The following is a 57,671-nucleotide window of genomic DNA, read 5'->3' as shown; positions in this document are numbered from 1 at the left end:
CTGACCGACACCGGGTCGTTGTCGTCGAACTGCAACTCGGTGGCGTTCCTGACGGGCGCGGCATCCGAGCGCTGGGTCGCATCGCCGGAAAGGGAGGCGATGGTCCGAGGTGGGTTCGTTACGACGCCAGGATGGGTACCGTCTTTACCGCTCAGGCGGAACAATCCGTTGTCGCCCACCGGCAGGCTGAAGCCGGGCAAGGTCAGCGGGTTGACCTGTTGCTGGGCGAGATCCGGTGGAAGCTGGCTGTTGAGGTTGATGATCGTGGTTTTGCCAGTGCCGGTGGCCCCGGTGCCGGCATTGCGCGAAGTACCGGAGATGCCCGAACTGTAGGCGCGCTCAACACCGTTGGTGATCTTGTTGACGGCATTGATGGTGACGTTGCCGGCGGCCTGGATGATTGCCGATGCAAATCCGGATGGGTCAGAAGCGATGATTTTTTCGCTGAAGACGGCGTTTTTTATGAAGTCGGGGGCGTCGGTTCTGACACCGCTCGCGTACAGGGAGTCGCCAAAATCGACGGCATATGACTGTTTGTACAAACCAAGCAAGACAGGACCAAAACGCTGGAACCAGTTATCTTGCTCCCCCTTGGCCCCGTATCGAACGACCTGCGTAGTGACCCGTGACTCAACTTCATTGGCGTTCCAGAAACGCAGGTCCCGATTGTAATCAGCGTCGTTGTACATGTTGTACGCGACGATCTGACTCCATTGATCAAGATTTTGCCCACCCGTGACGTACTTACGGGAAACATAGTCCCCCGTGGCAGTCCCGGAGTTCTCGAAACTGGCGACATTGATGGTGATGTTTCCGGAAGCCGCGACTGAAGAGTTCGAGTTCAGGAATGAACCTCCAGTCACGTCAAAATTGCTACCCGACGTGATGGAAGCCGCCTTGGAACTTTCCCCTTCCAGAATGCTGACTCTGAACTTCTGCTCCCAGACCAGGTGGGAAGCAATCGGATGTGAATCCATCTCAGCCCAGCTGAAAGGAAGCTCATCACACTCATAACAACGAACCCCAATATCCGCCGAATACATCTGCGCAACAGTCTTGAACTGATCCCTGCGATTGACAATCGAATCAGACCGAATCGAGAAGTTGCCAACGCTCTCCATCGTCCCGGAAAGGTTCTCCACCAACCCCGCCCGGCTACCCGCATCATCCCGGGCAATATCAATAGCGCCCAGGCTGTAAACATCGGAATTCCTGTTACTGAAGCTACCCACCCGAAGCTTCATATCGCCGCCACTGAACAGGAAACCACCTTGATCGTTCAGCAATGACGATGCGCTGAGCTTCAAACCCGTCCCGCCCGCCAACGTGCCATAGTTGTTAACGGCACCGGCATTGAGATTCAGGTTGTTGCTCGCGCTCAGGCGCCCAAAGTTGTTCAGTACCGACAACCCGCCACGAGCGCCCACGCTCGTGTTGCCACCGCCGGCAATGCTAGCGGCGCTGTTGAGGGTGATGCTGGACGCGTCGACCTGCATGTCGCCGAGACTGCTCATGCGGCCACTGCCGCCATAGCCGCCGCTCAACTGGATATCGAGGCTGCCATCACTGGCGATCAATCCGTCGTTGTTCCAGTTCACACCCCGCCCTACAAGCTGGTTCGACGCGAGCAACTGGCCGCTGGCGGTCTGGTTGAAGTTGTTGACGTTCACCGTCAGACGACCCGCCTGAATCACGCTGCTGTTGGTCCAGCTGTTGGCGTTCAGGTTCAGGTCACCGCGAGTGATCAGAGCGCCGCCAGCGTTCATGACGTTGGCGGTCGAGATGTCGAACAGGCCGGTGCCAACATGGGTTACAGAGCCGCCGGCATTGAGCAGGCCAGGCGTCGCAATTGTCAGTTGCTGATTGGCGGTTTCCACCAGCCCATTGCGGTTATCGAACTGACTGCCGATCTGGAAGTCGGTTTTGCCGCTGGTGCCCAATGCCCGCAGTTTGCCGCCCTGATTGTCGAGGTTGGCGGCACGCACGGCCAGGGTGTCGGCGCTTTCGACCAGGCCGCCACGGTTGGCAAGATTGCCGCTCAGCCCCAGATCGATGCCGTTGCCGCTGACCTGTCCGGCGTTATTGTTCATCGAGCCGCCGACGACGGCGACCTGACCTTTGGCGAAGATCCCGCCGTTGCTGTTGTCGACTGTGTTGCCGCCCGCGTTGAGCAGAATGTCGCCGGTGTTGGCGGCTATGCGTCCCCCGTCACTGTAGATCCCGCCCAGCGCTCGCAAGTCGAGCCGGCTGCCTTCTAGCTTGCCGCCCTGGCCGTTGCGCAAAACACCGTCAAGGCGGGCTTGCACCAGTCCCTTAAGGCTCGACAGCATGCCGCCACGATTGTCGAGGCTGGCCGCATTGATATTAAGATCGCCGGTCTGGGCGATGAGTTTGCCGCCCTGGTTATCAATCGCGCCGTTGCCCGCCTCGACACTCAGCAAGCCCCAGCTTTGCACGGCGCCGCTGGCGTTGTTCAGCGCGGCGGCCGTTATGGAAACCCCGGCATCACGACTGGAAATCAAACCATCGACGTCGTTGTAAACAGTGCCGTCTGCGGTGAGATCCAACTGCCCACTGGCCGACAGGGTGCCGCCCTGACCATTGTTCAGGTCGCCGGAAGTCAACAGGCTCAACAGGGACTGGCTGATCAGTTGGCCGCCTCGGTTATCGACGCTACTCGCCCTCTTGACCAATAGCGGACCGCGGCTGCCAAGTGCACCGTTGATGTTGGTCAGGGCACCCAGCAAATCGAGGGTTACGCTGTCCTCGCCGACCAGGCTGCCACCGGTGTTGTCCAGTTGCGTACCGGTGAAGGACATCGCCTTTTTGGCAGTAATCTGGCCAGCTGCGTTGTTCAGCGTCGCCGCATGGATATCCAGCGTGTCGCTGCTTTCGATCAGGCCACCTGAGGTGTTGGTGATGGTGCCGTTGGAGATCGTCAGCGTCTGCTTGCCGCCGCTGGTGACAATGCCGTTGCTGTTATCGAGGCTGGCCGCCTTGATGCTCAGCTCGCCCTTGCCGGCCAACCCGCCTTTGGTGTGGTTGACCAGCGCGCCACTCAGATCGATGCCCAGGTTACCCAACAAACTGGAGATCGTGCCTTCCTGGCTGTTGTCGAGCGTGCCGCCGGAGACCGTTACGCCATTCCAACCGGACACCAGACCGCCCTGGTTTTTCACTTCGGCGGCGGTGAGCTGCAATTGATCGTTGCTGATCAGATTGCCGCCACGGTTGTCCAGAATGTTGCCGGTCAGGCTGAAGCTGGTGAGGCTGGAAATTTCGCCATTGCGGTTATCCAGGTCACGCAGGTGGGTGATGCTCAACTCACCTTTGGTATTGATCAAGCCTTGCTGGTTGTTCAGGTCCCCCAGTGTCACGCCCAGATCAATGGCGATGCCGGAACCACCGAGCAGCGTACCGCCCTGATTGTCCAGGCCGTTGCTGTTGAGGTTCAGTTGCGCGGCCTTGATGATGCCGTTGTCCCGATTGGTCAACAGATCATCGAGGGTCACATCGAGATCGCCATCACTGAGCAGGACACCGCCACTGTTATCCAGGCTCGACGCGCGGACCTGCAACGCGGCTGCGGCAATCTTGCCTTTGATCGAGGTCAGTGCGTTTTCGATTTGCAGGGTCAGCTTCTGGTTGCTCAGCAACTGACCTGCGCTGTTGTCCAGTTGATCAGCAATCAGCTCAAACCCCAGCTCGCTGGAGATTTCCCCGCCGCGGTTGTTCACGTCAGCCAGGTTTTTCAGCAGCAGTTGACCCGGGGCACTGATGAAGCCCTCTTGGTTGTTGAGCGTTCCACCATTCAGATCCAAGCTCAGATCGCCTTTGCTGAACAGCTTGCCGCCCTGCTGATCAAGGCCACTGACATCGGCCAGCAACAAAGTACCTGCACCGAGGCTGCCACTGGTGTTGGTCAGCTGCCCGGCTTTGAGACTCAACTGACCGGCAGAGTAAATGCTCGCCTGGCTGTTGTTGAGTACTCCCGTGGTGATGCTCAGGTCGCCCTTGCTGCTGAGTACACCCTTTGCCTGGTTATCCAGCGCGCTGCTGTCGAGAGTGAGTGTCGAGTCGGTCAGCAGTTTGCCGCCCTGGTTGCTGACATCTCCCCGCGTATTGATAACCAGCGCTTTGGCACTGGAGACCGTGCCGGCGTCGTTGTCGAGGCGTTCAGCGCCGATGACCAATGCACCTTCGCTGACGAGACTGCCCTTTTGGTTGTCCAGATCCGCCGAAAGCGTGATCGCCAGATCGTTTTGTGTGACCAGGCGGCCGCTGTTTTCCAGGCTATCCCCGGTTAGCGCGAGGCCGGCGTCGCCGGATATCAGGCCGTTGTTGCGGTTGATCACCTGTCCCACACTCAGCGCGAGATTGCCACCGGCGAGAATGAAGCCGCTGTCGCTGTTGTCGAGGTAATCACCGATGAGGTTCACATCGATCTCGCTCGACAGTTCGCCATTGCGGTTGTCGAGGCGGTCGACCGTCAGATTCAGCGCCTGCATGGCACCGACCAGACCTTCGTCGCGGTTGTCCAACCGCGTGGCCTTGATGAACAGCTCATCATCGGCAATGACAATCCCGCCCCGATTGTCGAAGTCGTCGGTTACGCGCAGATCGGCACCGCCCCGAACGCGAATATCGCCATCGGCGTTGTTCAGGCTGGCGCTGCGACTGTCCAGGCTGGCGGCAGCGATCAAGCCTCTGATGTTGCTCAGTGCCCGGTCGATGACAAAACTGAGCTTTTCATTGCTGAGCAGTTTGCCGCCATCGTTGTTCAGGCTTCGCGCATTCAGGCTCCAGGCCTTGGCACCGGAAATTTCACCCGCGCTGTTGTTCACCTCGTTTAGGTTTTTCAGGAGCAACTGACCCGGCGTATGAATGCTGCCGCGCTGGTTATTCAGCAGGCCATTGTTCATGTCCAGGCTGAGGTCGTTGTTGCTGAACAGTTCGCCACCATCCTGCTCAAGCGACGCGAGGGAAAGATCAAACTGCTGCTGGCTGCCGATTTGCCCGGCGGAGTTATTCAGGTGCCCGGCCGTGACGTTCAGGGCACCATCGGTCGCCAGACTGCCGCCGCTGCTATTGTTGAAATCGCCGGTGACCAGCGTCGAATCAGCCTTGGCGCTGATGACGCCGTTAACGCTGTTGTCGAGGCTGCCACTTCCCAGTGCCAGACCTTTTTGTGTGGCGATCAGGCCGCCCTGATTCAAAGCGGCGCCAACAGTGGTCAACGCCATGTCTTCGAGACTCGACAGTTTGCCCAAACGGTTGTCGAGGCTGCCGGTGTTCAGGGTCAACTGGCCTTCGCTGTTGATCAGGCCCTGCTGATTGTTCACCACCCCATCGAAAGCAAAGTCAAGGCTGCCTTGACTGACGATCTTGCCGCCAAGGTTGCTCAGGCCGATACCGGTGAGCGTGCTTGCCCCTTTGCTGAAGATCAGGCCGGACGTGTCATTGATGATTTGGTCGACTTTCAGGCTCAACATGGTGTCCGACAACACCTTGCCACTAGTACTGTTGTCCAGCCTTGCACCTTTGACCAGCAGCCCCGATTGGCTGGAGAGTGACCCGCCACGGTTATCGATCTGCCCGACGTTCAGGGTCAGTGTTTTGAGCGACGCGACGAGGCCATTCTGGCGGTTATCCAGTACGTTGCCGGTCAGCAACAGATTGCCTTCGGCCACTAACTCGCCAGCCGATTGATTCAGGGTGGCGATGTTCGCCTCGATATCGCCCTTGCCGGAAATACGCCCCGCAATGTTTGCGACTTCATTGGCCGTGAGGTTCATCTTTCCCGCAGCAGTGATCAGGCCGCCGTTGCGGTTGTCGAGATTTTGCGCACGCACATTCAACGATTGCTTGGAAGCAATCTTCCCCGCGCTGTTGTTGAGAGTGCCGAGGGCTGTGATGTCGAGCAAACGGCCCGCCATCATCAGGCCGGCGACGTTATCCAGCGACGTCACCGTCAGTACGGTATCCAACTGGCTGGTCAGTTCGCCGTTACTGTTGACCAGTCGCCCGATGTTGCCCGTGAGATTGCCGGCGCTGTTGATCACGCCACGGGCGTTCAACACCTGACCGGCCGTCAGATTCAGGTTGGTGTTGCCCAGCAATCGACCATTGTTCTGGTTGTCCAGGGTGCCGGCGCTGATCGTCGTGTTTTTTCCACTGAGGGTGCCACCCTGATTGCTCAAGGTCTGCGCAGTCGTCACCGTCAGATTACGACTGGCAATCACGCTTTTACCGCTGTTGTTCAGCGTCTGCGCGCTGAGGCTGACATCACCATTGCCATTGCGACTGTTATCGGAATTGACCCCGGCCTCGATGACTCCGTTGCTGGTCAGCACACCACCGGCACTCAGGCTGATACTGTCCCGAGCAGCAACGCTTTGCTGCACGGCCAGATTGCCCTGAGTCTGCACATTGACGGCGTTACCGTAGACCGGCCCCTGGGCGTCCAGGCTGGCGGCTCTTACATTGACCGCGTTCGTGGCAGCAGTCTGCGCCAGGCTCAGATGCCCATTGGCATCGATCTGAATATCACCGCCACTGGCCGCCAGGTTGCCGGCCAGTTTCACCCCGACACCGGCCTCGGTGCCCACCAACTTGATCGCCCCGGCGTACATACCGCCCAGCGCCGACGAATCGATGGCCAGTTGCGGCTTGGCACTGCCGTCATCGGCGCGGGCTGTGGTGTTGAGGCTGTCGGCGTTGACGTCGTTGCGACCAGCGACAATCGTCAGGTTCTTCGCCTGAATCTCGGCGTTGATTTTTGCGCTGCGGGTGATGATTTCGAAGCGGTCGACGTTGTTGGCGTTCAGCCCGGCACCGTCGATGGAAATGCTGCCCTGATCGACTTGGAAACGATCCAGGCGACCGCTGCCATCGAGTACCGGTTTGCCGGTGGTTAACGTCACACGCGGGGTGTTGATGAAACCGCAACCGTTGCAGCTGATGCCATACGGGTTGGCGACGATCACCCGTGCCGACTGCCCCGCCACCTCGGTGTAACCGCGCAACCGGCTGGGACTGCCGCCCACCACTTCGTTGAGGATGGTTTGCGCCGAGCCGCTGCTTTTCAGGTTGGGGTTGCCAATGATGATCCCGCCCAACTGCGTGCTCGAAGTCTGAGTCGAACCGTTGTTGAGGATGACGCCTTGAGCACCGACGTTGTAGTCGACGAACTGGTTATGCGACAGACCGCTGCCATTGGGCGTGGCGATGTTGACGATCGGCACGCCATTGCCCGCCTGACCAAGACTGGTGCCGGGATTGGCCACCACGATGCCGTCGGCCTGCGCCCAAATCGGTTGCCAGAACATGACGTTGGCCAACAGAAACGCCAGACCGCGCTTGGGCATGCCCCAGAATCGATCACGGGATTTCACCCGGGCGGACGATTGACGAGCTAGGAAAGCGTATTGGCGAACGTCCATGTGCATGTTCTCGAAGTACGGCAGTTAGAGGAAAAAATCCATGCGGAAGTAAATCGGTGCTTCGCGCTCGGGCAGCGCATCCGGTCGTTCCAGGGAGTGGGCAAAGGTCACGCTTGCAGCGAAATGCTGGCCACGGGCGAACAGCTCCAGCGAATTGCTCGACAGGCGTCCGTGCTGATCGCCGTTGTAGCGATCACCTCTAATAACCCCTTGGTCGTAGCCAAGTCCGGCGCCGTATTCGGCGAACGCCGGGCGTAGCCAGTCGGCGCTGACCGGGCGAGTCCAACGCAGGTCGTTGCGCCAGTAACCTCCGCTGTCACCGGACAGGGATTGATCCTTGTAGCCACGGATCGACGACAGCCCGCCGAGACTGGTGCGCTGTGGGCTGAACAAAATGTCTTCGCTGCGTTGTCCAGTCATCAGGCTGGTGAAGCTGAAAGACTCGCCCCACAACTTGAACGGCTGCAGGTAGGTCGTGGTGGCGGTGTATTTGCGGTAGCGTGCGTTTGGTTGGCCCGGCCCCGGATGGCCGTTCCCTTGCGCATCGAAAGCGCCGATGCCTTGTTGCAGACCCAGGTCCAGGTTGACGAACGCGCTGCCCACCCGCCGTCCGTGATTGATGCCGTACTGCATTTCGCTGATTCGGTTGCTGCTCAGCTTAAGTTTGCTGTCCTCGATGAAATTGTTAGTGCGCAGGTATGAAAGGCCGGCATTGAGCGAAGTCTTGCTCACGGCATCGCGGTGGATCACCCGCTCGGCGCGCAGCTGATGGTTCTGGCTGTCGCCGGTCTGCTTGAAGTTGTAGCCGTTGGCAGCGATCTGCGAGCGGTACTCGCTCTGGCTGTAGGTGTAACTGAAGTTCCACCAGCCCCAGGGCAGGTTGTAATTGAGCAGCGCGTTGTTGGAGGTGTGCTGGTGGTCGGTCATCGCGTCGTGACCGCCGCGCAACATCAACTGATCGGCCAGACCCAGCGGGCTGTCCCAATCGAACGTCGTGCCCCACTGCTGTTCGCCCGTGCTGCGCTGGCCGTCGTTGCTGCGCGAAAGCCCGACGCGCCAGGGCTTCTGCGCGGTGTTGGTGACCAGCACGTCGCTCCCGCCGACGTTCTTGCCGGGGGCCAGCTCCATTTTTGCCTGATTGGAGGGCAGGCGATTGAGCTGATCGACCAGTTGCTCGATCTCGCGCAAGTTAACCAACGCACCGGTCTTGCCAGGAAACGCCATGGCCAATTCACGCTCGGACACGCCGCTTTCGGGCGCACTTTTCAGGCTTTCGAGCCGGCCTTCCACCACCAATACCTTCAGGTGCCCGCCAGACAAGTCCTGTTGCGGCAGGTAGGCACGACTGGTGACCAAGCCTTTTTCAATGTAGCGATCGGTGATGACCTTAAGCAGTTCATTGAGCTGCGCAACGCCCAGGCATTGACCGATGTAGGGCTTGAGCAGTTGCGTTTTTTCGTCGGCCGAAAGGCTGTCGGCACCTTTGAGTTCGATGTCCTTGATGAGGAAACAACGGGTATCGACAGGAGCCGTCGGTTGCGCGGGCTTGACTTCTTTGCCGGGCAATTCCTTGAGCTCTTCCAGGCGCCGGCGCTGTTCTTCGAGCAAGCGATCCTGGCGTTCGCGAATCAGGTCAGTATCTCCCGGCGTGGGCGCAGCGTGAGCAAGACGCAGTGGAGAAAGGCACAGCAAAGCCAGGCACAACCTCGCCGCGAAGGCGGGTGAGAACATGTCGATCCCTCGAAAACAAAAGTAATATCAAAATAGTGGCGCGATATTAGTTAGCCATTATTTCGGCGTCAATTAATGACTCAGTTCAAAAACGTTAACGGATGAGCTGCAGGGCTAAAACCGGAGGCTTCCGAGGCGTCAGCGAGAAACGTCTTGATCGATTGCAGGAAGAAAGCGCGGGACGTAGGAAAGGTCTGAGGACGGTGGGATTTGCGAGGTGCTGGCCTGATTCAGAAGCAGAGAGTTGGCGCAGTGGATGTCGATCGTCACCGCAACGCTGGATTCCTATGAGTCAGCGAACCGACATCCACAAACAATTTAACGCCGGGATTTCATCAAGGACGACGAATCGCCCTCACCCGCCCGCTGCTGCCGCCACCGCAGAAAAACCGTTCACTGCCGTCGTACTCAAGACCGGACACGCCTACGCCCTCCGGCATCTTCAGGCTCTCAAGCACTTCGCCCGTGTTCGTGTCGATGTGCCGCAGTTCGCTTTCTTCGGCTTCCCATGTGCCATGCCACAGCGCGTCTTCAACGAAGGTCACACCCGTGACAAAGCGGTTGGATTCGAGGGTGCGCAGGATCTTGCCGTTCTCGGGATCGATCTGGTGGATTTTGCGTTCGCGATATTGCCCCACCCACAGCGAGCCTTCCGCCCAGGTCATCCCGGAGTCGTTGCCACCACCGGGGGCCGGGATGGTGGAGAGCACGCGACCGGTTTGCGGGTCGACTTTCTGGATACGGTCATCGGCGATCTGGAACAAGTGCTTGCCATCGAATGCGGTGCCGGCGTGGGCGGCGACATCCAGCGAACGCACCGTTGCGCCGCTTGAAGGGTCGAGTGCGATGAGTTTACCGGTAGTGGCAAACCACACCTGCTGACCATCCCAGGTCACGCCATGTACATCGTCTACACCTTCAAAAGGTCCGTATTCACGAATGATTTCTGCGGCTGACTGTTTCATTTCGGTGTTCCTCGAAAGGTTTGGTGGCGTTCATCCTAGCCACCGCCCAGCGGAACCGGGAGTAACAAGGTCGTCGCGAAACCGGGCACTGGTGGCGTCATCCAGCGCCGCCCGCGCCCATGCCCGAACGACTGAACCTTGCCCTGTGCTGCCAGTGTTTCGAGAACTCGTTGCACGCTGCGCTGGCTGTTGCCCAGCGCCAGGGCAAGTGCTGAACTCGACCACGCTTCGCCGTCGGCGAGCAGTGCAAACACCGCTGCGTGTTTTTCTTCGACCGGTGGCGTGAGCAGCACCACGTCAGGTGAAACCTGGGTGATCAATGCAAACCCGCGCTTGGTGGCGACCACGTTGGCCAAGGGTTTGAGCGCTGCACGCAAGCGGCCGATTTCCACCCTTAGCCGGGCGCGATGGGATTCATCGCTGAGCTTCAGGCGAAAGGCCCGGGCGATGAGCGTTTCCCGCGCAACATCTTCCGGCCAGGCTTCGGCCAATGTCCGTACGAGGTTGAACAGCACCGGACGTTTCGACAGGGACACCGACATGCCCGCACCGCGCACGACGAACCGGCAGGCATCGACCACCAGCGATGTCGAGGCCAGCAATGCTTCGACGTCATCGAGCAACAAGGGTCGCGCCTGACCATTACTGATCAAGTGTGCGGCGGGACTGTCGAGCAAGCGCAGCGCGCTGTCGACTTCTGCTATCAACGCGGGAATGTCGGATTGCTGCGCGGCGAACTTGGCCCGGGCCAACGCCGCACGCGCAGCTTGTGAGCGCAAGTGACGCATGGCGATGCCCGCCGCCACGAGCTCATGGGTGGCGTGCAAAGCGGGTGGCAATGTCGAAGGGTCAAGTTGCGCGAGGTTGTCCTGGGCGTCATCCAATTGGCCGATCAGCAACAGGCGGCGGATGTGCAGGTAGCGCGCATGGGCCGCGTTCACCCTGTCACCGTGAGCTTGCAGCGTGACCCGCGCCGCATCGAGGGCCTTCACTGGCCAGCCGAGGTCCCGCGAGGCCAATGCAATCTCGGCTTCGGCGACGATGCAACGCGCCCGAGCCAGCGCTTCCTTTGGCCCGAACGCCCGTATTGCCCGGCGCACCAGTGCCTTGGCCCGCACCAGATCACCCAGTTGCGCCATGGCGATTGCGCGCAACGCCAGCGCCGGTGCATCGTCACGCAACGCGACCCTGTCCAGCGCGCCCAGCGGATCCCCCGCTGCCAGCGCCTGGGCGGCGGCGGTGATCAGCGAGTCCATCGCAGTCGTGCCATGGGGTTCACTCCATTGTCGGCTAGTCGCTGTTGAGTCTATCTCAGACGATGGCACCTCATGCCGGATCGCGAATTTGATGCTCGCGGCAAATCAGATCCACTTCTGTGGATTCCAGTGGTTCCTGAGTCAGTCCGCAAAACGCTCCACCCGTCACTGTCTGATGAAAACGGCAGGTTCGGCACAGCCCGAAACTAGGGACATTTTCACCTTGCTGGATGTTGCGCAACAGCTCCAGCAGCAAGCTTTCCAGATCCACTGCCCGCGCACCCATGCGCTGGGCGGCATTGACCAGAAAATCCGGTGGCACCACGGCGTCCAGTAACGCCTGTGCCGGAGCCGTCAGTTTCAGGTGCACGCTGCGTTTGTCCCGGGCATCTGGCTGTTTGGTCAGCAGTCCTTTGCCTTCCAGAGCCTTGAGCGATTGCGACACCGTGCCTTTGGTCAGTCCCAGATATTCGGTCACCGCCAGCGGCGTGTCGGAGTAGCGGTTGCATCGGCCGAGGTACATCAAGGCGCTGAGCTGGATCGGCTGCAGGTCCGTCAGCAGGGGGTGCTCACGAAACCAGACCCGAGTCAGGCTCGACAACCTTTCCAGCAAATCAAAAAGCACGAGGAAATTCCTGATCAAAACCGTTGATAAATAGTATCGGATAAAAACCTTATTGACAAAATATCGGCTTGTCGTAGGATTTGTGGTGTCGATCCGAAACCTAATCTACTTCCAAACGGAGGCATACATGAAAACCGCTCTGGCACTCACCCTTGGCACGCTGCTGGCGACACAGGCTGTGGCCCATGACAAACAAGGCATCCAAAGCGACAAAGGCAAAGCCGATGCCGCGTTCGATCTGGTCAATACCCGGGTTTTCAAGGAAGGCAGCAATCTGGTGTTCGAACAATTGGTCGATGGCCAGGCCGGCAGTCGCGTGCCAACCGCCAAGGGTTCGTTTGCCGGGGCCGAGGTGTTCAGTTATGTCTGGCCTACCAGCCTCGACAGTTCCGTTGTCGGCTTTGAAGCGAAGTCCGGGATCCTGGCCCTGGCGCTGACCTCTCACCCGGATTTCGATGACACCCCGCAACTGGACGAAAACAAGGACGGCAAGAAGGATAACGACGGCGGCCTCTGGCACTCGCACTGGGTGGTGCTGAGCAAAGACGAAAGTTGTGGGCCTGGCGGTTTGAAAGTCCGCGACATTCCCAAGGATGCCAAACCGAAGTTACCTGCCACCTGGCCTGGCGCTCCGATCTACATCGACTCCCCCGGCTACGACCTGAGCGTCGAGAAAAACGCCGCGAAAATCCATGTGCCGTTGGCGGCAGTCGGCTTCCCCGAAAGTTTCAACTACGACGGCGTCACCGCTGCACTGAAAGTCAATGCCGACCTGCACAACCCATTGCTGTGCGTCAGCAGCGTCTATGACATTGCCTCGGGTGACCTGTCGTTGCCCGGCACCTGGAAACTCAAGGAGAGCAAATAATGAGCGTGAACGTATTCGATACCCACGTGCGCACCAAAGATGGCCGCTACCTGCACTTCGATGTGCTGATCGAGCGTAACGACGCCGAACTGGCAAAAACCTATGCCCGCCGCTTCCTTGATGAACAGGGCATACAGGACGAAGATATCGCCCAGGACCGCTGCCAGTTCTGTCACGTCGAACCGACCCATCCCGAAGTGGCAGCGGCGATCGGCAAGCAGGGTTACTTCATCCTCAAACTGCAAGGTTGCCAGGAGTAACGAAATGAACACCTACCAGCCCATGAACTGCGACCTGTACGACTATCTGGAAATCGCCTGCATGCGCGGTTACCGACTGGACATCGAATTGAAGGATGGCGCCCGCCTGGAAGCGAAGGCGCTGACTACGCGAACGTCCGCCGACAAGGAAGAATTCCTCGAGCTTGAAACGGCTGACGGCCAACAGGAAATCCGCTTGGATCAACTGTTGGCCATCACCCCGCTGGACGCCAACGCGCAGTTCGGCCGGGTGGTGTTTACCGATGCGGTTTGCACGTTCTGAGGCGGTTATCAGACCAGCGACATGCCGCCGTCGACATGCAATTGGATGCCGTTGACGAACGAACTGTCGCTGCAGGCCAGGTACAGCGCCGCTTGTGCGAGCTCGTCGGCCTCCCCCAGTCGACCGGCGGGAATCATGGCCGCCATCATTTGCTCGAAGCCGGGGCGGTCTTCTTCTGAAACGCCCAGCTTGCCGATGATCGCAGTATCGACCGGCCCCGGGCTGAGCACATTGACGCGTATGCGCCGCGCCCGCAGCTCCAGCGCCCAGCTGCGCGCAAAAGCGCCGATGGCCGCTTTGGAACCGGCATACACCGCATGCCCTTCGAGCACTTTCGTGGCCGCCAGGGAACTGGTCAGGATGATGCTGCCAGCGTCGCGCATCAGCGGCACGATCGACTGCACACCAAAGAACACGCCTCGGGTGTTGATATTGAATTGCGCGTCGAACTCCGCTGGAGTGACCTGCTGCGATGGCGTCAGGGTGATGACCCCGGCGTTGGCCATGTAGATATCCAGCGCACCGAAGCGCACCCGGACTTGCTCGGCGACCTCGGCATGGTGCTCGAGGCTGGCGACATCGCCCTTGATGCCAAAAGCGCCGTGACCGATGTGGCGCACGGCTTCGTCCAGCACTTCTTGTCGACGTGCGGTGATAATCACCTGCGCGCCCTCTTTGGCGAACAGGCACGCCGACGCCAGGCCTATGCCGCTGTTGCCGCCGGTGATCACTGCGACCTTTCCTTGAAGACGTTGCATCTACTGACTCCGATTGTTGAAGGAGCGCAGTATTATGTCGCTCGCCCCAGCGCCAACCAGTCCAGAAAAAGGCACATCAGTTGTGCTTCGGAGTCACAAGATGCCCAGCCTGTTGAACAAGTCGGCCAGCCTGATTGCCTTTGTCCGCGCGGTGGAAGCCGGTTCTTTCAGTGCTGCCGCACGCAACGCCGGGACCACGCCGTCGGCCATTTCCAAAAGCATCGCCCGACTGGAATCCGAACTGAATGCCAAGCTGTTTCGCCGCTCCACGCGGATGCTCAGCCTTACGCCCGAGGGGCAGGCATTTTTCGAGCGTGTGGCGCCGTTGTTGCAGGCCATCGATGACTGCGCCGATGCGTTGCGCCACACCGGGGGTGCGCGCGGTCATTTGCGGGTCAGCATGCCGAGTGACCTCGGACGATTGCTGATGCCGAGGATCAGCTCGGTGTTTCTCGCCGAGCACCCGGAGGTGGAACTGGACCTGACGTTGCTCGACCACCATGTCGATGTGATTCGTGAAGGTTATGACGTGATTTTCCGCGCCGGCAACCTGTCTGACAGCGATCTGAAAAGCCGTACCCTCGCCCAACTCGACATGGCGTTGGTGGCCTCACCGAAGTTCCTCGACGAATGGGGAACCCCGCACACCCTCGAAGAACTGCGCGCTCTGCCCTTCGTGCGCTATCAACTCAATGGTCGAACCCTGCCCATCATTTTTGAAAACGGTGAAACGTTGGTGCCCCGTGGCCGAATAGGTCTGGACTCGGGATTCGGCTTGCGTGCCGCCGCATTGGGAAACCTGGGCGTTGCGTATTTGATGAAATGCACGGTCCAGCAAGAGCTCGATCGCGGTGAGCTGATGCAGATCATGCCCGGCCATCGGTTGCCGTCGCTGGCCATCCATTCCCTGCATGCGTTTGGTGTACTGACACCGATCCGGATCAAGCTGTTTGCCGATTTTGTACAACAGGAACTGTATCGACTGGAAGGACAATCCATTTCAAGTCATACGATCTCTTGACTCATTGTTTGCGATCAATAGACGCTAAACTCCCTTCTCCAAAGCCTTCAACCTTGTTCATACAAGCCAAATGCGTTACAAACCCCTCTAGTTGTACGACAACATAATAAATATTCGCGCCTCATTTCTTTTGAGAGCGCACTCAATTCGAGACACTGCCATGACCCAACCAACCTTCCGCCAAGAAGCGCCTGCGCCCTTCCCTCGCCATCTCGCCGTGCTGATTTTACTGTGCATGGGCTGTGCATTTGCGGGCAACCATGTGGCGGCGCGGGTTGCCTTCGATGACGGCGCGGGTGTGTTGTTGGCGATTCTGATGCGCTCGGGCGGGACGTTGTTGGTATTGGCCGCTTTGGTCATTTGGCAACGCCAGACGCTGCGCCTGCCGGCGGGTGCCTGGCGTTGGCAATTGCTGTTGGGCTTGCTGATCGCTACCCAAAGCCTGTGCCTGTATTCCGCGGTCGCACGGGTGCCGGTGGCGTTGGCACTGTTGGTGGCCAATGTCTTTCCCATTCTGCTGGCGCTGCTCACCTGGGCGTTGGGAGGTCCGCGTCCGACCGCACGCACCGCCGCGCTGATGGGCCTGATTTTGCTGGGCCTGGTATTTGTGCTGGATGTCCCCGGTCGCTTCGCGGACAACGCCAGTGTCGGCCCGCAATGGTGGCTGGGCGTGACCCTGGCCTTTTGCGCGGCCAGCGTGTTTGCCTGTGCGTTGTGGATCACCGACCACAAGTTGGCCGAGGTTCGTGGATCGGTGCGCAGCCTGCTGACAATTTTCATCGTGTTCAGCAGTATCAATCTGGCCGGTATGAGCGGCGCCCTGCCTGGTGGCTTGAACCTTCCGGCCACCAGCACCGGGTGGCTGGCGCTGGCGACACTGGTTGTACTGTACGGCACCGGGTTTATCGTGCTGTTCATTTGCGTGCCGCGCCTGGACATGCCGCGCAACGCTCCGGTGATGAACATCGAGCCGTTGGCCACGCTGTTGATGGGCTGGGTGGTGTTGGACCAGATGCTCAGTGCCGGGCAAGTGGTGGGTGGTGTGATCGTTGTCACCGGGATTGTGTTGCTGACTTATCGCAAGGGCCAGCGCGCGTCGCAGCCTGAACAGCCTGTCGCGCAGCGCGGCTGAAGTCACAGCCTATGGGAGCGAGCTGTCATTCAACGTTATCGTTGACTGGCAGGTCTCATCATCGGGTCGCCGCCCGGAGCAGGCTCGCTCCCACAGGGATAGGTGTGGTCCGGGCTTATTTATCCGACTTGATCGCCGTCCACACTCGCGTCCGTACCCGTTCGAGTTTCTGCGGCAGCGGCTGCACGACGTACAGGGTTTTCAGTGCCTCGCTGGTCGGTGTCAGGTTCGGATTGCCGGTGATTTCCTTATTGATCAGCGCCAGCGAATCCTTGTTGGCATTCGGGTAACCGAGGAAGTCGCTGATCGGCGCGATGACGTTCGGGTCCAGCAGCGTGTTGAGGAACTCGTGGGCCTCTTCGACGTTTTTCGCGCTTTTTGGAATGGCAAACGTGTCGAACCAGATCGGCGCCCCCTCCTTCGGCAAACGCCAGTCGACCACCACACCGTTGCCGGCTTCTTTGGCACGATTGCCAAACTGGTAGAAGCTGCCGGAGTAACCAATGGCCACGCAGATATCACCGTTGGCGATGTCGGTCATGTATTTGGCCGAGTTGAAGTAGGTAACGTAAGGCCGAATCTTCAGCATCAAGGCCTTGGCCTTTTCGTAGTCATCCGGGTTCTGGCTGTTCGGGTCCAGTCCCAGGTAATGCAGGGCCAGCGGCAGGATCTCCGAAGGCGAGTCGAGCATGGCGACGCCGCAGGACTTCAACTTCTCCATGTTCTCGGGTTTGAACACCAGGTCCCAGCTGTCTACCGGGGCATTTTCGCCCAGCGCGGCCTTGACCTTGGCCGGGTTGAATCCGATCAACACGGTGCCGTACATGTAAGGCACGCCGTATTGATTGCCGGGATCGTTCTTGTCGAGCAGTTTGAGCAGTGCCGGATCCTGGTGCTTCCAGTTTGGCAGTTTGGACTTGTCGAGCTTCTGGAATACGCCGGCCTTGATCTGGGTTTCGATGAACTGGTTCGACGGCACCACCAGGTCGTATCCAGAGTTACCGGTCAACAGCTTGGCTTCCAGCGACTCGTTGGTGTCGAAGGTGTCCCAGGTCACTTTGATCCCGGTTTTGGCGGCAAAGTCCTTGGGCACGGACGGCAGGATATAGTCCGCCCAGTTGTACACCCGCAGTTCGCGCTGCTCGGCTTGCACCGCGCTGGCAAGCAACGTCAGCCCACAAACAGTGGCGCCCAGAATGCGTTTCATAATGTCCATGGATCAGTTCCCCAATGTCAGCTCGTTTGGTTTTTATAATCGGTAACGGCAGTGGCCTTGAACGTGGCCTGGAGCAAAGGAAGCAAAAGACTATGGTTATGGAAGCTGTGTACACGGCTGCTTCGGCCGCCTGCCACCGATTCTTGCTGACAGCCTGGACCGTTCACAGCGTGCGATCGGCCAAAAGGGGATCGAAATGGCCATTATCCGTGTCCGTATGGAGGGGCAATGGCGGCGCCCTGCCCCGGCTTAGTGCAAAATACGCGGCTTAAGGTTGAAAACCGGATTGCGTCGCGCAACGCTGCGCAAGCAGATCCGTCAAGAAATTCATATTTGAGAGAGCCGGTGGTAACCGCATGATTGAAGTCACCGAAGTTTCCATTGCCCAATTGCGCGCTGCGCTCGAATCCGGCCAGACCACGTCGGTCGAACTGGTCCAGGCCTACCTCGCCCGGATCGATGCGTATGACGGCGCCGACACCGACACCGCGCTCAATGCCGTGGTGGTGCGCAACCCGGACGCGCTCAAGGAAGCGCAAGCTGCCGATGCCCGTCGGGCCAGGGGCGAGACGCTGGGGCCACTCGATGGCATTCCTTATACGGCGAAGGACAGTTACCTGGTCAAGGGCCTGACGGCCGCTTCGGGCAGCCCAGCGTTCAAGGATCTGATTGCCTATCGCGATGCGTTCACCGTCGAACGACTGCGCGCCGCCGGTGCGATTTGCCTGGGTAAGACCAATATGCCGCCCATGGCCAACGGCGGAATGCAGCGCGGGGTCTATGGCCGTGCGGAGAGCCCGTACAACGCCGATTTCCTCACCGCCCCGTTCGCCTCCGGTTCGTCGAACGGTGCCGGCACAGCCACGGCCGCCAGTTTCGCGGCGTTCGGTTTGGCCGAGGAAACATGGTCAAGCGGCCGTGGCCCGGCTTCGAACAACGGCTTGTGCGCTTATACGCCTTCGCGCGGTGTGATCTCGGTGCGCGGCAACTGGCCACTGACACCGACCATGGACGTTGTCGTACCGTTTGCCAGGACCATGGCCGACCTGCTGGAAGTGCTCGACGTGGTCGTGGCGGACGACCCTGACACCCGTGGCGACCTGTGGCGCATGCAACCCTGGGTGCCGATTCCGAGCGTCGCTTCGGTACGTCCTGCCTCCTATCTTGAACTTGCCGCGCAACCCGATGCGCTCGCCGGCAAGCGCCTCGGCGTGCCGCGCATGTACATCAATGCCGATCCGGAAGCAGGCACCAGCGAAGCACCCGGGATCGGTGGCCCGACCGGCCAACGTATCAATACCCGCGAGTCGGTGATCGGTCTTTGGCAACAGGCGCGCAAGGCTCTTGAAGCCGCTGGCGCCGAGGTCATCGAAGTCGATTTTCCGCTGGTGTCCAATTGCGAAGGTGACCGTCCCGGTGCGCCGACGGTGTTCAATCGCGGCATCGTCTCCAAGGAGTTCCTGCACCATGAATTGTGGGATCTCACTGCGTGGGCTTTCGATGATTTCCTGCAAGCCAATGGCGATCCGAAGCTGAATCGACTGGTCGATGTCGATGGACCGAAGATTTTCCCCCATGACCCGGGAACATTGCCCAACCGTGAGGGCGACCTCGCTGCCGGCATGGACGAATACGTGAAGATGGCCGAGCGTGGTATCACCCCGTGGGACCAGATCAGTACCGTCCCCGATGGACTGCGTGGGCTCGAGCAGACGCGCAAACTCGATCTGGAAGACTGGATGGATCGGCTGGGCCTGGACGCAGTGCTGTTCCCCACCGTCGCGGATGTTGGCCCGGCGGACGCCGATGTCAACCCGGCCTCTGCCGACATCTCCTGGAGTAACGGCGTATGGGTGGCCAATGGCAACCTGGCCATCCGGCATCTGGGTGTGCCGACAGTCACCGTGCCGATGGGCATCATGGCGGATATCGGCATGCCAGTAGGCCTGACGTTTGCCGGTCGAGCCTATGACGATTCGGCACTGTTGCGTTTTGCCTCGGCGTTCGAAGCCAGCGGGTCGAAACGAATGATCCCGCCTCGTACCCCGCCGCTGTCATCAGCAGAATAGAGTGCAGTTTTTCGGTGGGCACCGCGTGAGTGACCACCGAAAATCCTCATCTATTTGTGTGGAGCTGCTCACAAAGTCGATTGGAAACGGACAAAAAACCTCTACAATACAGAAAAATCTGTACAGTATTTGTAGAGGTTTCATGACCATGTCACCCTCTGAAAAACTCCTCGCCTGGCATGGAAACTGGATTCTTTCGCAAACAAAGGTCGTCTGCAGGAACTGCAAGGCAGAGCAATCCGAGTCAGACAGAACACTGGAGTTTCCTCACATTTCCCAGTGTCCCAGGAAGGGTTCTCTATCCAACCCGTGGCAGGAGCTGGACGGAATCAGTAATGCCGTTTCAGATAAGCCTGCTTAGCTGAAACGCCAAATTCAAATTTGCAGCGTTCCCCTTACCAAGGCTTCCAGCCTGGGCAAAATACTCGCTTCGTCGTTGCCCAATATGGCAATTGAAGAACCACGCAGCCCTGACGACGAAGCGGCAGCTGCGTCGCCAACCAGGGCCAATGGGCACGTAACGCCCATTTGAAGGGCACGCAGTCGCTTGTGTGCATCGGCCTGCAGTGGCGTCTGGACCAACAGCACCAGCGCGGCGGGCTGAATCGCTGTACACAGCAATGGCAGTTCTTCCAGGGGCTGGCCCGGGCTCAGCACTTCAATGCGCAGCTGGTCATTGCTCATCAACAAACCGGCGCACAACAGCTCCAGTTCGTGTGCATGGCCAGAGCCGTCGGCCAGCAGCACGCAAGCACCGTTGCCCGGGTTCATCTGCAGTCGCAATAACAACCGCGCACGAAAGAAAGCGTCCAGGAACAGCCACTGACTGCGTCGACCGAAAGCATCGCCAACTGCCAGGCTGCGCCAGACCGGCAGCAGAACAGCCGCCAGTACCGTAGCCTTCGGGTAGATCGTGAACAGTTGCCCGTGAAGGCGCTCCAGCTCGGCGCCATCAAAAGCCTGCGTGGCACGATGAATTGCCTGTTGCCATTGGAGCAGAGGGGCTTCGGCCGCGTCTGTGACAGCGAGCTCCGGCGTGTTCTGCTGCCGGTTGAGCAAAGCGCCAATCTTGCTGATTGGCAGACCTCGGCTGGTCCAGAGCATGATGCTGCGTATATGTTCGATGTCTTGCTGCGAATACAGGCGATGCCCACCTACCGTGCGAACAGGTCGGATCAATCCGTGGCGACGCTCCCATGCCCGCAGGGTGATCGGGTTGACGCCAGTCAGGCTGGCGACTTCGCGCATGGGGAGCAAGGCGTCGTCGGAGGCGGATTCGAGGGGCTCGGTCATTGAAAGTCGTTACATCCTGAGTGTGTCGCCATTCTAAACCAGGCATGGCGCTATTTAACCAGCCAATCGCGGTCCGGGTTCCTGCGCCTTGCCATCTAGGCATGGCTGTCGCTGACGACTACGCTGTGAGGCAAATCCTCGAACTACAGCGAGCCCGGACCATGATTGACGCCAAACTCCTGCAACTTATGGTCGAAGCCTCCAATGACGGCATCGTCGTGGCCGAGCAGGAAGGCAGTGACAGCATTCTCATCTATGCCAACCCTGCCTTCGAGCGCCTGACCGGCTACAGTGCCGACGAAATACTCTATCAGGATTGCCGGTTCCTGCAGGGAGCCGATCATGACCAGGCCAGCCTCAACGCAATCCGCGACGCCATCCGCCTCGGTCAGCCCTGCCGTCAGGTGCTGCGCAACTATCGTAAGGATGGCAGCCTGTTCTGGAACGAGTTGTCTATCACTCCCGTGTACAACGATGCCGATCAGTTGACCTACTACATTGGCATACAGCACGACGTCAGCGAAAAGATTGCCGCTCTGGAAAGAGTCCAGTCGCTTGAGACCGAAGTGGCTGATCTTCGCCGTCAACTGGCAAGGCTTGGCGGTCAAGACGAGTAACGCAACGACCGATACAAAAAGTGTACAAGAATATTGACTTGTACAATTTTCCCCGTAGGCTTCAGGTAAACCTGTACAGTTTTCTCAACTTGTACAATTTTGCCTGGAGCCGGCCATGTCTGCATATCTCCGCCATTTCGCTGACACGTTCACAACGCTGAACGCCGATTGCCTGGATAAACTGGGCGAGCTGTACAGCAACGACGTTCAATTTCGTGATCCGTTGCACCAACTCAATGGCCTGCCGGCACTGCGTAGCTATTTTGAAAACCTGTACAGCAACGTCGAGGATATCCGCTACGAACTCCTGGACGTGGATGAAACCGCCCCCGGTCAAGGTTATCTGCGCTGGAACCTGCACTTCCGTCATCCGCGCCTGTCCCGTGGCCAGCCGATCAGTCTGCAAGGCTGCAGCCACCTGCGCTGGGCAACGCATGTCTACCTGCACCACGACTATTTCGATGCCGGTGCCCTGATCTACGAGCACGTTCCCGTACTTGGCGCAGTGATCGGCTGGATCAAAGGGAGGCTTGCATGAGTCGCTGCTGGCTGACAGGGGCCAGCAGCGGCCTTGGTGCCGCCCTGGCTGAACGGCTTCTGGAGCAAGGCCATTCGGTGGCCTTGGGTGGGCGGCGGGCGGAAGCACTGATGCCGCTCGTGCTGCGCTACCCAGGGGCCTTGCTCGCTACCGGCGATGTGGCTGACCCGCGTCAAGTTTCGGCCATTTGCGACAACATCGAGCAGGCGTGGGGCGCACTGGACCTGGTGATTCTGAACGCCGGCACCTGCGAATACCTGGTGCCGGGCAAGTTCGAGGCCGAGACAGTCGAGCGCGTGATGCGTACCAACCTGTTGGCGGTCAGCTACTGTTTGCAGGCGGCACTGCCACTGCTGCGCCGCGGGCACCGACCCCATCTGGTAGTGATCGGCAGCTCAGTGACCTGGCTGGCGCTGCCGCGGGCCGGAGCCTATGGCGCGTCCAAAGCGGCCCTGCGTTATCTCGTTGAATCCCTGCGCCTGGATCTACACGCCGAAGGCATTGATGTAACGCTGGTCAGCCCGGGGTTCATCGACACCCCCCTGACTCGGCGCAATACCTTTGCCATGCCACAACTCTGGACGGCCGACCGCGCTGCGCGGCATGTCGTCGCGCGCCTGACGCGACGACCGCTGGAGATCAACTTTCCACGCCTCTTCACTCTCGTCCTGCGCTTGCTTGGCGCCCTGCCGGCGCGTTGGCGCCTGGCCCTGGGCCGTCGACTGGCGCGAACCGAACAGGAATAGCGTCATATGCGTATCGCCATTATCGGCAGCGGGATTTCTGGGCTGACCTGTGCCTATCTGTTGTCGCGTAGCAATGAGGTGACCGTGTTCGAAGCGGCTGACTGGGTCGGCGGTCATACCCATACTGTCGACATTGAATGGCAGGGCCAGCGCTATGCCGTGGACACCGGCTTCATCGTTTTCAACGACTGGACCTACCCCAACTTCATTCGCTTGCTCGATCGCCTGGGAGTCGTCTCACGCCCCACCGAGATGAGCTTTTCCGTGAACGATCCGGACAGCGGCCTGGAGTACAACGGCAATAATCTGGACACCCTTTTCGCACAGCGCAGCAATCTGCTGTCGCCGGGCTTCTGGGGGATGCTGCGCGATATCGTGCGCTTCAACCGCCAGGCGGTAACAGACCTTGACGACCACCGCATTGACCAAGGCATAAGCCTTGGCGACTACCTGAGCATGCGAGGCTACGGGCAGCGTTTCATCCATCACTATATCGTCCCCATGGGATCGGCCATCTGGTCGGTATCAAGGGCCGATATGCTGCGTTTCCCGCTGCACTTTTTCGTGCGTTTCTTTCGCAACCACGGCCTGCTCTCGATCAGCCAGCGGCCGCAGTGGCGGGTGATCGAGGGTGGCTCGCGCAGTTATGTGAAGCCGTTGTGCTGGACCTTCAGCGAGCGCATTCGCCTCAATTGCCCGGTGATGGGCGTCCGCCGGGATGATACCGGGGTGGTGATCACCAGCGCCGCGGGCCAGGAACGCTTCGACAAAGTCGTGTTCGCCTGCCATAGCGACCAGGCTCTGGCGCTGCTGGAGAAACCGACGACCACCGAGCATGAGGTGCTCGGAGCCCTGACCTATGCCGCCAATGAAGTATTGCTGCACACCGACACGCGCCTGTTGCCCAGTCGGCGCAAGGCTTGGGCCAGCTGGAACTATCGTCTCGGCGGCCCGGCACACGCGCCGGCCGCCGTGACCTATAACATGAATATTCTGCAAGGCCTCGACGCACCCGTGACCTTCTGCGTAAGCCTCAATCAGGGCGATTGCGTGGACCCGTCGCAGGTTTTGGCACGCTTCGATTACGCACATCCGCAATACAGCCTTGCCGCCATGGCGGCCCAGGCACGTCAGGGTGAACTACAGGGAAACCAGCACAGCTACTTCTGCGGCGCTTACTGGGCCAACGGCTTCCATGAGGATGGCGTGGTCAGCGCTTTGGGCGTCGCCGAACGGTTCGGGGAGCGCCTGTGAACAGCAGCCTTTGCTACGGTTGGGTCAGCCACCGACGCCTGATGCCGCGGTACCACGGATTCCGCTATCGCAGCGCCATGTTTTACCTGGATCTGGACGAACAGCAATTGCTGCTGGGCCTGTCTCCGTTACTCGGTGCTACTCGGCTGGCACCGCTGTGCTGGCGAGAAACCGATTACCTGCCAGCCTGGACTCGTCGCGGCATACCTTTGAAAGACGCGGTGCGCGAAGTGGTGGCCAAGGCCTTGGGCCAGGCGCCGTGCGGCCCCATTCATTTGCTGACCCAGCCGCGCAGTTGGGGGATTTCTTTCAATCCGGTGAGCTTCTACTTTTGCCACGACAGCGATGGCCTCCTGGCAGCGATTGTGCTGGAGGTGCGTAACACACCTTGGCGTGAGCGCTTTCACTATGTGCTGTCGGTGCTGCCCGGTCAGCCGCGACAATTCTCGGTCAGCAAGCAATTCCATGTCTCGCCGTTCTTGCCGATGGACATGCAATACCACATGCGCTTCCACATCGATGGCGCGCACGTGCGCATCCACATGGAAAACCACCGCGAAGAACAGAAAGTCTTCGAGGCCGACCTGGCGCTGCAGCGCAAGCCGCTGGATGCCGCTGCATTGAGACGACACGTACTGGCCTTCCCCTGGATGAGCCTGCGTACCCTCAGTGCCATTTATTGGCAAGCCATGTGCCTGTTGCTCAAGCGCACCCCACTCTTTGCCCACACCACCCGTCAGAGCAGCCAAGACCTTGGCCATGACTTCCACGAGGAGCCCGAGCATGTCCGATCCAACTCTGAGCGTCAGTAAATCCTTTGGCTTGGCGCCGTTGTTCGGCGGCCTGGGCAGAAGCGCCGTGCTCTCCCAACTGCGCAACCTGCGCCAAGGACGTCTGCGCCTGATCTATCAGGGCCGACAGTGGCTGTTTGGCGATGCCGGCAGCACACTGCACGCCGAGGTCGAGATCTTCGACGAAGCAGCTTGGGGCATGGTGGCTGCCAACGGCTCGATCGGTGCCGGTGAAGCTTACATCCACGGCTACTGGCGAACGCCGGACCTGGCGGCGGTCACCCGACTCTTCGTCGCCAACCTGGAAGTGCTCGACGCCCTTGATGGCGGGTTGGCGCGCCTGGGTCGACCGGTCCTGCGCCTGCTGCATTGGTTCAATCGAAACAACAGGCAAGGCGCGCGGCGCAATATTCTCGCTCATTACGATTTGGGCAATGCCCTGTTCGAGCGGCTGCTGGACCCGACCATGATGTACTCGGCAGCAATGTTCGACAGTCTGGAGCAGAGCCTGGAGCAAGGCCAACTGAATAAACTCGAGCGTATCTGCGAGAAACTCGCGCTGAGCCCCGACGATCATCTGCTCGAGATCGGTACCGGATGGGGTAGCCTGGCGATCCATGCCGCGACCCGTCACGGGTGCCGGGTGACGACCACCACATTGTCCGAGGCGCAGTACGCCCATACCGTGCAGCGCGTCCGCGATCTTGGCCTGCAAGAACGCATTACCGTCCTGCGCGAGGATTACCGCGACCTGCGCGGACGCTTTGACAAACTGGTCTCGATCGAGATGATCGAGGCAGTGGGGCACCGCTATCTGCCGGTTTACTTCCGTCGGTGTGCATCGCTGCTCAAAGAAGACGGTTTGATGCTGTTGCAGGCCATCACCATTCGCGACCAGCGTTATGAACAGGCCCAGCGCTCGGTGGATTTCATTCAGCGCCATATCTTTCCCGGCGGTGCCCTGCCCTCCTTGAGCGTCATGCTGCAGACCGCCAGTTGCCATACCACGTTGAACCTGGTGCACATGGAGGACTTCGGACAGGACTATGCGCGGACTCTGCAGCACTGGCGCGACAACTTGCGCCAGTCGCGCACCGCGTTGCTTGAGCTGGGCTATGACGAAACATTTCAACGCCTCTGGGAGTTCTACCTGTGTTATTGCCAGGGCGGTTTCGAGGAGCGCGCAATTGGCGTCGCGCAACTGCTCTGGGCAGCCCCGGCCGCACGTCGAGCTTCGCTGCCGGGTGCCTGATGAGCCGGGCCTGGTTGATCGGCAACGCACTGTGGATGCAAGCCGCGTGGTGGGCTTGCGTGCTGAGCGAGCGGCATCCCTGGCTGCTGCTCCCGGTGGCGGCAGGTTTGTTGGTGCATGTGGCTGCTTGCCCGCGGCCGCGCGAGGAAGCAACCACGCTGGTCTGTGTGGCAATGGCAGGCTGCGCACTGGATGCCGGCCTGGGTGCGCTGGGCGTTTTCGATTTTGCCCAGCGCCCCTTACCTCTATGGCTGGCGGTACTGTGGCTGGTGCTGGCCAGTGGACTTCGCCATAGCCTGACCTGGGCTCGACATCCCATCTGGTACGGCGCGCTACTGGGCATGTGCGGCGGTCCCCCGGCTTACATCGCCGGCGCATCGTTGGCGGGTGTCGGTCTGCCTTGGGGCACTTTGGGCACAGTCCTGCTGCTCGCGCCGCTTTGGGCTGTATGGATGCCGCTTATCCTGCGACTGGCGGCTCGGCGCTGATCTTTCCAATGGGCGAATAGCGCCTGCTCGGCTCGGCCATCGTGGGTTCAGGGAGTTGACGCCGGCTGGCGACGAAAGAACAGGATCACCTGTCCCAACTCGACGCCAAGCTTGCTCATAGTCGTGCGATTGATGATTGTGTCTTCGTCCATCAGGTACATCCAGTCGTCCATATCCACTTCCCAATGCCGGCCGTCAACCGGCAGGTCAAGGCGGTAGCGCCAGTGCAGCGCGTTGCCCGCGATCTCGCCGCTGGCCTCTCCAACGACATCGTCCGCACGGCCACGCCAACGCCCGGAACCGGTCGGTTCCAGCGTCCAGGTACGCCGCTGACGCGTGCCATCGCTGTAGAGAAATCGCTCGTCGAGGATCAATTGTTGTCCTTCGACGCGACTTTCAATCTGGACATGGAAACGTTTGACCACCTCGCCCGAGCGATTCTGGAACAACCCCCAAGCCTGTACCGGCCGGGAGAAAAAGGCCACCAGATCCAGGGCGGGTCGCTCCTTCGCGTAGTGGTCCACGCCAACGTTGTTACAGCTGACCAGCAACAGGCTAACGAGCAGTACCGCTAATCGACGCATCTCAACCTCCTCACTCCGCCGGCCCGGCCATCCCCAGCAGGCGTTGACGCAGTTCTTTGTCCCGAGTACGCGGGTCCAGCCAAATGTCGAAGAAGGCACGGGCGAATGCAGGGTCCTCGACCCGCCGGCGCAGTTGGCCGTCGACGAAGAAAGTGCAGCCTTTACCCGGATGGTAAAGCCCGGTAATGCGCATTCCCGGCCGAACATCGACGAAGGCATCACGCATTTCACTGGACCAGCGTTGGAGTGTGGGCTCATCTGGACGAGCCTTTGCCATGCGACGCATTTCCTTGAGGCTGGCCTCAACCAGTGCGTCCCGGGAAAGGGCACGGTGATAAACCAGTTCGAGTGCAAAAGGCTGGTCCCAGGTCATCGGCATCCCTGGGCTCCACAAACGCGCTGTGTAGAGACTCACGCCGAACCAGGTAAAGTCGCCGCTGCCCAACAGACGCCCGTCTGGCAGTGCGGGACGCCAATCCGCCCAGCAAGGTACCGCCAGCAACAACGCGAACAGCCAGCATCTCGACAGACGATGTCCAAAGCAACGCTTGGAATCAGCCACGTTCATGATCGTCTCGGCCTTTTGTAAATTCTATACAAAAATAGCTTAATGTATAGTTTTTACGCCATCAGGACCGATCTTGTACAACTTTTTTACGCCATGCGCGGTGATTCCTGATGAGCGTCGATGGAGCGACGCTCATCACCGCCAAGGTCAGCTTCTAGTCCTCGCGATACAGAATCATGCCTGCGTGATACAAAATCCCCTCCCGGAACTCGCCATCAGCGGTAAACCCGGTGTCATCGACGTATTCAATGTGGTCACCTTCCAGCCAATATCTTCCCTGGTAGGCGCTCGCTGTCTTGCCTCGCGCCTCATCATATCGGCCGCCTGGCAATAGCTCATGGCGAATATGCCCATCTGCCGTAACCCACATGCCGACGTATTTGTCTTGATCTGCGGACTTTTTGACCGTCATTTTCTTTTCCTCCAGTCTCGCCACATTAATAGGGGCTGGCGGTTGGCCGGACAATCAGCTCACTGACATCAACGTCGGCAGGTTGCTCGATGGCATAGGCAATAGCACGGGCGATGGCCTGGGCAGGCAGTGCGATCTTACGAAACTCACGCATCTCGGCCCGTCCACCTTCGTCTGAGATGCTCTCGGCCAATTCCGATTCGGTGACCCCCGGCGAAATAACGGTGACACGAATGTCTCCACCGACCTCCTGACGCAGTCCTTCTGAAATGGCCCGTACCGCAAATTTCGTCGCGCAGTAAACAGAGGCTGTCGGACTGACTGTGTATGCACCGATAGACGCTATATTGATGAACTGACCGGATTTCTGCTTCTGCATCAGAGGCAGGCCTGCTGCAATACCATGCAGGACGCCGCGAATGTTGACGTCGATCATCTGGTCCCATTCAGCGACCTTCAGCGCTTCAAGCTTCGACAGAGGCATTACACCGGCGTTATTGACGATCACATCGACGCGACCATGGAGGCTGACGGCAAAATCCACAAACGCTTGCACGTCAGACCGGCTGGTGACATCAACCGCCTTGAATTGGGCGCTCCCGCCCGCGGCATTGATCTCACGGCAGAGGCTTTCGAGGCGATCCGTGCGACGTGCACCCAGCACGACGTGTGCCCCCTTGCCAGCTAAAAGACGCGCGGCCGCCTCGCCAATACCGCTGCTGGCGCCAGTGATCACCACTACTTTTTCCGAAATGTTCGACATGATCCCTATCCTTTACTGAGTGCTTGATGACGCGAGAGGTGCCTCGCTACGTGTTCAGATTAGGGATAAAGGTGTGCAGCGAGTTAGTCAGATCCTTCTGACAACTTGCCTGATCCTGCGGGAGTGCGATCAAGCGTGGTTTTCCAGACTGGAAGCGGCAGACGACATCCATCGGCAAAAGAAAGGGAGGGCATCCATTGCCCTCCCCGCCTCGGTTAACGCTGACTGGACTTCACCTCAAGTAGCCAGAATGAAGTCTGAGGCAGTGATGGTTGTCGCATCGGCCACACCGACCAGGCGGATGGTTTCAGCGCCTCCTGCGGAGCTGAGCAGGGTATCCGCACCGACATCGGTGATGATGACAGTGCTGGCAAAGGTCGCAGCCGTGACACCGAATGCGGAAATATCGAGCAGATCCTGGCCCCCCGCCGCGTTGGCATCGAAGCCGATGATCTGGTCGGCCCCGAAGCCCGCCGCGAACAGGAAGACGTCGTTGCCAACGCTGGCGACCATCACATCGTCGCCGGCACCGCCAGTGACCCTATCGTTGCCCACTCCGCCATCGATAAAGTCATTGCCGATACCGCCCAGCAATGTGTCGTTACCGATACCACCATTGAGGGTGTCGCTGCCATCGCCGCCCTGGAGCAGATCGTTGCCGGTACCGCCATCCAGCACGTCATTACCCAGCCCACCCAGCAACGTGTCGTTGCCTGCGTCACCATTCAAGGCATCGTTTCCGTCACCACCGTCGAGGCCATCATCGCCGATACCGCCGTTCAGGGTATCGGTGCCTATGCCACCCAACAGCTGATCGTTGCCGATGTCACCATTGAGCGTGTCGTTACCTGCGTTGCCGGTAAGGATGTCGTTGCCGCTGTTGCCGTTGAGGGTGTCATTACCTGCCCCGCCGACGATGTTATTGTTCAGCCCGTTACCGTTACCGACGAAGTTGTTGACTCCGGTGTAAGCCAGGTTCTCGACATTATTACCAAGCACGTAGCTGGCCAGCGTCGTCTGCACGCTATCCGTACCGCCACCCGCCACCTCGAACACCCCATCAGCGACCACATCGACGATGTAGGTGTCGTTGCCAGCGCCCCCTGCCATCTGGTCAGCACCCGCACCGCCATCAAGGATGTCGTTACCCACCCCGCCGGTCAGGGTGTTAGCCAGCGCATTGCCCGTACCGGTGAAGTTACCTGTCCCCGTATAGGTCAGGTTCTCGACGTTGGCCCCGAGCAGGTAGCTGGCCAGGCTGGTTTGCACCAGATCGGTACCACCGCCCAGCGCTTCGGTGACGCTGTCACCGACATTGTCCACCACGAAGGTGTCGTTGCCGGCACCGCCGTTCATGGCATCCGCGCCAAGCCCGCCGTTGAGGGTGTCGTTGCCGTCCCCGCCACTGAGGACGTCATTACCAACCCCGCCAGTGATGATGTTGGCCAGCGCATTACCGGTACCGGTAAAGCTGCCCGCACCGGTATAGGCCAGATTCTCGAGGTTGGCACCCAGCACGTAGCTGGCCAGGCTGGTTTGCACCAGATCGGTACCGCCCAAGGCAATCTCAGTGACAACGTCGCCGACATTGTCCACCACGAAGGTGTCGTTGCCGAGACCGCCATTCATGGCATCCGCGCCGAGGCCACCGTTGAGAAGGTCGTCGCCGATATCGCCGTTGAGGATATCGTTGTCGTCTCCGCCGTTGAGGATGTCATTGCCGAGGCCACCTAGCAGTTGGTCATTACCGGCCAGGCCATTGAGCGTATCGTTGCCGCTCAGGCCATTAAGCACATCGGCACCCGCGCCACCGGTGAGAGTGTCAGCGAGAAGTGTACCCACCAACACCACGCCAGCCGGCACCGTAACGGCAGCGGTTGCCGCCGAGGTCAGCGTCTCCAGCGTGCCGAAGGCATCGGTATAGCGCACGATCACCCGCAGTTGCAGATTGCCCTGCGCAGCACCCGGGGTGAAGGTCGCAGCGGTCGCGCCGTTAATGTCGGTGAAGGAAGCGCCAGTACCTTGCTGCCATTGGAAGCTGAAGGTGCCCAGCCCATCCTCATCGGCAATCCCGGCAGTCAGCGCGGTCAACACCTGTCCTTGATCCGGTGTCGTATCGCTGATCAGCAACGCACCGGTGGGTGCATCGTTGACGTTGGCGACCGGGTCCGAAGGGTCGGACGCCACGCTCTCGGATACACCAAAGTCATCCACGTAACTGACCACCACCCGCACCTGGTCGCCGGCCTGGTCCTGGCCAAGCGTGAACGTGCTACTGGTGGCTCCGACGATGTCGACGAAGCTGACCCCGTTGGTCGCCTGCCACTGGTAGGTGAACTGCGGATTGCTGAGGCCATCCAGATCGATGATGCTCGATGGGTCAGCCGTCAACACTTGGTCCTCTACCAAAAGCCCGGTGACCGTCGGCCCCGCGGTGGGTGCGCTGTTCGCCGACGAGTCGACGATTTCCAGCGTGCCCTTGGCATCCTGATACACCGCCCGGACGCGAATGTTCAGACCCGCCACATCGTCCGTCACCCGGTAGGTGGTCCCGGTCGCCCGCGAGGCTTCGCCGGCGGCAACAACGGTGATGTCCTCATAGATCCCCGTGCCTGGAATGTTTTCCACCTGCCAGTAGTAAGCCACCGCTCCGGACAACGTACCGGTCGGATTGGCCCCGCTTACGTTGTCCGCATCGTGTACGGCACGACCACTGACGCGCAGCAACTGGCCGGCCACAGGCGTGTCGTCACGCAGACCGGTAGCATCATCGAGAATCGCCAGATGACCCGATGGCCCCTCGTTCAAGGCAGTACCAACGCCGGATGACTGCGCCAGGTCAGAGAATTGCAGACGCTCGATGCCCGTCAAGCGATCGACACCATCACGCCCCGCCACCAGATCCGTCACGATGACGGTATTGCCCTCGACAGAAACGATGTATTCCGTCGAATTACCGGAGAACACCGCAGTGTCGAAGCTGTCATCGCCCGTCAGAATCTCCCGCTTGATGATCAACTGACCCGGGTTGTACGTACCGTTGAGCATGAACGGAACCAGTGGCTCCATGCTGTCGAAGGTAGCGATTTCCGGTCCGGTACCATCGGCATTTGCCCGGACACTGATGCGTACGTTGAGCCACTTGTCACCGTCGATGATGTCGTCGCCACCGCGACCTTCGATAAGGTCGCTGCCGCTGCCACCGAGGATGATGTTGCCGCCATCGAAGAACGTCGCTCCGGCCGGCAGCACATCCGCCAGGCCGTCGATCAGGTTGATGTTGGTCAGCACACTGCCGGTTGCACCTGCACCCGGTAACGATGCGGCATCTTCATTGTCGCCGCGCAGGAAGTCACCGTGCGATGAACCCGACAGACCTTCCATGATGTCGAAACGCACCAGTGCCGAAGCACCCGAGCCCGGAACCGGCGGCACATCGAAAAAGCGGTCGCTGTAATCGATGCTCACGCCCTGGGCGAGCCCCTTGAAGGTTGCCCAGTCAAAGCCCGAGCCACCGATATAGCGGTCACCAAAGCCGAGACTGCCGACCATGATGTCGTCGCCGCCTTCACCGTTGAACTTGTCGTTCTCGTTGCCACCGATGAAGACATCGTTGCCGATGATCGGGTCGTTGCCCAGCGGATCGAAGTTGTCGCCAGGCGCACCGTCGGAGGTGCCCTTCTCGATCCAGTCGTCGCCTTCGTTACCCATGTCCTGTTCGTTGGCCTTGCTGCCCAGGATAAAGTCATTGCCCTGTCCACCAATGGCCTCGGAGGCGTCCTCACCGGTCACGATGAAGTCATTGCCGAACCCGCCGATGATCAGGTTGATGCCGTTACCACCGTGCAGCACGTCGTTGCCGTCGCCACCCTGGATGTTATCGTCGCCGCCCATATCGCTGATGATGTCGTCACCGGCACCACCGCGCAGCTGGTCGTTGCCGTCACCGCCTTCGATGCGGTCGTTGCCGCCGTCACCCCAGACGGTGTCATCGCCTTCACTCGCGATGAGGATGTCTGCATCGTTGGTACCGCCCAGCACGATGTGTTGGTCACCGGTGTACTTGATGTAGTTGGCATCCGGCCCCGCGGTCAGCGGGTTGTCGCGGAACACCACCTGCTGGCCGTTCTCGTCCAGCGGGTCGGCATTGCCCAGGCCATCGTTGTACTGCTTGGACTGATCCCTCTCCAGATAGAAGCCCGGGTCCGAGAACACCAGGCCCGGCAAGTGCGTGGCCGAAGTGTTGGCCATGATCAGCTTGGCGAACGAGTTGCTTTCCAGCTCGGCATTCATCGACAGGCCAGAGGTGCGCTCCAGGTAGTAGAAGCGGTCGCCGTCCTGCAGTTTCTCCATTTGATTTTCGAACACAAAGTTGAAGGTCGAGCCGAGCATGCCGCCAAACGGCGTTTTCTCTTCGGCCAGGCCACCAATCCATAGATCGATGGCGTCGACCCCTGTGATCGTCACACCCTTCAGATCGTCGGCAGTCCCCAGCACCCCGTCTTTGCCCGCCCGCGTTACGTTGGCCCAGGTACCGGTGCCGTTGAGGAAGTCCAGGCGATCGGATGGCTCGTTGATCCCGCCATCGCCGAACACCAACAACATCGCCGCGGCACGCTTGCCTTCGAGCGTAGTCGCCCCCGTGATCGTGCTGTGCGTACCATAAGCCGCGATGAAGTTGATCAACGACTCCGGATGCTTGAGGTGCTGCACCAGGTCGACCCAGCTGCTGTACGGCTTGAGTTGGGTATCTCCGGTCTGGTTGTAGATGTCGCGGCGAATCGCATTGAGCGAGGGAATCCCCACGTCGCGACCACGGGCGATGTTGATCGCCGGCAGGTCAAGAGGCAGGCCCAGCAGGTTGTTGCGCAGTGCCTCGGTGACGAACTCGTCGATTTCGTTACCGGCTTGCCGAGTTACCCCGCGCACGATCGCACTGGTCGCATCCTCCGGCGTCACGCCACTGGCGGCATAGGCCAACGGGTTGAGGAATGCCGCGATCAAGCCCAGTTGCTGATCGGGATCAGCACTGCTCGGATCGCCAATCACGTCAAAATTGACGTCGTAGCGATCGACAGTCTCGGTCAGCATCGAGTGACCAAACCGGTACACGGTGTGGGCGAACTCGGCGACGATCGAGGCATCGAGGTCGACGTCATAGACCTGGGTCGGTGCGAAGAACAGGTCAACGCGAGGTTGGATGGTCCGCGCAAACTCCTCGAACACCAGGTGCTGATACTGCATCTCGGTGCCGAACTTGGCCGCCTGGAACAGGCGCTCGCCATTCCACACCAACGCATCGATCTCGGCCTGGTTGACCGGCAAGGCAGCAACCGGCGAGAGCAGCCACTCGTTGAGGAAGGCCACGTCATTGGAATCGAGCACGGTGTCCTTGGTCTGCGCAACCAATCGATTGTGCTCGGCGTGGAAGATCGCATGCACCGCGGTCAGACCGATGTTCTCGTTGACCCGGCCATCACCGGCGATGTAGTGAGCGTCAAGCAGTTCGTTGTCGTAGGTCAGGTTGTTGCCGCCCGGGCCAACGGGCTGCGCGTTACCGACATCGACATCGCCATCCGCCTGCAGAACCCCGCCGACGACAACCGGCACAGCGTTATGGGCGATGTCGTTGAGGAAGGCATGGCCCGTGCGTACCGCGTTCACCAGGCTTATCGGGTTGGCCGGATTGCCTTCGACGAGGGTCGTGACGTCATCGGCGTTGCCGGCGATACCGTCCAGCCCGTTGTTGAGCCGAATGACAACTTGCGGAAAGCCGTTCGGCCCCTTGATGAAGTTGCCATAGGCGTCCGTCGCCAGCAGCGGGCTGCTGTCGATATCGGCGTCGGTGAGATCGACACCCAGCACATCACGTGCCTGCGCCTTGACCACTTTCCAGGTCGCCATGCCACCGATTTCGCTGTCGTCTCCAGTACCAAACTTGCCGTCCGGCCCAAGGTCACGGTTGGTGATGAGGTTGCCGGTCGCTTTGGGGCCATCCTCCGTCATCACGTATCCGCGCAGGAATACCTGGTGCGAGGGATGCGAGCTGTAGGTCTGGTTCTGGTCCACGAACGGCGTGGTGGTGTTGGTGTGTTCACGGACATCGTCGGCCGTGCCCAGCACGCCGTCCGCCCCTGGCTGGTTGGTCGCGCGGGTCAACACCATGAAATTGGTGTTGCCGCCCGGTACATACAGCGGATCGTCCGGCTGCAGCGGGATGAACACAGTGCCTGAACCGCCTTTGGTCAACAGGTCCAGGCCATGGTCGAAGAACTGCCCGAAGAAGGTCATCCAGGCGTTGAACGGCGCGGACAATCCCGCATCCGCCGCGGTGTTCTCAAACAGGTACACATCGTGGTCGTCGCCGGTACCGAACTGGCCATCCATGCCAGGGCTGGCGACGATCCGTACCCCCTCCTTGAGCACGTCGTCGTTGCCGCTACCGGTTACGCCAAAGTCGAGATGACCGTTGGCCCCCGGGTCATAAGCCGTGGCATAGGCCGCCGGGTTGTTCGATGTCTGGTCGACGATCAGGTTACTGATGGTGCGCGGCTGCGAGTCAAACACAAAGCCGCTGGTTTGCTGATAAGACGATCCCGGAATGGCCGGCGAGCCGGGGCCAAAGAAACCGGCAGGTACACCTTCTGCCGGATTGAAGACCGGATCGCTCAGGCGCGGGAAGAGGTTATCGGCAGCACCGTACTCGGTATGGTTGTTGCCGTTCAGGTTCAGCAGGTTGTTGTTCGACCCATCGACCGCACGCAGGCCCAACGGCGCGCGGATGTTCGGGATCAGCGAGAGCATGTCCTGGCCGGCCGCGTCAGCCTCGGCAATCTTGATCTGATCGAGGATGAAGTTGAGGTCGGAGCGGACCATGTGAAGGCCCTCGCCACCGGCCGTGGCATCGGCCACTGGTGTAGGCGACGTCGGTACGACCGGCGCGCCGGGAACGACCACGGCCGTCGGCTGCGAGAACACCACTTCAGTAGTGCCATGCCCATCCTGGTAGATTGCCTTGACCCGCAACGATAACCCGGCAAGGTCGGGCGAGACCTTGAACGTGGTGCCGTCGGCACTCTGGAACGCCAGGTCGCCGGCCGGCAACAAGATGATGTCCTCGAAAACGCCGCTGCCTGGATCCGCCTCGAATTGCCAGTAGTAGGACACCGAGGAGTTGTTGAGGCTGCCACCAATATTGTCGGCGTCGCTCACCCCGGCCACGCTGACCGTCAGCACGTCGCCCACCGTGATCGCCCCGCCGTTTGCGTCGGCGATGTTCGGTCTGCCAACCGGTTGCGCATTGAGCCCCGGCAGCAGCACTTGCTGGGTATCGGAGAACTGCAGGCGTTCGATATGCAGGAGGGTATCGGTGCCGTCGCGCCCTGCTACGGTATCGGCCACCGTCCAGACATCGTCCGCTGTATTGAGCGTACCGCGGGTGTCGCGCGTCACCACATACTCGGACTGCTGCCCGGAGAAAATCGCGGTGTCGTAGGCGGCTCCGCCTGTCGAGGTACCGGGCAGGATTTCCCGCACGGCCTTGAGCTGACCCGGGTTATAGGTACCGTCCATCATGAACGGGATCATCTCGACCATGCTGTCGAAGGAGGCGATCTCAGGGCCGCTATGGTTGGTGTCGTCAGGGGCATAAACCGCAATCCTGACGTTAAGCCATTTGTCGCCGTCGAGCAGGTCATCACCACCGCGACCCTCGATCAGGTCGCTGCCATCGCCACCCAGGATGATATTGCCCGTGGCAAAGCCGGTGGTCGGCAAACCGGCGTCGGCCAGGAACTGCTCCAGCCCGCGGATCAACGCCACATTGGTCAGCGCACTGCCCGTCGTACCACCGTGGTCAACGATGGTGACCGCATCAACATTATCGCCCTTGAGCACATCGCCGAATTTCGAACCGGACAAGCCTTCGACCTCGGCAAACCGGTCGAGGATCGAGGCCGGCGATGCGCCGACCGGGTTGAACGGCCCGTTGTTTTGATTTGGCGCGTTACCGTGTGGCTGCGCTAGCGCGGCCATGGTCAGGTCGACGGTCACGCCGATCTTGTCATTCTTATGGGTCACCCAGTCGAAGCCCGACATACCGTCCATATTGTCCTGGGCATCGCTGCCGACGAAGATGTCATCGCCCCCCTCGCCGATCATTTCGTCGAAGCCAGCGCCACCGATAAAGATGTCGTTGCCGATCACATCATCGTTGGCCAACGGCGAGGCGTTATCGCCAGGTGCACCGTCCTGGGTGCCCTTCTCGATCCAGTCGTCACCTTCGTTGCCGGTCGGTGGCAAGTTGGTCTTGGCACCAAGGATGAAGTCGTCGCCCTGGCCGCCGAAGGTGGTGCTGATGTCTTCGGTGGTGACGATGAAGTCCTGGCCATCGCCACCCAGGATCAGGTTGCCCCCGGCCAGCATGCTGCCGGCGATGATCACGTCGTTACCGGCGTTGCCTTCCAGACGGTTGTCACCGAACGAATCGGTGATGATGTCATCACCGGCGCCGCCCAGGACCGCGTCGTTGCCGGCGCCGCCTTCCAGGCGGTCGTTGCCGCCGTCACCGTAAAGCGTGTCATCGCCTTCACTGGAGATGATGATGTCATCGCCGGCGGTGCCCCCCAATACCACATGGTCCGCACCGTTGTACTGCAGGAAATTGCTGTCTGCCCCCTGCGTGTCGGGGTTGTCGCGAACCACCAGCTTGACGATTTCCACGCCGTTGATCATCAGGCCGCCCGTCGGGTCGGCTTGGCCGTCCGCACCCAGGCCAGTGAACTGATTGGCCTGATTCACTTCGAGGGTGAACGTTGGCGTCAGGAACACGGTGTTCGACAGATGGGTAACATCGCTGTTGAGCATGATCAACTTGGCAAAGGAGTTGTTCTCCAATTCGGTGCCGAAGTTCAGGCCTGCAACGCGCGACAGATAGTAGAACCGGTCGCCGTTCTGCAACGCCTCCATCTGGGTTTCAAACACGAAGTTGAAGGTAGAGCCGAGCATGCCGCCAAACGGCATCTTCTGCTCGGCGAGACCACCGACCCAGAAGTCGATGTCGTCGACACCGGTGGTGGTCACACCGTTGACCATGGCGTAGATGCCCGAACTGTTGAGAAAATCCAGGCGATCCGCTTCAGTGGCGGTAAAGGTACGCTCATCGGCAGTACCGGCGTTGATGACCGCGCTGCCGCCAAACACCAGGGCCGCGGCGATCGCACGCATCTCGACCAGCGTATCGACATCGGCCGCCGTCAAGGCCCCGTGGGTGCCGAAGGCTGCGATGAAATTGACCAACGATTCAGGGTGCTTGAGGTTATTGGCCAGATCCGCCCAGCTGATGTACGGCTTGAGCTGGCTGTCGCCCGTCATTTCGTAGAATTCACGCCGCGCCTCGTTCAACGTCGGAATGCCTGTGTCGCGACCGCGCGCCAGGTTCAGGGCCGGCAAATCGAGCGGCAGCCCCAGCAGGTTGTTGCGCAAGGCTTCGGTGACGAATTCGTCGATTTCGTTGCCCAGTTGGCGGGTCACACCGCGAATGATCGCGCCTGCCGCTTCGTCCGCCGTCGCGCCACTGCCCGCGAAGGCGAGCGGGTTGAGGAAGGCCGCGATCAGGCCCATTTGCGAGTCCGGGTTGTCAGGGTCAGTGAGCAGCGGATTGAACTCGGGGTCGAAGCGATCGACCGTCTCGGTCAACATCGAGTGACCAAAGCGGTACACCACGTGGGCGAACTCGGCGAGGATGGCCGGATTGATCGAGGTGTCATAGCCGTTGGGTGCGAGGAATTCATCGATCTGCGGCTGGACGGTCCGCGCAAACTCTTCGAAAACCAGGTGCTGATACTGCATCTCGGTGCCGAACTTGGCGGCCTGGAACAGGCGCTCGCCGTCCCACACCAACGCTGCGATTTCGGCAAGCGAAGCCGGCATTGCGGCGACGTCATCCACCAACCACTCATTGAGGAACGCCAGATCGCCCGCGGCCAATATGGTTTGCTTGGATTGCTCGACCAGGCGGTTGTGTTCCGAGTGGAACACATGGTGTACAGCCGTCAGGCCGATGTTCTCGTTGACCCGGCCGTCGCCGGCAATGTAGTGGGCATCGAGCAATTCGTTGTCATAGGTCAGGTTGTTGCCACCTGGGCCAGCGGGCTGCGCGTTGCCGACATCGGTGTCGCCGTCCGCCTGCAAATTCCCACCGACCACGACCGGCGCGGCATTGTGGGCGATGTCGTCGAGGAAGGCATGCCCGGTGCTCACGGCGCTGGCCAGACTGATCGGCGCATCCCGGTTGCCTTCGACCAGTTGAGTAACGTCATCAGCTGTTCCGGCGATACCGTCGGCACCGTTACTGACGCGCATCACCACCTGCGGCATGCCGCTCGGCCCGCGAATGAAATTGCCATATGCATCGGTCGCCAACAGCGGCACGCTGTGCACATCAGCATCGGTGAGGTTGATCCCGAGAATGTCACGGGCCTGGGCTTTGACCACTGCCCAGGTCGCCATGCCACCACTCGCGCCGTCGCCATCATCGGCCGTGCCGAACTTGCCATCGGCGCCGAGATCGCGGTTGGTAATCAAGCGCCCCGTGGCAACCGGCTCGCCAGCCGCATTGAGCATGTATTCACGCAGAAACACCTGATGCGACGGGTGCGAGCTGTACGTCTGGCTCTGATCAACGAACGGCGAGGTGGTGTTGGGCTGCCCATCATCGGCCGTGCCGACGACACCGTCCACGCCGGCAGTACGCACGGCACGTGACAACACCATGAAGTTGGTTGGGCCGCCCGGTACATACAATGGATCATCGGGCTGCAGCGGGATAAAAACGATGTCGGTACTGCTCTTTGTAACCAGGTCCAGGCCGTGGTCGAAGAACTGGCCGAAAAAGGTCATCCACGAGTTGAAGCCGGCGGTCAGGCCGACGTCCGGCGACTCGTTGGGAATGAAGAACACTTCTTTGTCGTCGTCGGTACCGAACACGCCGTCCAGCCCGGGACTGATCACCGGGTCGGCGCCACCGTTGGCTGCAACGGCGGCCGGGTTGTTGGCGGTCTGGTCGTTGATCAGGTTACTGATAATCCGTGGCTGCGCGTCAACTACCGTCCCGGTCCCGGCATAAGCCGCTCTGTAGGAGGCGTCCAGTAGACGCAGGAAGGAGTTGTCCGCAGCGCCAAATTCGGTTTGCCCGGCGACCAGGTTGTTGTAGCTGCCATCGACGGTACGCAGGCCGAAAGGCACCTGACTGTTGGGTAGCAAATCACTGAGGCTGGTGCCGGCCGCATGCGCTTCCGCGATGAAGATTTGCTTGAGGATGAACTCCAGATCCGACTTGTTGAAATTGGCCATTTCGATTGCCCTCGATCTATATGGGAAAGGCTCGGGACGAAGAAATCCGCCCGCGCCAAGTCACGTGCTGGCTTGCGCAGTTCTTTGTTTCAGTGTTTGGCGAGAGCAGGCATGGAACAGGCAAAGCCGTTCTCTGCGCCGGTGAATGCGCGCCTGGAATTCGCGTTTTCAATTGCTCGCTGAGTAATCAGCCAGAGCGATTCCGAGCCGTTGGTGGCCCATGGAATCTGGAAGTCGAAGCGAACTTCCGGAGTAGCTCCGTGACTGCGAGGTAGAACGAGATGCTCGACATGCTGTGCTCCTTCAAGAAACACCGTGGCCTGCGTTGCCAAAGCGATGGCAGGCTTCAGGAGGGCGTCTCCCCAACCATGACTAAAGTTCCATAGCAACTAGCTGTCAATATTTCGGCACAAAAAAAGATCACCCAAATTTGGGTACTCAACTAATTGTTCTTAAAGGATATATAGAAATTCAAGATTATCTGTAGAGCGAAATGTTATTTAAAACTGTATCGCTAGAGAAACAAACGCCACCTACGCTCCAAGGCAGAAGGAAAATATTTTTTGAACTTTTTCGAGAGCGCTACAACTTGCGTCGATGAGCCGACCATGCCCCTACATCTAGGGGCCGGCACAACACTTGCACAAGCTGCCTTGCCTCATCGCAAACCGGATTTCGGAGAGGGATTATCAACATGCAGAAGCAGTCGAACGTCCGCTCCGAACTTGCCGCCGCGATTTTTCGCCTGCGCCGCAGTTTTTATTCGCTGGCCGCGTTCAGCGGCGTGATAAACGTCATGATGTTGACGCCAGCCGTGTACATGCTCCAGGTCTATGATCGGGCACTGGTCAGTCGAAACGTCACCACTTTGACGATGTTGACGTTGTTGGTGATCGGGCTGTTCCTGCTGATGTCCACGCTGGAACTGGTCCGCACCCGAGTGCTGATCCGGGTCGGCAATTGCCTGGACATGGACCTCAACCGACGCGTTTTCACCGCCGCATTCGAGCGTAATCTGAATCGCGCCGGAGGCAATCCAGCCCAGGCCCTGCAAGATCTCTCACAGGTTCGACAGTTCATCACCGGCAATGCCCTGTTCGCTTTCTTCGATGCACCGTGGACGCCGATCTATTTGCTGGTTGCCTACCTGATCCACCCACTGCTTGGACTGGTCACCCTGATCGGATCACTGATTCTGGTGGGCCTGGCCTATCTCACCGAAAAGGCGACGCAGAAACCCCTGGCCGAAGCCAATCATGCCGCCCTCTCTTCCGCCTGCTACGCCAACAACAACCTGCGTAACGCTGAAGTCATCGAGGCCATGGGCATGCTGCCGTCGATTGGCAAACGCTGGTACCAAAGCCATTTGCGCATCCTGGAAATGCAGACCCTGGCCTCCGATCGCGCCGCGCTGATCAGCAGCATCGGGCGCTTCGTGCGCATCACCTTGCAGTCACTGATCCTCGGCGCGGGCGCGCTGCTGGCCATCGAAGGCAAGATTACCCCCGGGATGATGATTGCCTGCTCGATCCTCACCGGCCGCGCACTGGCCCCGGTGGAACAAGTCATCGCGTCATGGAAACAACTGCTCGGTTGCCGCTCGGCCTGGAGCCGGCTCAACGAGATGCTGGAAGACTTTCCGCGCCGACCACCCAGCATGCCGCTGCAGCGTCCGCTGGGCATGCTCGGGGTGGAGAATGTGTATGCAGGCTCACCCGGTACCAGCAACACGATTTTGCGCGGGGTAAGTTTCAACCTTTCGCCGGGCGAAAGCCTCGGGGTTATCGGCCCATCCGCCTCGGGAAAATCCACCCTCGCCCGCTTGCTGGTCGGCGTCTGGCCGACACAGGCCGGCAAAGTGCGCCTTGACGGCGCGGACATATTCACCTGGAACAAGGGCGAACTCGGACCCTGGCTCGGCTACCTGCCACAGGACGTGGAACTGTTCGAAGGCACCATCGCCGAAAACATTGCGCGCTTTGGCGAAGTGGACAGCGACGCGGTCATCCAGGCCGCGAGGACGACAGGGGTGCACGAGATGATCCTGCGTTTTGCGCAGGGTTATGAGACCCGCCTGGGTACCGATGGCAGCCCCCTTTCCGGCGGCCAGAAACAGCGCATCGCCCTGGCCCGCGCGCTGTACGGAGAGCCCAATCTGATTGTGCTGGACGAGCCGAACGCCAACCTCGACGACGTCGGCGAAAAGGCTCTGGTCGATGCCCTGGGCCAGCTCAAGAAGCGCGGTGCCACCGTCATTCTGATTTCCCACCGCCCGAACGTACTCTGCGCCGTCGATAAGGTGCTGATGCTGCGCGATGGCGGCGTGCAGATGCTGGGCACACGGGACGAAGTATTCGCAGCGCTGCGCAAGGCCAGTGTGATGCCTGCAGGCGCATCGACTCCGCTGGCCTCCGTTAAAGCACGGGAGTGACCCGATCATGCAGATGAGCCCACACACGGACCTGATTCACGCCGATCCCAGAAACGAGGTCGATCTGGACGTCGGCAAACCCCTGCGCCGGGGCATGTGGCTGGTGCTGGCCGGCTTCGGCGGTTTCCTCCTGTGGTCCTGGCTGGCGCCGTTGGATGCCGGCGTGGTTGCGACAGGCACGGTAAAAGTCACCAGCAACCGTAAAGCCGTACAACATCTGAGCGGTGGCACGGTGGAAGCCATTTTTGTCCGCGAAGGCGATGCCGTGAAACAAGGCCAGGAAGTCGTCCGCCTCGACTCACTGCGCGCCGTTGCCGAACAGGGTGCCGTAAGCGCCCAGTACATCGTCAGCAAGACCGTCGAAAACCGCCTGGAAGCGGAACGGGACGGGCGCGACGTGGTGACCTTCGATCCCGAATTGCTCAAGCGATTCGGCAATGACCCCCGTCTGGTCGCCGCCATGAATTTGCAACAGCGCTTGCTGGATACACGGCGCGCCGGCCTCGCTGGCGAAATCAGCATCCTCCAGGAAAACCTCGCGGCATCGGCAGTCCAGCTCAAGGGTCTGCAGCAGGTCTATGGCGCCCGCGCCTCGCAGATCAACTTCCTCAACCAGGAAATGCAAGGCACCCGCGTGCTGGCGGCCGAAGGCTATGTGCCGCGCAACCGCCTGCTCGAACTGGAACGCAGCAACGCCGACCTCTCCGCAGGCCAGGCGGAAAACCTGAACAACATCGCTCGCATACGCAGTCAGACCACCGAAATCAAACTGCGCATCTTGCAGCGCCAGCATGATTACCAGAAGGAAGTCGAATCGCAGCTCACCGACACCGCCAAGGAAAACACCACCCTGGCCGACCGCTTGCGGGCGCTGGACTACGAGGTGAGTCACACGGTCATTCGCTCGCCCATCGATGGCATGGTGCAGTCACTGAGCATCGCAACCATCGGCGGGATCATTCAGCCGGGCTTCAAGATCATGGAAATCGTTCCGGGCAACGAACCCCTGCAAGTCGACGCGATGATTCCCGTCCAGGCCATCGACAAAATGGTTCCCGGCCTGGACGTGGACATCGCGTTTCCGGCTTTCAACCATGCCCAGACGCCCAATATTCCTGGCCGAGTAAAGACCGTTTCCGCCGACCGCCTGCTCGACGAGGAAAGCAAGCAACCGTTCTATCTGGCTCAGGTAGAAGTCACGCCCGATGGCATGAGTCTGCTGGGCAGCAATCACATTCGCCCGGGCATGCCCGCCAGCGTCACGATCAAGACTGGCGAGCGCAACTTGATGAGCTATCTTCTCAAACCGATGCTCGAACGTGTCGACAGCGCCTTCAAGGAACAATGAAATGGACCGTCATTGCCTGATTTTCTGCCTGCTGGGATTGTCACTCCCGGCCAGCGCCATGGACCTCAAACAAGCCTGGGATCTGCTGCAATACCAAGGCCCCGTCTACCGCGCCGCGGTGCATGAAAAAGAGGCCGGCCTGGAAAACCGCGCCATCGGCCAGGCCGGCCTGCTACCGCAGATCAGTGCCTCGGCCTACGACAACAAGGTCAACGGCACCCAGCGCCAGAGCGGTGTCGAACGGGATCTGGACTACGACTCCAAGGGCGCCAACGTGCGGTTGCGCCAACCGCTGTTCAACAAACAGAAAATGGCCGAGTACCGCCAGGGTCAGCAACGCGCCGACTACAGCGTCGCGGTGTTCGATGCCAAGAGCCAGGACGCGGCAGTACGCCTGGCCGAAAGCTACTTCGACGTGCTCCTGGCCAGCGAAACCATCGTGCTCGCCAAGTCCAAATTGAACGCCTTCGATGAGCAACTCGCCTCTGCGAAACGGCGTATGGAGCTGGGGGCCGGCACCATCACTGACATCGACGAGTCGATCGCTCGCCGCGACCTGGCCGAAGCCGAGCTGATCGAAGCGCAGGACAAGCTGATCAATGCGCGTCGCAAGCTTGAGGAGTTCATCGGAGAAACCCCTGAATCGCTGACCACGTTGCGTCCCGGCTTCGAAACGCCACCGCTGCTGCCGAGCAACCTTCAAGACTGGTTGATCAAGGCCCAGACCGACAGTCCGCTGATCCATGCGCGCAGGCACAGCAGCAACCTCGCCGAAGAAGAAGTGAAGCGTGCCCGGGCTGGTCACTGGCCGACACTGGATTTTGTGGCCGGCTACACCGCAGGCGACAGCCAATCAATCTCCGAGCTCAATCAACGCAACCGCTACGGCTCCATCGGGCTGGAAGTCAATTTCCCGCTGTACAACGGCGGCGGCACCAGCGCCCTGACACGCCAGGCCAGCGCAAACAGTTTCAAGGCCCTGGATGAACTCGACGCCACGCGACAGGAAGTGATCTCCGGAACCACCCGCGAGTTTGCCGGCATACACAGCGGCGCCAAGCGCATTCAAGCGCTGGAGCGGGCCGTGGAGTCCAACGAACGCTCACTGATGTCGACACGCAAAGGCTTCAAGGAAGGCGGTACCAACACCAACTCGGACGTCCTCAACGCCGAAGAGTTGCTGTACGTTGCACGCCACGATCTGTTCGAAGCGAAGTTGCGCTACCTGATGTCGCGTCTGCGCCTGGCTTCTTCGGTAGGCAGTCTGGGTGACGACGACATCAATCAAATCAACGACTACCTTGGTCCGGAACTGCTGGTCACCAACTAACGTTCAGCTGAGAGCCGGTCGAGGCAATTGAAAACCGACCGGCCTTGATGACCAGTCATTTTTGACATTCCCTTCTGTTGAAAAGCTTTCCCTTAACCGCATACAACCCCTGCAAATAGGTATTACTCTCTCGCAACCGCTGACTTTCTTGGATCCAAACACTGTCCAAAACAAGACAATTACCATTCGCACAAGTGGGGATCTACACCCAATAAGTTGGGGAATCACCACCAAACTTGAGGAATATCACCCACCCTCTGACCCTGTCACTTACATCACTTATCACAACAGTCAACAAAATTGAACTTTCTTTTCGCCCTGCGGTAATGGCTCATTTGTTGCTCCACCCTGTGTACCCGCATCAGCTGTCGTCCCGAACGTGGAGACGGCGGGGCATTACGCGAGGGGTGAACAATGAAAAGCCTGACACCACCATTCAATTCCATCCACTTGCTGCGCAGGTCAAGCCTGTCCTGTGCGGTGCTTCTGACCCTCAACACTGCCCATGCCGTGCCGCTCGACGACTTCAGTCAGCCGCCACCGACGGACCCCTCGGCGTATTCCAATCCGCCTGCCGACCCTGCGGCAGCGCTGGAAGCCTTGAAAACCATGCCCGAGACCAACCAGGGCGCGCTGGCCCTGCCGAACGGCGCGTACGGGGACCGCAACACCCCGCGCACTGAAAACGTGCTGCCGCCGAGCCTGCAAACCTCGTTCAAAATCCCCACCAACGGCAAACCCAGCCCATTGTTCGGGGCGCAACCCTTCACCCAGCAATTGCTGCTGTTGGAGGAGTTCGGCACGGAAAAACTCGACCCGACCCTGCCCGCGCCACCGCTGACCTTCCCCGTGCCTCTCGCTGGTCCAGCGCCACAACAGGACCCGAACAGCATCGCTCGCAGCGGCCCGTCGACGTCAGCACTGGAAGCGTTCATGCGCCAGCCCGGGCTCTATCCGTTTCCGTCGCAATACTCCAACGTGCTGGATCGCAATCCGTGGAAGTCGCAGGTTGAAGCTTTCCTCAACCGCCATCCGGTCGGTTCGCCGGCTGAAGGTCGTCCGCCGGGAAAAGGCTGGTCCCATCAGCGTTGGAACGAGTTCTACCCGCAGGTCGCTTTCAAAACCGTGCAAGCGGGCGCCAGAATCAACGGCGGCATGCGCGACCGCAGGCAGATGCACAACTATGCCGTCGGTGAGTTCGGACCTGGCGGGCTCTATTACCAGACCTCGGACAACCCCAACATTGTCGGCACCACCAAAGGCATCGACACCCGCTTTCACCCCAATATGCCGATCCAGAACCACAAAGCGCTGTGGACCTTCGACGGCACCTTCCCGGTAAAACTGCTGATGGCGCGGCATGGCCAACCGGTGCTGATGCGTCACTACAACGCCCTGCCCATTGATCCGGCGGCCAACATGGGTTTTGGTCTGCACACCCTCAGCACCCACGAACACAACGGCCACTCCCCGGCCGAAAGCGACGGCTATACCAACGCGTTTTTCTTTCCGGGGCAGTACTACGACTATCGCTGGCCACTGCAACTGGCCGGCTACGACACCATCAACACCAAGGCCGAAGACCCACGCGCGGCGTTCCCCTGCGCACCGGGCGAAACCCTGTTCGTCAACGATGCCAGCCCGGGTCTGAAGACCTGCAACAACGGCACCATCAAGATCCGTGGCGACTGGCGCGAAACCATGAGCACCCACTGGTTCCACGACCACATGCTCGATTTCACCGCACAGAACGTCTACAAGGGCAACGCGGTGATGATGAATTATTACAGCGCCCTGGATCGTGGCAATGAGGCGATGGAAGACGGCGTCAACCTGCGCCTGCCCAGCGGTTCGGCATTGCCCTGGGGCAACCGCGACTATGACGTCAACCTGATGGTGGCCGACAAGGCCTGGGATAAGAACGGTCAGCTGTGGTTCAACCCGTTCAACACCGACGGCTTTCTTGGCGATCAGATCCTGGTCAACTGGCAGTATCAGCCGCGCCTGAAAGTCCGCGCGCGCAGCTACCGCTTCCGCATTCTCAACGGCTCGGTATCGCGCTATTTCCGCATCGCACTGGTCCGCGAAATCGCCGGCACCGGCGGTGAGTTCCCGGGGCCGGCAGGTTCCGGGGTGTCCTTCGCCCGGGTGCCGTTCCACCTGATCGGCAACGACGGCAACATCATGGAACACGCCGTGCCGTTCGACGGCAGCATGGACCTGGATGCCGACGGTGACCTGCAGGACCACAACGCCATCCTCCCCGCCCAAGGCATTGCTGAGCGTTACGACATCATCGTCAACTTCGCGAAAAACGGGATCAAGACCGGCGACAAACTGTACTTCGTCAACCTGATGGCGCATCAGACCGGCAAAGGGCCGGAGATGGATCCGCTCAGTCTGGCCGACGTGCTGTCCGGCAAGTACAAGGCGGTGCTGAAGCTGGGTAGCAAAGGGCTGGAATGGGACAACGGCGATCCGGTGGTGGGCAAGTTTCTGCAACTGGTGGTCCAGCCTTACAGCGGCACGGACGTGAGTATGAACCCGGCTGATTATGAACCGGCCAAACCCGGCAAAGCCGCTGGCAAGGTCATGATCCCACTGACCCTTAACCGCGACGACCCGACCGTCCAAACCAAACTCAAGGCGGCCCGGCATCGCGAGTTCATCTTCGGCCGCTCCGACGGCACCGACCAGGAACCCTGGACGATCAAGACCGACGGTGGTTTTGGCTACCAGCATGACTCACGGCGCATCAACGCCGCCCCGCAACTGGCCAACGGCCCAACCGACGCTGGCTACAGCGGCGACGGCACGCTGGAAGTGTGGAAAATCAAGAACGGCGGCAACGGCTGGACCCACCCGGTGCACGTGCACTTCGAAGAAGGCATCGTTCTCAACCGCGACGGCAAGGCCCCGCCTGAATGGGAAAAAGGCGCGCGCAAAGACGTCTATCGCATCGGCGAAGGCATCGACAGTTCAGTGGACGTGGAAATAGCTGTCCGCTTCCGCGAGTTCGCCGGAACCTACATGGAGCACTGCCACAACACCCAGCACGAGGACACTTCGATGCTGCTGCGCTGGGACGTCGAGAAGCCTGGCCAATTCCAGTTGATGCCAACACCCCTGCCCGGCTGGGACGGCGTTACCTACGTGAACTCGGCGGCGCTGCCGACCTTTCGCACAGGTGAAGTCGAAAACAAAAAACCGCTCGCCTATCCCGACAGCGCTGTCAGCAGCGACGGCAGACCGCTGACGATAAATGTCCTGGCCAACGACAACGACCCTGACGGCAACGTACCGCTCAAAGTGACAGGCCTGACGCAACCGGGTGTCGGCAAGGGCACGGTCAGCACTGATGGCGCACGTGTGGTCTACACGCCACCGGCCACAATCGCCGCGCCGTTCACGGCAAGCTTTACTTATCAGGCCAGCGATACCAGGAACGCCCTGTCGGCACCGGCGACGGTGACTGTGACCGTCTCGGCACCGATAACCCAGTGACAGTTAGCGCAGCAACCAGGGCGGGGATTTGGCCCGCCCCTTGCTGTGGCAGATTCATGCACTCATCAATCGGCGGAGGTGGTCATGGCAGGACAAGCAATGATGGCAGTGCTCATCACTGCCTTGGTCGCTGCCGTGATCATCATCGCCACCGTAGCCGCAGCCGCGGTGGCCGTCTGGGTGACCGGCGCAACGTTCGCGGCCATTGGCCTTATCGAGAAAGTTGCGCCGGATATTCAACTGCTGGCCACACTCTCACTGACACCACAACCGGCAATGCTCATGGCGGCGATGCAAGCCACGGGGCTTGTGAGCATTACGCAGCTGATGCAGGAAGTTAATCTGGTGATGATTATTGTCACGCTCTGAATCTTTGTTTTTCCACTTTCTCCTGCATCTATCTCCCTCGTACAGCCAGTCAAATGCAGCCCCCCAAACAGGTCACCGGATTCAGGGTATTTCCCCAACGCCGGGGTCACTGGCAGCCTTGGCAGGCTCTGCCAAATCCGCTCTGAAATCATCGCCATTGTATCGCCCGGCAACGCGACCGACTGACCGGGAGCGGTTGCGAATGAGCCGATCCCGGCCTATGGTCCAGACACAACAATATCGACAACCGGCGCCATGACTGGCCGCCCCTTTTGTTCATCCTGTGCGCATTTGCGCAGTGAGGTGACCACATGCCTGATAACTCCCGCCCCGCGGTACTTGAACTGATCGGCAACACGCCACTGGTGCGTGTCAGCCGTTTCGATACCGGCCCCTGCACCCTGTTTCTCAAGCTCGAATCACAAAACCCCGGCGGCTCCATCAAGGACCGTATCGGTCTGGCCATGATCGACGCCGCCGAGCGCGACGGTCGCCTGCGACCCGGTGGCACGATCGTCGAAGCCACCGCTGGCAATACTGGCCTGGGCCTGGCGCTGGTCGGCCGCGCCAAAGGTTACCGGGTGGTGCTGGTGGTGCCGGACAAGATGTCCACCGAGAAAGTCCTGCACCTCAAGGCCATGGGCGCCGAAGTGCACATCACCCGATCCGATGTCGGCAAGGGTCATCCGGAGTATTACCAGGACGTTGCCGGACGCTTGGCGAGTGAGATTCCCGACGCCTTTTTTGCCGATCAATTCAACAATCCGGCCAACCCGCTGGCCCACGAGTGCAGCACCGCGCCGGAGATCTGGGCGCAGACCCAGCACGATGTCGATGCCATTGTCGTCGGTGTCGGTTCGGCCGGCACACTGACCGGCCTGACCCGTTTCTTCAAGCGCGTACAGCCGGAGCTGGAGATGGTGCTGGCGGACCCGGTCGGCTCAGTGATGGCCGAATACAGCCGCAGCGGCGCCATCGGCACCCCGGGCTCCTGGGCAGTGGAAGGCATCGGCGAGGACTTCATCCCGTCGATTGCCGACCTCTCCAGCGTGCGCCACGCCTACTCGATCAGCGATGAAGAAAGCTTCGATCACGCTCGCCAGTTATTGCGCGCCGAAGGCATCCTCGGTGGCTCTTCGACCGGCACCCTGTTAGCAGCGGCGTTGCGCTATTGCCGCGAACAGACCGCGCCCAAACGCGTGGTCAGCTTTGTCTGCGACACCGGCACTCGCTATCTGTCGAAGGTCTACAACGACCAATGGATGAGCGACCAGGGCTTGCTGCAAAGCAAACGCTACGGCGACCTGCGCGACCTGATTGCGCGGCGCTTCGAGGACGGCCGGGTGATCAGCGTCGGCCCCGACGACACTTTGCTCACCGCGTTCCAGCGCATGCGCCTGGCGGACGTCTCGCAACTGCCGGTGCTGATTGACGGCCAGCGCCTGGTCGGGGTGATCGATGAATCTGACATATTGCTGCGGGTGCATCAGGACGCTTCGCACTTCCGCCTGACTGTCGCCGACGCCATGACCGACAAACTGCAAACCCTGCCACCCGCCGCCAGCCTCGCTGAACTGCAGGAAGAACTCGACCGCGGACTGGTGGCGATCATCGCCGATACCACAGGCTTCCACGGCCTGATCACCCGGGTCGACTTGCTCAATCATCTACGGAGATCCCTTGCATGAGTCAGCACGATAAAACGGGCGCCGCCCATGGTTTTGCCACCCGAGTGATTCACGCCGGGCAAGAGCCGGACCCGTCCACCGGGGCGTTGATGCCGCCGATCTATGCCAACTCCACTTACCTGCAGCAAAGTCCGGGCGTACACAAGGGCCTCGACTACGGGCGCTCGCACAACCCGACACGCTGGGCACTGGAACGCTGCGTGGCAGATCTGGAGGGCGGCTCCCGCGCGTTCGCCTTCGCTTCCGGCCTGGCGACCATTTCCACGGTGCTGGAACTGCTCGATGCGGGCTCGCACATCGTTTCTGGCAACGACTTGTACGGCGGGACTTTCCGCCTGTTCGACAAAGTGCGCCAACGCAGCGCCGGGCATCGATTCAGTTTTGTCGACCTGACCGACCTGTCGGCGTTCGAGGCGGCGTTACAGGAAGACACGCGCATGGTCATGGTCGAGACGCCGAGCAATCCGCTGCTGCGGCTCTCGGACCTGGCCGCCATCGCCCGCATCTGCCGCGCTCGCGACATCATCTGCGTGGCCGACAACACCTTTGCCAGTCCGTGGATCCAACGCCCACTGGAGCTGGGTTTCGATATCGTGCTGCACTCGACCACCAAGTATTTGAACGGTCACTCGGATGTGATCGGCGGCATCGCTGTGGTCGGCCAGAACGCCGAACTGGCGGAGCGCCTGGGTTTCCTGCAAAACGCCGTGGGCGCCATCGCCGGGCCGTTCGATGCCTTTCTCACCTTGCGCGGGGTCAAGACCCTGGCGCTGCGCATGGAGCGCCACTGCAGCAACGCGCTGGAACTGGCGCAATGGCTGGAGCAACAACCGCAAGTGGCGCGCGTGTACTACCCAGGCCTGCCCTCACACCCGCAGCACGAACTGGCGCGCCAGCAAATGCGCGGCTTCGGCGGGATGATTTCCGTCGACCTCAATACTGACCTGGCCGGCTCAAGACGCTTCCTCGAAAACGTGCAGATCTTCGCCCTTGCTGAAAGCCTGGGCGGCGTTGAAAGCCTGATCGAACACCCGGCGATCATGACCCACGCCACCATCCCCGTGGAAACCCGCGCGCAACTGGGCATCGGTGATGCGCTGGTGCGGCTGTCGGTGGGGGTCGAGGACGTCGAAGACTTGCGCGCGGATCTCGCACAGGCGTTGGCACGCATTTAACGCCGCCGTAGCAGCGGGTACATTCACCCTTGAACACTGGATTCACATTTTTCGGATAATCAAGACATGTCCAACCCAGAGACTTCCCTGCAAGACACCGCTGCACCCGACGGCGTTTGTTACGGCTGCGGTGGCAGCAACCCACACGGACTGCACATCAAGAGTTACTGGCATGAGGACGGCAAACATGTCGTTGCCGAGCATGTACCCGAAACCAAATACTGCGGCTGGCCGGACCTGGTCTACGGCGGCTTGATCGCGATGCTGGTGGACTGCCACTCGAACTGGACGGCGATGGCCTTTCATTACCGTCAGGAAAACCGCGAAGTCGCGAGCCTGCCGCGGATCAATTGCGTCACCGGCAACCTGGGCATCAAATTCATCAAGCCGACACCCATGGGCGTGCCGCTGACGTTGCGGGCGACCGTTGAAGGCGAAGTCGGACGCAAAACCCGAGTCATCTGCGAGGTCTTCGCCGGGGACGTACTGACAGCGGTGGGCGACTCGGTTTTCGTCCGGGTCGACACCGGGCAACTCGCCGACGCCGCGCACGGCCGATAGCGCAGCGCCGCTGTCAGCCGCAGAGTGATCAATCAGCGACATCCGCTCATGTTCAACAAAGGAGTGCAGCAATGAAACTCAGATATTCACTGGCGGCGCTGACGATCACCCTCGGTGTCTACGGCTGCACCTCATCCTCAAACCATGGCGTCTTCGTGAACCTTGATGCGACCCGACAGAATGCCGGTCAGATCGGCAATGTCACGTTGTCCGATTGGGGCAAACAGACCGGACTGAGCTTCTTCATCAGCGGCGCTCCAATGGGATCCACCCTGCCCTTGCGCCTCTACAGTTTTATCAACAAAGGCAGCTGCCAGCAGCCCGGCCCGGTCGCCTACGCCATGAACGACCGAGTCAACACCGAGCGCCAACCCATACGCGGCTGGACCTTTTCCAGAAGCGTACCGGTGGCATTGCCTGAACTGCTGACCAGTGAGCATCACATACTCGTGCGCACGGCTGCGACCGATGGCAACGTTGATATTTTTTGTGGGGATATCAAGCAGGCAGCGGCATCGAAGTAACCACCACCAGCGTTCATGAAAGCTGCGGCTCGATGATCCTCAGCCAGGGCCAGCGCGCCTGGTAACTTTTGGCCTTCTGTTCGAACAGTTCGATTTTGGGATTTTTGGGATTGATACGCAGCAGTCCTGACTCGGTGTCGGCCAGCCCATTGGGCGCGTAGACTTCGCCGGTGACGACATCCAGACCAATGCAGGTACCCGCAATCAGGTAGCGATCAATCCCGTCCTTGGCTGATTCAAGCTGAGGATAGGCCCCACCAAATCGCTGGCCGTACCAGAGATGAACGCGGGCCTGATTCTTGATTTCGATGTTGGCATCAAGGTCGTGGAACAAGCGTTGGGCGGCTTGGATGACATCGTTCTCAGCCTCCCATGACAAATCATCATCGAAGTAGAAAACGTCGTAATCCTTCACCCCCCAAGCCGTCGACTGTTGCGATTGACGATTCCACACCGCCTGGAACAAACATCCGGCAGTGAGCATGCACTGGTTCAGACCCAGTGCGGGCAGGCGCCTGCTGATTTCAGCGTTCAGGGGATTGGTCATGGCGATCCTGACCAATGCTTCGTTCGTCAATGTCATGTTTTAACCTCGATCCCTGTGGTCGCCCATCGTAAACACCGGCACCGCCACCCGCTACGCTGTTTGCAGAATACTGCGCTTCATCCAGGAGGAAAAACTCATGAAAATCGTAGTCACCAGCGTGATGGTCGACGACCAGGACAAGGCACTGGCCTTCTACCGGGACGTACTCGGTTTTGAACTCAAGCATGACATCCCGATGGGCCAGTTCCGCTGGCTGACGCTCACCTCGACCGGCGATCCAGACGGCGTCGAATTGCTGTTGGAGCCCGATGCCCATCCGGCAGCGAAACCGTTCAAGTCGGCGATCAAACAGGATGGGATTCCCTACACCTCATTCGGCGTCGACGACGTTCACGCCGAGTACCAACGGCTGCTCGCTGCTGGCGTGCACTTCACTCAGCCACCAACAGCGATGGGGCCGGTGACGACCGCGGTGTTCGATGATACGTGCGGCAATCTGATCCAGATTGCGCAAAAGAACTGAACCGTCATTCACACCGGCGAAATGGTCGCGAGCACGCCAATCAGAATCGTCACAACCAAAAAACCACCGAGGAAAATCGCCATTTTGCCCATAAAGGCCTCCTGCATATTGAAGTTGCGGTGCACCGCGTCCGAGTCGCGGAACGGGTCACTATAGTGAGGCGCAAACTGCACTCATTACAGATGCAGAAAACATAAAATAATACGGATCAGATACAAATCCCTGTAGGAGCGAGCCTGCTCGCGATGGGCGTGAACGGAAACGTCTTACATCCACCAGCCAAAACATAATAGGAACCGTCCGATTCGAATGATCAGCGATCGCTGAATGCGCCCTTCTCCGTTTCGAAACCCGTACATTCCCTCCTGCGAACATGGATAAATAACCCCATTGCCAAGGAGCGGTCATATGGCATTTGACGCTTACATCAAAATCGAAGGTATCCCGGGCGAAGCCTTGGACGAGCAGCATCGGAACTGGATCGAGGTCAACAGCTACAGCTTTGGCACTCAGCAAAGTACTTCCGCCACCGCCAGTTCAGCGGGTGGCGCGACTGCCGGGCGCACGACGCTCAGCACTTTCACTTTCACCAAAGAACTCGACAAGTCCAGTTGCAAACTGATGGAAGCCAGCTGCGCCGGTGAACACCTGAAAGAGGTCACTCTGGTTCTAAGCCGTGCAGGCGGCGACAAGCTCAAGTACTTCGAGATCGTGCTCGAAGAAGTGATCATCGCCGACTACCTGCAAAATGCCGCCGCAGGGATTCCCGTTGAAATAGTGCAACTGGACTACGGCCGCATCAAAACGGTCTATACCCAGCAAAAACGCAGCGACGGCGCCGGTGGCGGCAACATCGCGGGCGGCTGGGATCGCATCAACAACAAGCGCTACTCGTGAGGCTGACATGGCACAGCCTTTGGCGTTCATCAATGCGCAATCGCAAACCTACGCGTCACTCAAGGCTCAACTGGCCCTGACCGGCATCGCCAAAAGCAAGTTTGATGCACTCAACAGCCATATCGTCAATTCCGTGGTGCTGGCTGGCGAGTTGGTGATCATCGGTGATGTGTCTACACCTATGAGCACCAGCGAAGAAGCCTACTTGATGGCCAGGGCGCGGGACATCCATATCGGCCTGTTAACCAATCAGGTCGATGCTGACGACTTCTTTCTCGATAACTACGAACTGCTGCAAGGCATGCTTGCTCAAGGCGCTATTGGTGCCGGTGTCGTCAGTGACGGCTGGAGCAAGCACATGGCCGCAATCAAGACTACGCTGGAGGAAATCGACCAAGCCCATAAAAAGTACCTGCGCAGCGGCTCAATAACAGCCCGAGACAGGTTTTACAGCGAACGCGCCCTGCTGTTCGCCAAGCTGGAAAATCAGCTTGGCAACGTAGCATCCTGGGGCTCCGGACTTCGTTATCAGGGTTCGATAAAACGGATGTTGGGGATTTCGACAAAAAGCTACATGAGTACCGGCGAAATTGCCGGTTATGCGACAAAGGTCAGTGGAGTGGCCAGGGCGGCGAAACTCATCAAGCGCGGAGTTTATATTGGCGTCGCGCTGGAGGTTGCTTCCACTGGACTGGATATCCGGCAGGCGTGTGCGTTGGGGCGGGAGGAAGCGTGTACTAAGGCGAAGTATGTTGAGGGGACTTCCCTGGTACTTAGCTTGGGTGGCGGAACCGGTGGGGGTGTTCTAGGCGGATTCGCGGCGTCGTACGGGTGTATCGCGGTGTTAGGCCTTGCTACTGGAGGTACTGGCGCCTTAGCGTGCAGCGTGATAGGAGGTGCTGTGGGAGGATGGGCTGGCGGGACGTTCGGGGAGAACGTCGGTGAAATAGTTGGCGAATATTTGTACAGCGAAATGGCGCAATGAACTCAGTACCGCTCGGTTTGATTGGACTCTTCGTAGGAGTTCCACATACATTTATCCTGATGTGGCTGATTTATATGGTTCATATTTATACTGAAAAGGCGGAAAACTTGCTGCCGAACAGTAATTTTGTCGAGCTAAATATTAAAATCTATTCACCAGCAGGTCTCATGGGAAAAGCCATGCGTAATGGCTTCCTAACTTTAGCACTACTAAATCCAAAACTATTAGCCAAAAGAGGGCTTGTTGACTTGAAGGACGTAAAAAATTTCCCACGCAAATTAAAGTGGATGTTCGTTACGTCCTGGGCATCATGTTCTCTATTTACCGTCTCCCTTGTAATATTTGGAGCTTATATTAAGTATATCGATAAATCTCCTGCCATATAATCAACATCTATCGTTGAGATATCGCATAAAGGAGCCCTACAAAGCTCGAACGATTCTGGGTACCGAGTACGAACATTGTTGGGTTCACATATAGCAAAGTAGTACGGCGGTGCGCTATCTACTAAAATTAACATTACTATTAATCTTTCCGCTATATATTATTTTGACCATATGGTTAGTTTACATGGTCCATGTCTATACCGAAAAAGCGGAAGCTCTATTACCGAACAGTCGCTTTGTAGAGAATAACAGGAAAGCGTTTTTCCATATGGGCATAATGGGGAAAGCCATACGGAACGGCGTTCTAACCATGGTGCTGTTAACGCCATCGTTCACTGCAAAGAGAAGTATTGTTGATGTAGCGGAAGTCGTGAAGTTCCCAAAACACCTCAAGCTAATGCTTATAGCATCATGGGGACTCGCATGGTTGTTAGCGATCACTCTTATGATCCTACAAGGATGCCTTAACTACCTCGAATCGAAATGACACCAGCATGCTATAGAACGGAGTAACAAATTATATTCTTTTGTTCCGGACTTATTTCATTGGCTCTACTTATCTCCCTTTTTGCTGTAGAGCTTTGGCTTTTTTACATGATCCACGTGTATACAGAAGAAGCGGAAGCATTGCTGCAGAAAAGTAGTTTTGTTAAATCAAACAGAGACTTGTACCAACATGCTGGTCTTATAGGAAAGGTCATGCGCAACGGTTTTCTCACCATGATTCTCATGATGCCGGGACCTTGCGCAAAAAGAGGAATTGTGGATATCACCGAAGCCCGAAATTTCCCCACCGGTTTTAAGCGAATGCTGTTTGTGTCATGGGGAACAGGATGGATACTTTGTCTTGCCATGATGATATTTGGTACTTATCTCAAATACGCCAAGTGAATTGAATGCTTTTTAGTGCTTTGATGAATATCTGAATGGAATTACGGGCGCAATGAATCAAGACGTTTTCAACCTGATATCAGTCATCCTTCGTGCAATTTATCCTGACAGGGTTTGAGTAACTCATCACAGAGGCAGAAAACATAAAAAATATGGATCAGGTGCGCATTCCTTGTAGGAGCGAGCCTGCTCGCGACGGGCGTCAACGATAACGCGTGCTTCCTGAAG

General features: G+C 59.4%; 41 protein-coding genes (1 of these 41 running past the window's edge). 27 read left to right on the top strand and 14 right to left on the bottom strand.

All coding sequences use genetic code 11. From position 1 onward, the window contains the following. The 5 genes from D8U18_RS09970 to D8U18_RS09950 all read right to left on the bottom strand — a co-directional run. Positions 1–7,442, bottom strand: partial view of a ribonuclease domain-containing protein gene (locus D8U18_RS09970; RefSeq protein WP_177435011.1) — the 5' portion only. It extends 3,412 nt beyond the left edge of the window; the window shows 7,442 of its 10,854 coding nt (coding positions 1–7,442); the start codon lies at positions 7,440–7,442; the stop codon falls past the left edge of the window. Between the two features lie 24 nt (positions 7,443–7,466). Further along, positions 7,467–9,173, bottom strand: coding sequence for a ShlB/FhaC/HecB family hemolysin secretion/activation protein (locus tag D8U18_RS09965; RefSeq protein ID WP_131107538.1), 1,707 nt, complete (start codon positions 9,171–9,173; stop codon positions 7,467–7,469). 335 nt (positions 9,174–9,508) lie between these two features. Beyond that, positions 9,509–10,138, bottom strand: a complete 630-nt coding sequence (locus D8U18_RS09960; protein WP_131107537.1) for a PQQ-binding-like beta-propeller repeat protein — start codon at positions 10,136–10,138, stop codon at positions 9,509–9,511. 35 nt (positions 10,139–10,173) lie between these two features. After that, complete coding sequence (locus D8U18_RS09955; protein WP_131107536.1) at positions 10,174–11,394, bottom strand: helix-turn-helix domain-containing protein; 1,221 nt, start codon at positions 11,392–11,394, stop codon at positions 10,174–10,176. Positions 11,395–11,464: 70 nt separating this feature from the next. Further along, a complete protein-coding gene (locus D8U18_RS09950; RefSeq protein WP_131107535.1) occupies positions 11,465–12,019 on the bottom strand; it encodes a MarR family transcriptional regulator in 555 nt (184 codons plus the stop codon). Positions 12,020–12,146: 127 nt separating this feature from the next. On the opposite strand from D8U18_RS09950, the gene D8U18_RS09945 reads away from it, so the two are divergent. From D8U18_RS09945 to D8U18_RS09935, 3 genes are read left to right on the top strand one after another with little or no spacing between them, the layout of a single operon-like run. After that, positions 12,147–12,887 (top strand): hypothetical protein, encoded by a 741-nt coding sequence (locus D8U18_RS09945; protein ID WP_056853403.1) that lies wholly within the window; start codon positions 12,147–12,149, stop codon positions 12,885–12,887. Next, positions 12,887–13,147: a DUF2024 family protein gene (locus D8U18_RS09940; RefSeq protein WP_056853402.1), complete on the top strand. Its 261-nt coding sequence runs from the start codon at positions 12,887–12,889 to the stop codon at positions 13,145–13,147. Before D8U18_RS09945 ends, D8U18_RS09940 begins: the two co-directional genes overlap by 1 nt. Positions 13,148–13,151: 4 nt before the next feature. Beyond that, positions 13,152–13,430 carry a Rho-binding antiterminator gene (locus tag D8U18_RS09935; protein WP_056853401.1) on the top strand — a complete coding sequence of 93 codons (279 nt, stop codon included), beginning with the start codon at positions 13,152–13,154 and terminating at the stop codon, positions 13,428–13,430. A gap of 8 nt (positions 13,431–13,438) precedes the next feature. On the opposite strand, the gene D8U18_RS09930 is transcribed toward D8U18_RS09935, so the two are convergent. Further along, positions 13,439–14,188, bottom strand: coding sequence for an SDR family oxidoreductase (locus D8U18_RS09930; RefSeq protein WP_130930613.1), 750 nt, complete (start codon positions 14,186–14,188; stop codon positions 13,439–13,441). 100 nt (positions 14,189–14,288) lie between these two features. On the opposite strand from D8U18_RS09930, the gene D8U18_RS09925 reads away from it, so the two are divergent. Together D8U18_RS09925 and D8U18_RS09920 are read left to right on the top strand one after the other, a co-directional pair. Then, complete coding sequence (locus D8U18_RS09925; protein WP_131107534.1) at positions 14,289–15,209, top strand: LysR family transcriptional regulator; 921 nt, start codon at positions 14,289–14,291, stop codon at positions 15,207–15,209. Positions 15,210–15,369: 160 nt separating this feature from the next. Next, entirely contained in the window at positions 15,370–16,341 is a 972-nt protein-coding gene (locus D8U18_RS09920; RefSeq protein WP_131107533.1) for a DMT family transporter, read from the top strand. Between the two features lie 115 nt (positions 16,342–16,456). On the opposite strand, the gene D8U18_RS09915 is transcribed toward D8U18_RS09920, so the two are convergent. Continuing rightward, positions 16,457–17,557 carry a polyamine ABC transporter substrate-binding protein gene (locus tag D8U18_RS09915; protein ID WP_056853397.1) on the bottom strand — a complete coding sequence of 367 codons (1,101 nt, stop codon included), beginning with the start codon at positions 17,555–17,557 and terminating at the stop codon, positions 16,457–16,459. Positions 17,558–17,913: 356 nt separating this feature from the next. Between D8U18_RS09915 and D8U18_RS09910 the strand changes: the two genes are divergently transcribed. Continuing rightward, on the top strand, positions 17,914–19,626 hold the full coding sequence (locus D8U18_RS09910) for an amidase (RefSeq protein WP_131107532.1): 1,713 nt from the start codon (positions 17,914–17,916) through the stop codon (positions 19,624–19,626). A 375-nt stretch (positions 19,627–20,001) separates the two neighbouring features. Here D8U18_RS09910 and D8U18_RS09905 read toward each other — a convergent pair whose 3' ends face one another. Further along, positions 20,002–20,919, bottom strand: coding sequence for a MerR family transcriptional regulator (locus tag D8U18_RS09905; RefSeq protein WP_130930614.1), 918 nt, complete (start codon positions 20,917–20,919; stop codon positions 20,002–20,004). Positions 20,920–21,080: 161 nt separating this feature from the next. Between D8U18_RS09905 and D8U18_RS09900 the strand changes: the two genes are divergently transcribed. The 7 genes from D8U18_RS09900 to D8U18_RS09870 all read left to right on the top strand — a co-directional run bounded on the left by D8U18_RS09900 (position 21,081) and on the right by D8U18_RS09870 (position 26,605). Then, complete coding sequence (locus D8U18_RS09900) at positions 21,081–21,536, top strand: PAS domain-containing protein (RefSeq protein WP_130904704.1); 456 nt, start codon at positions 21,081–21,083, stop codon at positions 21,534–21,536. Between the two features lie 115 nt (positions 21,537–21,651). Continuing rightward, positions 21,652–22,074 (top strand): nuclear transport factor 2 family protein, encoded by a 423-nt coding sequence (locus tag D8U18_RS09895; RefSeq protein WP_130904703.1) that lies wholly within the window; start codon positions 21,652–21,654, stop codon positions 22,072–22,074. After that, complete coding sequence (locus D8U18_RS09890) at positions 22,071–22,820, top strand: SDR family NAD(P)-dependent oxidoreductase (protein WP_056853392.1); 750 nt, start codon at positions 22,071–22,073, stop codon at positions 22,818–22,820. Before D8U18_RS09895 ends, D8U18_RS09890 begins: the two co-directional genes overlap by 4 nt. 6 nt (positions 22,821–22,826) lie before the next feature. Then, positions 22,827–24,074, top strand: a complete 1,248-nt coding sequence (locus D8U18_RS09885; RefSeq protein WP_131107531.1) for an FAD-dependent oxidoreductase — start codon at positions 22,827–22,829, stop codon at positions 24,072–24,074. Further along, positions 24,071–24,886, top strand: coding sequence for a DUF1365 domain-containing protein (locus D8U18_RS09880; protein ID WP_131107530.1), 816 nt, complete (start codon positions 24,071–24,073; stop codon positions 24,884–24,886). Before D8U18_RS09885 ends, D8U18_RS09880 begins: the two co-directional genes overlap by 4 nt. Further along, a complete protein-coding gene (locus tag D8U18_RS09875; protein ID WP_056853389.1) occupies positions 24,858–26,117 on the top strand; it encodes a cyclopropane-fatty-acyl-phospholipid synthase family protein in 1,260 nt (419 codons plus the stop codon). Before D8U18_RS09880 ends, D8U18_RS09875 begins: the two co-directional genes overlap by 29 nt. Further along, entirely contained in the window at positions 26,117–26,605 is a 489-nt protein-coding gene (locus tag D8U18_RS09870; protein ID WP_131107529.1) for a DUF2878 domain-containing protein, read from the top strand. The genes D8U18_RS09875 and D8U18_RS09870 overlap by 1 nt, the downstream gene beginning before the upstream one ends. A 47-nt stretch (positions 26,606–26,652) precedes the next feature. Here the strand turns inward: D8U18_RS09870 and D8U18_RS09865 are convergent, their stop codons facing one another. The 5 genes from D8U18_RS09865 to D8U18_RS09845 form a co-directional block, all read right to left on the bottom strand. After that, a complete protein-coding gene (locus D8U18_RS09865; protein WP_131107528.1) occupies positions 26,653–27,189 on the bottom strand; it encodes a DUF3833 domain-containing protein in 537 nt (178 codons plus the stop codon). Positions 27,190–27,199: 10 nt separating this feature from the next. Further along, a complete protein-coding gene (locus D8U18_RS09860) occupies positions 27,200–27,757 on the bottom strand; it encodes a chalcone isomerase family protein (RefSeq protein WP_082557540.1) in 558 nt (185 codons plus the stop codon). A gap of 154 nt (positions 27,758–27,911) precedes the next feature. Continuing rightward, on the bottom strand, positions 27,912–28,169 hold the full coding sequence (locus D8U18_RS09855) for an Atu4866 domain-containing protein (RefSeq protein WP_056853386.1): 258 nt from the start codon (positions 28,167–28,169) through the stop codon (positions 27,912–27,914). Between the two features lie 25 nt (positions 28,170–28,194). Then, on the bottom strand, positions 28,195–28,932 hold the full coding sequence (locus tag D8U18_RS09850; protein ID WP_056853385.1) for an SDR family oxidoreductase: 738 nt from the start codon (positions 28,930–28,932) through the stop codon (positions 28,195–28,197). Positions 28,933–29,169: 237 nt separating this feature from the next. Further along, the gene (locus D8U18_RS09845) at positions 29,170–40,284 is read right to left on the bottom strand and encodes a peroxidase family protein (RefSeq protein ID WP_131107527.1); all 11,115 of its coding nucleotides are present in this window, start codon (positions 40,282–40,284) and stop codon (positions 29,170–29,172) included. 694 nt (positions 40,285–40,978) lie between these two features. Here D8U18_RS09845 and D8U18_RS09840 point away from each other — a divergent pair. The 9 genes from D8U18_RS09840 to D8U18_RS09800 all read left to right on the top strand — a co-directional run bounded on the left by D8U18_RS09840 (position 40,979) and on the right by D8U18_RS09800 (position 53,214). Continuing rightward, positions 40,979–42,715: a type I secretion system permease/ATPase gene (locus D8U18_RS09840; RefSeq protein WP_056853383.1), complete on the top strand. Its 1,737-nt coding sequence runs from the start codon at positions 40,979–40,981 to the stop codon at positions 42,713–42,715. 7 nt (positions 42,716–42,722) lie between these two features. Beyond that, positions 42,723–44,063, top strand: a complete 1,341-nt coding sequence (locus D8U18_RS09835; RefSeq protein WP_131107526.1) for an HlyD family type I secretion periplasmic adaptor subunit — start codon at positions 42,723–42,725, stop codon at positions 44,061–44,063. Position 44,064: 1 nt separating this feature from the next. Next, entirely contained in the window at positions 44,065–45,393 is a 1,329-nt protein-coding gene (locus D8U18_RS09830; protein ID WP_056853381.1) for a TolC family outer membrane protein, read from the top strand. A gap of 414 nt (positions 45,394–45,807) precedes the next feature. Then, on the top strand, positions 45,808–48,897 hold the full coding sequence (locus tag D8U18_RS09825; protein WP_241664314.1) for a multicopper oxidase domain-containing protein: 3,090 nt from the start codon (positions 45,808–45,810) through the stop codon (positions 48,895–48,897). A gap of 84 nt (positions 48,898–48,981) precedes the next feature. Then, the gene (locus D8U18_RS09820; protein ID WP_130906972.1) at positions 48,982–49,266 is read left to right on the top strand and encodes a hypothetical protein; all 285 of its coding nucleotides are present in this window, start codon (positions 48,982–48,984) and stop codon (positions 49,264–49,266) included. Between the two features lie 311 nt (positions 49,267–49,577). Continuing rightward, a complete protein-coding gene (locus D8U18_RS09815) occupies positions 49,578–50,954 on the top strand; it encodes a pyridoxal-phosphate dependent enzyme (protein WP_131107525.1) in 1,377 nt (458 codons plus the stop codon). Then, complete coding sequence (locus tag D8U18_RS09810; RefSeq protein ID WP_130904693.1) at positions 50,951–52,129, top strand: PLP-dependent aspartate aminotransferase family protein; 1,179 nt, start codon at positions 50,951–50,953, stop codon at positions 52,127–52,129. Before D8U18_RS09815 ends, D8U18_RS09810 begins: the two co-directional genes overlap by 4 nt. Positions 52,130–52,195: 66 nt before the next feature. Further along, complete coding sequence (locus D8U18_RS09805; RefSeq protein ID WP_056853377.1) at positions 52,196–52,690, top strand: hypothetical protein; 495 nt, start codon at positions 52,196–52,198, stop codon at positions 52,688–52,690. A 71-nt stretch (positions 52,691–52,761) separates the two neighbouring features. Further along, the gene (locus D8U18_RS09800) at positions 52,762–53,214 is read left to right on the top strand and encodes a hypothetical protein (RefSeq protein WP_131107524.1); all 453 of its coding nucleotides are present in this window, start codon (positions 52,762–52,764) and stop codon (positions 53,212–53,214) included. A gap of 13 nt (positions 53,215–53,227) precedes the next feature. On the opposite strand, the gene D8U18_RS09795 is transcribed toward D8U18_RS09800, so the two are convergent. Next, entirely contained in the window at positions 53,228–53,761 is a 534-nt protein-coding gene (locus D8U18_RS09795) for a nucleotidyltransferase family protein (protein ID WP_236708416.1), read from the bottom strand. 136 nt (positions 53,762–53,897) lie between these two features. On the opposite strand from D8U18_RS09795, the gene D8U18_RS09790 reads away from it, so the two are divergent. The 5 genes from D8U18_RS09790 to D8U18_RS09770 all read left to right on the top strand — a co-directional run bounded on the left by D8U18_RS09790 (position 53,898) and on the right by D8U18_RS09770 (position 57,443). Continuing rightward, positions 53,898–54,284 (top strand): VOC family protein, encoded by a 387-nt coding sequence (locus D8U18_RS09790; RefSeq protein ID WP_056853374.1) that lies wholly within the window; start codon positions 53,898–53,900, stop codon positions 54,282–54,284. A gap of 408 nt (positions 54,285–54,692) precedes the next feature. After that, complete coding sequence (locus D8U18_RS09785) at positions 54,693–55,181, top strand: type VI secretion system tube protein Hcp (protein ID WP_056853373.1); 489 nt, start codon at positions 54,693–54,695, stop codon at positions 55,179–55,181. A 7-nt stretch (positions 55,182–55,188) separates the two neighbouring features. Continuing rightward, the gene (locus D8U18_RS09780) at positions 55,189–56,166 is read left to right on the top strand and encodes a hypothetical protein (RefSeq protein WP_056853372.1); all 978 of its coding nucleotides are present in this window, start codon (positions 55,189–55,191) and stop codon (positions 56,164–56,166) included. Beyond that, positions 56,163–56,552 carry a hypothetical protein gene (locus D8U18_RS09775; RefSeq protein WP_131107523.1) on the top strand — a complete coding sequence of 130 codons (390 nt, stop codon included), beginning with the start codon at positions 56,163–56,165 and terminating at the stop codon, positions 56,550–56,552. Before D8U18_RS09780 ends, D8U18_RS09775 begins: the two co-directional genes overlap by 4 nt. Positions 56,553–57,098: 546 nt before the next feature. Next, positions 57,099–57,443, top strand: coding sequence for a hypothetical protein (locus tag D8U18_RS09770; protein ID WP_131107522.1), 345 nt, complete (start codon positions 57,099–57,101; stop codon positions 57,441–57,443). The last annotated feature ends 228 nt before the right edge of the window (positions 57,444–57,671 follow it).

Source organism: Pseudomonas sp. Sample_10 (genome assembly GCF_004321495.1).
Classification (GTDB): domain Bacteria; phylum Pseudomonadota; class Gammaproteobacteria; order Pseudomonadales; family Pseudomonadaceae; genus Aquipseudomonas.
The sequence above is the reverse complement of the archived record's forward strand: the minus strand, read 5'-3'. Positions and strand labels throughout refer to the sequence as shown.

What these genes read in the sequence shown, in the direction of transcription:
- D8U18_RS09965 (WP_131107538.1), bottom strand. Translation starts at nt 9,173, where the DNA reads ATGTTCTCACCCGCCTTCGCGGCGAGGTTGTGCCTGGCTTTGCTGTGC.
- D8U18_RS09960 (WP_131107537.1), bottom strand. Translation starts at nt 10,138, where the DNA reads ATGAAACAGTCAGCCGCAGAAATCATTCGTGAATACGGACCTTTTGAA.
- D8U18_RS09955 (WP_131107536.1), bottom strand. Translation starts at nt 11,394, where the DNA reads ATGGACTCGCTGATCACCGCCGCCGCCCAGGCGCTGGCAGCGGGGGAT.
- D8U18_RS09945 (WP_056853403.1), top strand. Translation starts at nt 12,147, where the DNA reads ATGAAAACCGCTCTGGCACTCACCCTTGGCACGCTGCTGGCGACACAG.
- D8U18_RS09940 (WP_056853402.1), top strand. Translation starts at nt 12,887, where the DNA reads ATGAGCGTGAACGTATTCGATACCCACGTGCGCACCAAAGATGGCCGC.
- D8U18_RS09935 (WP_056853401.1), top strand. Translation starts at nt 13,152, where the DNA reads ATGAACACCTACCAGCCCATGAACTGCGACCTGTACGACTATCTGGAA.
- D8U18_RS09930 (WP_130930613.1), bottom strand. Translation starts at nt 14,188, where the DNA reads ATGCAACGTCTTCAAGGAAAGGTCGCAGTGATCACCGGCGGCAACAGC.
- D8U18_RS09925 (WP_131107534.1), top strand. Translation starts at nt 14,289, where the DNA reads ATGCCCAGCCTGTTGAACAAGTCGGCCAGCCTGATTGCCTTTGTCCGC.
- D8U18_RS09920 (WP_131107533.1), top strand. Translation starts at nt 15,370, where the DNA reads ATGACCCAACCAACCTTCCGCCAAGAAGCGCCTGCGCCCTTCCCTCGC.
- D8U18_RS09915 (WP_056853397.1), bottom strand. Translation starts at nt 17,557, where the DNA reads ATGGACATTATGAAACGCATTCTGGGCGCCACTGTTTGTGGGCTGACG.
- D8U18_RS09910 (WP_131107532.1), top strand. Translation starts at nt 17,914, where the DNA reads ATGATTGAAGTCACCGAAGTTTCCATTGCCCAATTGCGCGCTGCGCTC.
- D8U18_RS09905 (WP_130930614.1), bottom strand. Translation starts at nt 20,919, where the DNA reads ATGACCGAGCCCCTCGAATCCGCCTCCGACGACGCCTTGCTCCCCATG.
- D8U18_RS09900 (WP_130904704.1), top strand. Translation starts at nt 21,081, where the DNA reads ATGATTGACGCCAAACTCCTGCAACTTATGGTCGAAGCCTCCAATGAC.
- D8U18_RS09895 (WP_130904703.1), top strand. Translation starts at nt 21,652, where the DNA reads ATGTCTGCATATCTCCGCCATTTCGCTGACACGTTCACAACGCTGAAC.
- D8U18_RS09890 (WP_056853392.1), top strand. Translation starts at nt 22,071, where the DNA reads ATGAGTCGCTGCTGGCTGACAGGGGCCAGCAGCGGCCTTGGTGCCGCC.
- D8U18_RS09885 (WP_131107531.1), top strand. Translation starts at nt 22,827, where the DNA reads ATGCGTATCGCCATTATCGGCAGCGGGATTTCTGGGCTGACCTGTGCC.
- D8U18_RS09875 (WP_056853389.1), top strand. Translation starts at nt 24,858, where the DNA reads ATGTCCGATCCAACTCTGAGCGTCAGTAAATCCTTTGGCTTGGCGCCG.
- D8U18_RS09870 (WP_131107529.1), top strand. Translation starts at nt 26,117, where the DNA reads ATGAGCCGGGCCTGGTTGATCGGCAACGCACTGTGGATGCAAGCCGCG.
- D8U18_RS09865 (WP_131107528.1), bottom strand. Translation starts at nt 27,189, where the DNA reads ATGCGTCGATTAGCGGTACTGCTCGTTAGCCTGTTGCTGGTCAGCTGT.
- D8U18_RS09860 (WP_082557540.1), bottom strand. Translation starts at nt 27,757, where the DNA reads ATGAACGTGGCTGATTCCAAGCGTTGCTTTGGACATCGTCTGTCGAGA.
- D8U18_RS09855 (WP_056853386.1), bottom strand. Translation starts at nt 28,169, where the DNA reads ATGACGGTCAAAAAGTCCGCAGATCAAGACAAATACGTCGGCATGTGG.
- D8U18_RS09850 (WP_056853385.1), bottom strand. Translation starts at nt 28,932, where the DNA reads ATGTCGAACATTTCGGAAAAAGTAGTGGTGATCACTGGCGCCAGCAGC.
- D8U18_RS09845 (WP_131107527.1), bottom strand. Translation starts at nt 40,284, where the DNA reads ATGGCCAATTTCAACAAGTCGGATCTGGAGTTCATCCTCAAGCAAATC.
- D8U18_RS09840 (WP_056853383.1), top strand. Translation starts at nt 40,979, where the DNA reads ATGCAGAAGCAGTCGAACGTCCGCTCCGAACTTGCCGCCGCGATTTTT.
- D8U18_RS09835 (WP_131107526.1), top strand. Translation starts at nt 42,723, where the DNA reads ATGCAGATGAGCCCACACACGGACCTGATTCACGCCGATCCCAGAAAC.
- D8U18_RS09830 (WP_056853381.1), top strand. Translation starts at nt 44,065, where the DNA reads ATGGACCGTCATTGCCTGATTTTCTGCCTGCTGGGATTGTCACTCCCG.
- D8U18_RS09825 (WP_241664314.1), top strand. Translation starts at nt 45,808, where the DNA reads ATGAAAAGCCTGACACCACCATTCAATTCCATCCACTTGCTGCGCAGG.
- D8U18_RS09820 (WP_130906972.1), top strand. Translation starts at nt 48,982, where the DNA reads ATGGCAGGACAAGCAATGATGGCAGTGCTCATCACTGCCTTGGTCGCT.
- D8U18_RS09815 (WP_131107525.1), top strand. Translation starts at nt 49,578, where the DNA reads ATGCCTGATAACTCCCGCCCCGCGGTACTTGAACTGATCGGCAACACG.
- D8U18_RS09810 (WP_130904693.1), top strand. Translation starts at nt 50,951, where the DNA reads ATGAGTCAGCACGATAAAACGGGCGCCGCCCATGGTTTTGCCACCCGA.
- D8U18_RS09805 (WP_056853377.1), top strand. Translation starts at nt 52,196, where the DNA reads ATGTCCAACCCAGAGACTTCCCTGCAAGACACCGCTGCACCCGACGGC.
- D8U18_RS09800 (WP_131107524.1), top strand. Translation starts at nt 52,762, where the DNA reads ATGAAACTCAGATATTCACTGGCGGCGCTGACGATCACCCTCGGTGTC.
- D8U18_RS09795 (WP_236708416.1), bottom strand. Translation starts at nt 53,761, where the DNA reads ATGACCAATCCCCTGAACGCTGAAATCAGCAGGCGCCTGCCCGCACTG.
- D8U18_RS09790 (WP_056853374.1), top strand. Translation starts at nt 53,898, where the DNA reads ATGAAAATCGTAGTCACCAGCGTGATGGTCGACGACCAGGACAAGGCA.
- D8U18_RS09785 (WP_056853373.1), top strand. Translation starts at nt 54,693, where the DNA reads ATGGCATTTGACGCTTACATCAAAATCGAAGGTATCCCGGGCGAAGCC.
- D8U18_RS09780 (WP_056853372.1), top strand. Translation starts at nt 55,189, where the DNA reads ATGGCACAGCCTTTGGCGTTCATCAATGCGCAATCGCAAACCTACGCG.
- D8U18_RS09775 (WP_131107523.1), top strand. Translation starts at nt 56,163, where the DNA reads ATGAACTCAGTACCGCTCGGTTTGATTGGACTCTTCGTAGGAGTTCCA.